The sequence below is a fragment of the Microbacterium sp. H1-D42 genome, from assembly GCF_022637555.1.
Lineage (GTDB): Bacteria > Actinomycetota > Actinomycetes > Actinomycetales > Microbacteriaceae > Microbacterium.
Map to the genome: position 1 here is coordinate 113048 of NZ_CP093342.1, position 55901 is coordinate 168948.

The window sequence follows — 55901 nt, forward strand, 5'->3', positions numbered from 1 at the left end:
CAGCCAGTTCGCGACCTGGTCCGAACGCGCCGAGAGCTCACCGTACGACCAGGTGCGGGCCGACAGGTCGGCTGAGACGATCTGCACAGCAGGGCGATCGGGGTTCTCTCCGGCGATGACGTCGAACCACTCGAGGGCGAAGTTGAACTCATCGACTTCGGGCCAGCTGAAGCCGGAGCGGGCACCCTCGTAGTCGTCGCCATGCGCGAAGAGGAAGTCGCGCATCTGGCGGATCGCGGTGGTGGCGGCGGTGGCGTCCCGGGTCATCGAAGGCTCCTCTGCGTGAACGGATTCCTCCATCTTCGTCCTGGATGCGCTCGGCGCTGCACTGGGACGGGAAACAAAGTTTTTGTCGATCCCGTACAAGAAACTCAGTCCCAGATTGGTGGGGACTTGGTTTCGAGCGCAAGACTCGACGGTCGCCGGAGTCATCACCCCTACGCTCGCCCAAGGCAACGATGCCCCGACCCCTGGAGTTCTCAATGACGAGTGAAACACCCCACGCGCACGGCCTCGGCATGCGCATCGCCGTCATCGTGCTCAGCGTCCTGCTGGCGGCGATGATCTTCCTCTACTTCGCGACCACGAGCCAGATCGCGGCCGGCGCCGCGCAGCTCGCCGACGGCGGGGCCGCGGCGCACGACGGTTCGAGCGAGCTCGCCGCCGGCGCCAGCACGCTCGCCAGCGGTGCGACGGAGCTCGCGGACGGCACCGGCGACCTTGCCGCCGGCGCGCAGGACGCCTCTGACGGCGCGGCCAAGTTGAGCGAGGGCGCGACATCCGCAGCATCCGGCGCGCAGTCTCTCGCCGACGGCGCGACCAGCCTCAGCGCGGGCGCCGCCAGCGCCGCCGGGGGAGCGGCGGAGTTGGATGCCGGTGCGCAGAGCGCCTACAGCGGAGCCCTCCAGCTCTCGGGCGGTGCTGCCACGGCGAACGCGGGTGCGGCGAAGCTGTCCGCAGGTGCGAAGAAGGCGAACACCGGTGCCAACGACCTCGCCGCCGGTACGCGCGACGCGCGTGCAGGTGCCGCCGAGGTCGCGGCGGGCGCAGCCACCCTGTCAGCGGGGGTCGGCGCTGCGCACGACATCTCAGGACAGGTGCTCGCCGGTGCCGGCAAGCTCAACGACTCCCTGGCCGCAGGCGTGACCGATGACGTGCGCACCCTGGCCGAACCTGAGACCGCGCAGGCGCTGATGGCGTTGGCGAAGGACGCATCAGTGAACTCGCAGAACCTCGCCGATGCGATCGCGGGGCTGGCAGCCGCCGACCCCGCCAACACGCAGCTTCAGGGACTCGCCACCCTCGCAGCCGGTGTCGACCAGCAGGTCGACGGCATGGTCGCTCCGACCGTTGCCGCCTCGTCGCTGGCCAAGGGGCTGGTGGGTGCTTCTGCCGGTGCGCAGCAGGTCGTCGGGGGTGCGAACACGCTGGTGAATGGTGACAAGGCAAAGGGGTGGCCGGGAACCGTCGGGCTCACCGTCGGTGCATCGGATCTGTCCGCCGGCGCGGACAAGCTCGCGGTGGGAACGGCCAAGCTCGATGCGGGCGCCGGTGAACTGCGTGCGGGCCTCGGTGAACTCTCGACTGGTGCTCGCGACCTGAGCGCCGGCAACGCCAAGATCTCGGGCGGCGCGAACGACCTGACCGCCGGCCTGCAGTCGCTGTCCGCTGGAGCGAGCAGCCTCAACACCGGCGCCCAGTCGCTGAGCGCGGGTGCGAGCGAGTTGAACACCGGAGCAGTGGAGCTCGCCGTCGGCACGAAGACACTCAGCACTGGGGCATCCGATCTCAGCACCGGCGTCGTCGTGCTCGCCGAGGGCGCGACCGCCGTCGACGAGGGAACGGCACAGCTCGCGGCCGGCGGCGGAGAGCTTTCGGGCGGCGCGACCGCCCTGGAGGACGGCAACGGCAAGATCGCGGCCGGATCCTCGGAGCTCGCCACCGCGACCGCGGGCGCAGCCCCCGGCGTGCTGCCGTGGATCATCGGCATCGCGCTGGCCGGACTCATCGCGATCGGCTTCTGGGTCGGTCACCGTGTGAGCCACCGCCGCCAGCTCGCTCTCGCCGCCTGATCCCGCAAGTGACAGTCGGCTCCCCGGTTGAGTACCGGGGAGCCGAAAGTCGGTTGTGAGGTGCGGATGCCCGGCGTTTGGCTCCCCGGCTGCGCGTCCAGGAGCCGAACGTCGACTGCAGCGGCCCGGCGGCTCAGGGGCGACGGGTGGCCGTCACGGCGTGGGCGAGCCCGATCGTCAGCCAGAAGCCACCCAGCCAGATGAAGAGCAGAGCAAGCAGATCACCCGAGGTGAGGCCGACGATCACCACGGCCAGGCCGATGGCGGCGAGCACCCAGCCCGCTGCGCGGTACCCGATGATCATCAGCACGGCCAGCGCGAGCACCGCGAGCAGGAACGGCCAGGCCCACGCGCTGATCCCGAAGCTGGGTCCGGTGCCTTCCGAATAGTCGGCGTAGCGCCGCGGCATCCCGTAATCGAAGAGTGCTATCGACGCCGCGATCGGCAACACGGTCAGCACAGCGCCGGCGATCCGCCAGCCGATCCCGAAACCCGATCCGCGCAGCCGTGCCCACGCGATCAGTGCCGCCCAGCTGAGCATCGCAGTGGGCAGGAAGAACCCGCCGAGGGTGAACCCGCCGATCAGCACCATCGTCGTCAGGAGCACGCCGGCGACAGAGGCCGCGATCATGCGCACCCGTCGAGGCACGACCAGCGGCACGGCGGCGATCAGCGTCGGAACCAGCGCGATCAACGCCACCCACAGTCCGTTCACGGCGATGAGCGTCTGCGCCGTCTCCATGGTCGTCACTGTCCCATCGGACGACACCGTCTCGCTCGACCTCACATACGTCGGCATGATGAACGCCGCCACCACACCGGTCAGAACCGCCAGCACCACGGCTGCCCACTGCAGTACCCGCCAGGCGAATTCCGCCCTGGCATCCGAACTCGAGGTGGCCGTGCCGAACTCCTCTTCTGCCCGCTCGGCGATCTCCGCCGGGGTGCCGAGGCTCTGGGCGACTTCTTCGGGGGACCGCCCCGCTTCCTCCGCATCCGCGAAATGCGCGCGCAGGTCATCGAGTACGGCGGTGCGGTGCTCGGGGGCGATGCTGCGCAGCATCCGCTCCACCGAGTGCAGGTAGGTGTCTTCAGTGCTCATCGCGCCCTCCGAGGATGCTGTCGACTTCCGCTCCGAGCGCGCGCCACACCTCGGCGAAGGTGACGAGCTGCTCGTGGCCGGCGTCGGTGATCGTGTAGTACTTGCGGGGCCGTCCGCCGCCGACGGCCTCGGTGCGCGTCGCGACCAGCCCGCCCTCGCGCATGCGGGTCAGCAGTGGGTACAGGCTGCCCTCACCCGCGATGAGGCCGCGGGTCTGCAGATCGGATGCCAGTTCCAGGCCGTACCGCTCGGACTCGGCGAGCAGTCCGAGCACGCAGAACTCCAGCACCCCCTTGCGGAGGTTGGTGGCGATGCGCTCGGCACTTTCGGTCATGCCAGAACAGTAACCTTGCATCGCAAGTATTGCAATACAAGGATTGAATCAGTCGCGCTCTTCCCAGCCCCACTGGAGCCCCAGCGACCCAGGGCCGAACCCGCGGCGGATCGCATGCAGCGAGGTGGCGCCATCCAGCATCCGCGGTGTCACCACCTCGCCCGACGGCGTCTCCTCCACCTCTTCGATCCACGTCGGGATCGCATCGGGGTGGAATCGCGTCCACAGCAGCAGCTCGCGCGACTGCAGTGAGATGCCGTGCCCGGTGCCATCGCCCTTCGGGAAGTCCGCGGGGTACTCGGCCGACCACTCGATGACCGTCGCCTCCGGACTGGTGATCGGGCGGTCGAGCTCGAACAGGAAGCCGTGCAGAGTGCGGCTCGGATCGGTGTGTGTCGTGGCGATGCGCCCTCCGCCGAGCGCCGTGAACACGGGGCTCGCCGAAGGGGTCTCATCGGTGATCTCGACGAACGGGATCGCCGAGATCATCCCCGCCGTGCCCTGCACCACCAGGCGCGTCGTGCGCCGCAGGACGCGCTGGTCGGCACCCACGTCGGTGACCGAGTGGATGCTGAGCTCGCGCGTCGGATCAGGGTAGGTCGCGCCCATCGCGACGAACGTGTCGTGCACGCGCTGCTCGAGTGAATCCTCGTCGAAAGGGAACACCGAGGAGCCGAGTGGACCCGTCCGCATGGTGGGACCCAGCCGCTGCAGCAGCGTGCCACTGTCCAGGCCGAGCAGATCTTCGATGTCGGCCAGCGCGGCAAGCGACTGCGCCCCCTCGGGACGGCGGGCGCCGGAGCGCCAGTAGCTCAGTGTCGCCATCGACACGGCATTGCCCCGATCGGTCAGTCGCTGGTGCAGGCGGGCCAGCGTCATTCTGCGCGCGTCGATGGCTTCGCGAAGCGCGTCCGCGAACGGTGTCGTCGGTTCGGTGGGGATCCTGTCGCTCATCACAGTGGTGCTCCCGGTATGTGAAGGTCCTTCGCATAGGTTGGCACAGTTGTCGATCCCTTCTGGGGAGGGATCGACGGTGTGATCCCCCTCGGAAGGAGATCCGGCGATCGCCTGGGGAGGCCGCCGGATCTCCTTCATAGGCCCCCGGCGTAGACTGGAAGGGTCACCGATTCGAGGATCGTCATGCCTGCCTCTTCCCGTCCTTTCACTGCGCGCCACGTGCAGTTGAGCCGTGCCGTGATGGCCGCCGTCGCCGCCATCATGATCACCTTCTCGCCCGACCACTCTGCAGCGGTCGGGCTCTCGGTGTTCGGCGGCTTCGCGATCGTCACCTCGTTCGTGCTCATCCTCGCCGCGATCATCGTCTACCCGAACGGCCGACGCTGGCCGGCGGTGATGATGGGCGCCTTCACGCTGGTGCTCGGCATGGCCGCGAGCGTGCCGGCCTGGCGCTCCGACACCCTGTTCTTCGTGCTCGTGATCACCTGGGCGGCGCTGACCGGGCTGGTCGAGCTGCTCGCGGGCATCCGGTACCGCGGCACCGAGGGTGCGCGTGATGCGATCACGGTGGGTGGGCTCGGTCTTCTGCTCGCGCTGCTGATGGCCGTCATCCCCGTGGATCTCGTGCAGCACTACACGGTCGACGGCAAGGACTTCGTGCTGACCGGCATCGTCCTCGGAGTGGGGATGTTCGGCGGCTACGCAGCGCTCGTGGCCGTGTTCCTGGGCATCGCCGGTTTCACGCCGGGCGCGAAGAAGCACATCGAATCGGATGCCGGCGGCGACCGCCTGGCAGACCATGGAGGATACGCATGACCGACCCCAAGCCGACGCGACGCGAGATCCTGCGTCCGCTGCACCTCGTGGGGATCGCCCTGGCCTGCGGCATCTTCGCCATGGTCGTGACACTCGTCTCCACCGGTGCATTCACCGAGCGCGTCAACCTCTCCATCGCCAAGGGCACCTACGAGGGGCTCACCCCGCTCGGCCTCAGCCTGGTCGTCGGGGGCGGCGCCTTCATCGTCACACTGCTTGGTCTGGCGATGCTGATGCTCGCCGTCGACCCGGCCGATGTCACCAAGCGCGTCGACCGCGCGGTGCTCCTCGGACCTGACGACAAGACGTCCGCGGTCTCGAGCGCTGACGACGCCTCTTCTGAGGATGACGGCTCGGCAGCATCCGAGCAGCCGCCGGCGACCGCCTGAGCATCACCCCTCCGGCAGCGTCAGCTGCAGCAGCCGGTCATCACCTTCACGGGGGTCGCCGCGCCCGTCGGTGTTGTTCGTGAGCACCCAGAACGATCCGTGCGGGCCCGCCGCGACGTCACGCAGCCGTCCGAACTCGCCGGTGTACACCGCCCACGGCTCGCCACCGTCTGCGGCGGTGTTGAACAGCCACACGCGCTCACCGCGCAGTGACGCCAGGTAGACGACGTCATCGATCATGGCGATGCCGCTGGGGCTCGCCTCGCTCGGCTGCCACACAGCGACGGGGTCGATCGCATCGGACGCGCCGGCCATGCCCTCGTGGTCTGGCCAGCCGTAGTCGCCACCCGCCTCGATGCGATTGAGCTCGTCCCAGGTGTTCTGCCCGAACTCGCTCGCCCACAGGGTGCCGTGCGAGTCCCAGGCCAGGCCCTGCACGTTGCGGTGCCCGAGGCTGTAGACGGCGGTGCCGAACGGGTTGCCCGGTGCGGGCTCGCCCTCCGGTGTCACGCGCAGGATCTTGCCGGCGAGGGCATCCGGATCGCGTGCCTGTTCACTGCGTCCGGCGTCGCCGGTGGCGATGTACAGCATCCCGTCCGGGCCGAAGGCGATGCGGCCGCCGTTGTGATTGGATGCCCGTGGGATGCCGTCCAGCACGACCTCTGTCTTGTCGACGTCGAGGGTCAGCGCACCGGGGTCGCCCGTCAGGGGCATCCGCACCACCCGGTTGTCGTTCTCGGCGCCGTGATACGCGTACAGCCAGCGGACGTCGTCGGCCTCGTGCAGCGCCAGGCCGTGCAGGCCGGACTCGCCGCCGGAGACGACGTCGGGAACCGTGCCGATGTCGCGCTGCTCGCCGTCGGAGGTCAGCTCGATCACATGACCGTCGTCGCGCTGTGAGATGAGTGCTCCGCCACCAGGGAGCGGCAGCACCGACCATGGCGCATCGAGATCCTGCGCGAGCGTGACCGGCTCGGCGTTCGCCGTCGACGGCGGGGCGGGGTCGGCACCGCTCGGGGGTGCGGCGGCGTCCGTGCACGCGGCGAGGCCCAGCATCCCGATCAGGATCCCGATCAGGATGCCGACGGATGCTGCCCACCTGTCGCGCCGCATGTATCCAGCATGGATGTCGATTTGACGGTTGTCACGCGTGGCGGCTGATCGAGTACTTCACTGGACAGGCTCAGCGCGGTAAGGCATCATGGCAAATCAAATACGAAATTTGCAATTTGCGATTTGGTTCAAGCGACGATGCTTTGGAGGACCTCATGCTAAATCGACCAATCTCCCGCCGGCACGCACTGCAGCTGGGAGGATTCGCGGCTCTCGTGTCACTGATGCCTGACATCCTTGCCGCCCGGCCGGCAGCGGCCGCCGCGAGCTCCCGGTCGCGCTCGATCGCGGCCGGTGCGATTCCGCGGCCGGTTCTCTCGCCGCACGCTCTGTGGTACGGCACCCCGGCGGGCTCATGGGAGCGTCAGGCACTGCCGATCGGCAACGCACGTCTCGGGGCGATGCTGTTCGGCAACCCCGACGCCGACCGCATCCAGTTCAATGAGCAGAGTCTGTGGGGTGGACTGAACGACTACGACAACGCCCTCGCAGGCAGGCCTGACAGCGCATATGACACTGGCGTCACAGGGTTCGGGTCGTACCGTGACTTCGGTCAGGTGGACGTGACCTTCGCCGCGGGCAACACGGTCACTGCGCCAGGCGGGCCGTACGAGACATCCGCAGTTCAGCGGTTCGACAAGACTTTCGACGGTGACACCAACTCGAAATGGTGCATCGTGACTCCACCCGCTGAGGTTGTCTGGCAGGTCGAATTGGCCGCGCCGACGGTGGTCAGCGGGTACACGCTGACCAGCGCGGAGGACGTGCCCGCGCGTGACCCGCAGGACTGGAGCGTGCAGGGCTCGAGCGATGGCACCACGTGGACGACCTTGGATTCCCGTACGGGCCCGCCGTTCGAGAATCGTCGTCAGGCGAAGTCGTTCGCGTTCTCGAACGCCACCGCGTTCAGCTTCTACCGATTCGTGTTCGCGCCCAAGGTCGGCGTAAGTCATTTCCAGGTCTCCGAGATCGCCCTCGACGGCGTCGAGCTCGGATCTTCCGACGCCACGTACGTATCGTCGCCGAGTGGACACAGCGACTCGCTGGTGGGATCTGTCGATCGTGATGCCGGCACCGTGTGGGAGGTGTCGGATGCCCGCGGCGGCGCGATCTGGCAGTTGGAGCTCACTTCAAAGCGTGCGCTGAACGGTTACACACTCACCGGTGCGGACGGTGCAGGGCCGCGGGACTGGACGATCTCCGGCTCGACGGACGGCCTGACGTGGAACGAACTCGATCAGCGCGGGGGACAGAAGCTCACTGCCGGAGTCGCGACAGCGTTCACCTTCACGAACACCACGGCATTCACCCAGTATCGGATCACGTTCACGGCTTCTGCCGAGTTTCAGCTTTCGGGCGTTGCGTTCAGCGGCACTGGATACAAATCGGCGGACCACCCCTACGTGGTCGACTATCGTCGAGCTCTGGATATCGCCGATGGTGTCCACAGCACGCACTTCGCGACGGCGCGCGGCACGGTGCTGCGCGAGGCATTTGCGAGCCGTGGCGCGGACGTGATCGTGGTGCGATACACGACAGACACCCCAGGTGCGCTGACCGCTGACATCCGAATGGTCTCGAAACAGGACGCGAGCACGACGGCGGACGCTGATGCGCGTCGCCTGACGTTCGCGGGCACCATGGCCAATGACCTCAGTTACGCCGCCACACTGCAGGTCGCTGACACCGACGGCCAGGTCTCGGCGTCCGCCACCGGCATCCTGGTCAGCGGCGCCACCGCGATCACGCTGCTTCTCGACGCGCGCACCGACTACCTGATGGATGCGGACAAGGGCTGGCGGGGTGCGGCCCCGGCGTCCGGTATCGAGAAGGCGCTGACTGCCGCGTCCGCCCGCTCGTACGACGAGCTGCGCGCAGCGCACGTCGACAGTGTTGCCGAGATGATGAGTCGTGCCAGTGTCGACTGGGGGACGACTCCGGACGCCGTCCTCGCCCTGCCTATGCCGACGCGCCTAGCGCGCTACGGAGGGGGCGAGTCCGACCCGACGCTCGAGCAGACGCTGTACGCATACGGCAGGTACCTGCTGCTGAGCTCGTCGAAGCCGGGCGGGCTGCCGGCCAACCTGCAGGGGCTGTGGAACAACAGCAATCAGCCGCCGTGGGCGGCGGATTATCACACGAACATCAACATCCAGATGAACTACTGGGCGGCCGAGACCACGAATCTGCCAGAAGCCCATGAAGCTCTCACCTCATTCATCGAGCAGGTGGCGGTGCCGAGTCGTGTAGCCACGCGCAATGCGTTCGGTGCCGACGTGCGTGGTTGGACGGCACGCACCTCGCAGAGCATCTTCGGTGGCAACTCGTGGGAGTGGAACACGGTCGCATCGGCCTGGTACGCGCAGCACCTCTACGAGCACTGGGCGTTCACGCAGGACAGGAAGTACCTGCGCGATCTCGCCTACCCGCTGATCAAGGAGATCTGCTGGTTCTGGGAGGACCGCCTCAAAGAACTGCCAGACGGCACCCTCGTGTCACCCAATGGCTGGTCCCCCGAACATGGTCCTCGTGAAGACGGGGTGATGTATGACCAGCAGATCATCTGGGACCTGTTCCAGAACTACCTCGACTGCGCCCGTGCCCTCGACGTCGACGAGGAGTACCAGGCGACGGTCGCCGACATGCAGGTGCGACTCGCCCCCAACAAGATCGGCCGGTGGGGGCAACTGCAGGAATGGCAGACTGACCGCGACGATCCGAAGAACATCCACCGGCATACCTCGCACCTGTTCGCCGTCTATCCTGGTCGCCAGATCACGACCGAGGATGAGGATTTCGCCGCCGCCGCTCTCGTCTCACTGAAGGCCCGCTGCGGCGAGAAGGAGGGGGAGCCGTTCACCCCAGCCACCGTCACGGGTGACAGCCGAGGATCGTGGACATGGCCATGGCGCACAGCTGTGTTCGCCCGGCTGGGCGACGCGGAGCGCGCCGCTGTCATGCTGCGGGGATTGCTGACGTTCAACACGTTCTCGAACCTCTGGTCCTACGTGGGCGTGTATCAGATCGACGGCAATCTGGGCATCAGTGCGGCTATCGCCGAGATGCTGCTGCAGAGTCATGACGATGCCATCCGCCTGCTGCCCGCGGTGCCGCAGGAATGGGGCGTGCGCGGGTCGTTCACGGGGCTGCGCGCTCGCGGCGGCTATTCGGTGAGCGCCGAGTGGCGCGACGGCAAGGTCGTCTCGTATGACGTCGTCGCCGACCGGGCACCCAACATGAGCAACGTCGTCGTGGTGGTCAACGGGCAGCGCCGCAAGGTGAAGCCCGCGAACCCCAAGGCCGGCAAGCCCATGCGCGACCTGGGTCCCGCGAAGTAGCGCCGCGCGTCCGCGCGTCGCCGAGTGCACGGGAAACTGACGAGTGCACGGCCTCTTCACGTGAACAGGCCGTGCACTCGGCGAGGTGTCGTGCTCTCGACGCGGACGCGGACGCCGACGCCGGACGCGGGACGCCAGGCGCCAGACGCCAGACGCCGGGTTACTTTGCGAGCTGCTCGGCGATGCCGGTGTAGGTCGCGGGGGTCAGGGCCAGCAGGCGCTGTTTCGCAGCATCCCCGATCTCGAGACCCTGCACGAACTCCGCCAGCTCGGCGCCGCCGACGCGGTGACCGCGGGTGAGCTCTTTCAGCAGCGCGTACGGGTCGGAGATGTTCGAGCGGCCGGCGACGACCTCGGCGCGGATGACCGTCTGGATCGCCTCGGCCAGAACCTCCCAGTTGTGGTCGAGGTCATCGAGCAGCACGCCGCGTGAGAGCGAGATCTCGTTCAGGCCGCGGCGCAGGTTGTCGAGCGCGAGCAGCGAGTGCCCGAGGGCGACGCCGATGTTGCGCTGCGTGGTCGAGTCGGTCAGGTCGCGCTGCAGGCGGCTGGTGACCAGCGTCTGCGACAGGGAGCCGAGCAGCGCCGCCGAGAGCTCGAGGTTCGCCTCGGCGTTCTCGAAACGGATCGGGTTGATCTTGTGTGGCATGGTCGACGATCCGGTCGCACCGGCGACGGGGATCTGCGCGAAGTAGCCGAGCGAGATGTACGTCCAGATGTCGGTCGCGAGGTTGTGCAGGATGCCACCGGCGTGACGGATCCGGTCATACAGCTCGACCTGCCAGTCGTGCGACTCGATCTGCGTGGTGAGCACGTTGAAGTCGATGCCCATGCCCTCGATGTACTCGCGCGACAGCTGCGCCCAGTCGACATCGGGGTCGGCCGACAGGTGCGCCGACCAGGTGCCGGTCGCACCAGAGAACTTCGCCAGGTACTCCGAGCCCGCGATCTGCGCGCGCACGCGCTCGAGGCGCCATGCGAAGACGGCGATCTCCTTGCCCATGGTGGACGGGGTGGCGGGCTGGCCGTGCGTGCGGGAGAGCATCGCGGCATCCGCATGCTCCACGGCAAGCTCCCGCAGCTTCGCGATCACGCCATCCAGCGCCGGCAGCCAGACTCCCTCGACGGCGCGCTTGACGGTGAGGGCGTACGAGGCGGAGTTGATGTCCTCGCTGGTGCAGGCGAAGTGGGTGAGCTCGGCGATCGAGTCGAGACCCAGCGCGGAGAGCCGGTCGCGCACGAGGTACTCGACGGCCTTCACATCGTGACGGGTGACGGCCTCCTTGGCGGCGAGCCAGTCGATCTCGGCCTGGCCGAAGTCGCGGTACAGCGCCCGAAGGCGCTGCTTGTCAGCATCCGACAGCGGCGAAGTCTCGAACAGCGAGCGGTCGGTGAGGGCGATCAGCCACTCCACCTCGACCTCGACGCGGGCGCGGTTCAGGCCCGCCTCGGAGAGGTAGTCGGCGAGGCCGGAGACGGCGGCCTGGTAGCGGCCGTCGAGGGGGCTCAGCGGCTGGGTCGGAAGCGAGGGCAGAGAAGTCAGAGGAGTTCCTCCTGCTCGGGGCCCCGCATCGCGCGGGGCGACGAATGGGATGCCCGCACAGCCGGTTCGAGCTGGCTGAAGAGTCCGCGGGTCGCAGTCTCAATCATAGCGAGCACCGAATCGAACATCTCGGGGCCGGCGTAGTACGGATCGGGCACATCCATGCTCGAGGCGTGCGCGTCGAACGCCCGAAGCAGGATCACCTTGCCCTCGTCGTCGTCGGTGCGCGCCCAGGCGCGCAGAATGCGCTCATGGGTGCGGTCGAGAGCGACGATCAGGTCGTTCTCGGCGAAGGATGCTGCGCTGAACTGCTTCGCGCGGTGCAGCGATCCGTCGAACCCCCGGCGGGTGAGGGCGTCGATCGTGCGTTCGTCGGCGCGCTCGCCCACGTGCCAGTCGCCCGTGCCGGCGCTGCTCGAGACTACGTGCGCATCAAGCCCGTGTCGCGCCGAGAGCGCACGCAGCACCACCTCGGCCATCGGCGACCGGCAGATGTTGCCCGTGCAGACGAAGATGACGCGGAAGGGATCCGAGTCGGTCATCGCTCTATTCTGCCCGGATCGGGGCTTGTCCCCAATGATCGGCGCGGGGAAGTTGTCCACAGGTCGTGCGAACAGCGCGAAGTCGGATGCTGCCAGACGCGCACTCTGAAGGCATGTACACCATCGCGCATGCCTCCCCTCCTGCTGCTGACGGACTCTGGGCCGCGTTCGCCGCTCTGCGCCTGCTGGAGGAAGCCGAAGACCGGCTGGCGAGCGCCGAGGGCGTCGGTGCGGGGCTGGTCGCCGACTCGGCGTGGCGCAGTGACGGGGCCGGAGCGCGGGCGCTGCGCGGGGCGCTCGCCGAACTGCACCGCGGGCTGATGGGCGAGGTCGTCGCCGTGCAGGAGCAGCAGGGGATCGTCAGGGCGGGGATCCGCTGATGAGCGACGACCTGAACATCACCTCTGGTGGGGCGATCTCGGTCGACTCGTCGATGGTGCGCGAGATCGGACGACGCCTCGGTCAGGTGAGCGCCCACCTGGAGGACGCCTCGCATCTGGTGCGGCGCGCGGGCGCGACATGCGCGCAGGTCCCGGCGCTCGCCGCGACTGTCGGCACCGGAGCGATGGTGGCATGCGCGCAGCGGTTGGCGAGCATGGCAGACGAGACCCGCAGCGATGTGCACGGCGTCGAGGTGATGGCCGACACCTTCGAGCTGGTCGAGCTGCGCAACGAGCAGGCAGCCCTCAGCGTGCACCGGCCGAGCGAAGCGATGGCGCTGCAGGGCCGCATCGATGCGCTGCTGGCCGGCGACGCTGACCTCGAGAAGCGCGCCGACATGCTGATCGCCGGGTGGGAGGAGCGGCGGTTCGACGGCACGAAGGATCAGCCGCTGGATGGCGTGTTCGACGTGCTGCTCGGTCCGTGGGGTGCGGGCACGGTCGGCGCCGGGCTGATGGTGATGGCGCGGGCCGCCGCGCACGGTCGCGGCCTGCTGCCGTTCGACACCGTGTTGAAGGGGACCCCACCGCCGGTGCGGGTCGCCCCGGTCGCGAAGGGCGTGACCACCCCGGTCTCAGGGGTCAAGGATTCGCTCTCGCGCATCCCCGCGGGCAAGGAGGGACAGGTCGTCGTCGAGAAGTACACGATGGGAGACGGCTCGCGTCGGTTCGTGGCCTACGTCGACGGCACCCGGGCGATCGTCCCTGGCACTGAAGATCCGTGGGACATGGGCTCGAATTGGGACATGTACATCGATCGCGACCAGGCCGCGTCGCAGGTCGCGATAGAGAAGGCACTGGAAGCGGCCGGAGCGAACCCGGGAGATCGGGTCGGGTTCGTGGGTTACTCCCAGGGTGCCGCTGCTGCGAGCTTCACCGCGATGGAGGGCACCTACGACGTGGACGTCGTGATCACTGCCGGCAATCCTGTCGAACCGTCACTCGCCGCCGACCAGACGCTCGTCGAGCTGCGGCACCAGGGGGATCCGATCTCGAACCTGTCCGGCGGCGGAAGCGTCGGTGGGACCGGTTCGACAGGGAGCTTCACGGCGCGCGCCGAGGTGGATTCCGTGTCACCGCTTGGGCCGCACCGACTCGAGGAGTATCTCGACACCGCGGGGCAGGTGGACTCCTCGGGCGACCCGAGGGTGACCGATCTGCAGGAGTCCTTCTTCGCCGAGCTCGGTCAGGCGGCCAAGGTCGAGACGACCGAGTTCCTGGCCGAGCGACCCTGAGCCTCAGTCGTGCCGCTGCTTCTTCTGGGGGCGCAGGATCGCACCGAAGATCGCGTTGATGATCGAGATGATGACGGCCGCGACGACGCCCCACCAGAACGACTCGACCGTCAGGCCCCAGCCGAATCCGCTGGTGATCCAGGCGGTCAGCCACAGCAGGAAGCCGTTGATGAGGAACGAGATCAGCCCGAGCGTGAGGATGTACAGCGGGATCGCGACGATCTTGATCACGGTGCCGATGATGGTGTTCACCAGCGCGAAGATCGCGGCGACGGCGAGCAGCGTCAGCACGACCTGCAGAGTCTCACCGGGGGAGAACGGGCGGATGCTGACCTCGAGCACGGGGATGAGTGTGACAACCCAGATGGCGAAGGCATTGACGACGACGCGGACGATGAATCGCATCCGTCGATCCTGCCACGGTTGACTGGTGATGTCAGGGGGTGAACTGGCGCAGAATCTGCGACGGTTCGATCCGTCAGGGTTCAGCGTGGATGCCGGCAGCGATCACGTGCGCGAGTTCATCGACGGTCACCAAGCCCTGAGCGGCGCTTAGGACCAGCTCGAAGGCATCGTCGTCGCTGAAGTTGAGTTCGAATCCATTCAGTCTGAGAAAGATGAGCGTCAGTACCAGGGACAGCCGTTTGTTGCCGTCGAACAGAGGGTGGTTCTGAGACAGCGAACTCAGCAGCGCCGCCGCCTTCTGCTCGATCGTGGCGTACGCATCTGTTCCGAACATGCTGGCGGCTGGGCGTGCCAACGCTGAGAACAGCAGTCCTTCGTCGCGTACATGCAGACCCAGCTTCTCGACGACGGCGATCGCCTGTGCTGGCTCGATGTACTCGACCATCACGCGTCTTCGAGGCGTGTCATCACGTCGGCGTACCGTTCGGTGATCTCGTCCGCGAGCGTCAGCACGCGGGCGGTCTTCGCCTCAGTGCTGGCGAAGCGCTCGGCGGCTTCGATCAGCACCGCATGCTTCGAAATGTGCCGCGAGCGCGCAATCGCCTCGAGCTTCGCGTCGAGCTCCTCGGGGATCCGCACGGTCATGGCCATACCAGAATGGTACCACCGGCGATCCGTCTCGGCTCCATAGACTGATCCCGTGACCGAGCCGATCCTGCCCCGCATCCGTCCCGAGATCGCCGCGCTGCCGCCCTACCGGCAGGGCAAGCAGGCGGGACCGGACGCGTTCAAGCTGTCCAGCAACGAGAACCCGTTCGATCCACTGCCCTCGGTGCTCGAGACGCTGGCGCACACGACGCCGATGAACCGGTACCCGGATGCCACTGCCGGCGCGCTGCGCGCCCGCCTGGGGGAGAAGTACGGCGTCGAACCCGACGCAGTGCACATCGGCACCGGAAGCGTGTCGATCCTCTACCAGCTCGTGCTGGCCACAGCATCCGTCGGCGACGAGGTCATCTACGCCTGGCGCTCGTTCGAGGCGTACCCCGGCCTGCCGCTGGTCGCCGGCGCGACGGGCGTGCAGGTGCCGCTCACCGACGGCGCGCGGCACGATCTCGATGCGATGGCGGATGCTGTCACCGTCCGCACCCGTGCGATCATCGTCTGCACGCCGAACAACCCGACCGGTCCTGTCGTCACCAGTGCGGAGTTCGCCGGTTTCGTCGCGCGCGTCCCGAGCGACGTGCTGATCATCCTCGATGAGGCCTACGCCGAGTTCGTGACCGCTCAGGACGCAGTCGACGGTCTTGCGGAGCGCGTCTACGAACAGCATCCGAACGTCGTCGTGCTGCGCACCTTCTCGAAGGCCTTCGGCCTCGCGGGCCTTCGGGTCGGCTACGCCATCGGCAACCCGCGTGTGCTCGACGCCGCGCGCACGACCGCGATCCCGCTGTCGGTGACCAGCGCCGCCGAACGCGCCGCGATCGCCAGCCTCGACGCCGAGGACGAGCTGCTCGCCCGCGTCGCCGTCATCGTCGAGCGCCGCACCCGTCTCGTCGCTGGCCTCCGCGAACAGGGCTGGGACGTGCCCGACGCCCAGGCGAACTTCATCTGGCTGCCGACCGGCGATGGCACGGATGCTGCCGCTGCGGCATTCGTCGCCGCCGACCTCATCGTCCGGCCGTTCTCCGGCGATGGCATCCGCATCTCGGTCGGAGAAGAGGAGTCGATCGCTCGCGTGCTGGAGGTTGCAGCGACCCTGCGGTGACTCATGCGCGGCCCGATCCTCGGGGCTGCTCGGCTGATTCCGACGTGTGATCGGGGAGCGGACTCGTCGGGTCGGTCGGCATCTGACTGTGCGCTGCCGGTGAATGGTGGCCGGCTGCGCGATACGCGAACCCCGCACGGCGGCGGTCGATGACGACCGCAGAGGTCGCGGCGAGAAACACCAACTGGGTGAGCGTTCGCCACAGCAACTCGTCGTACCAGGGCAGCGGTGCGTCAGACAGGGCGAGCGCGATGTTCGCCGGGAACACGCCGATCAGCAGCAGGGTGAGTCCAGCCGCGGACAGGCCTGCGAGTCGCGGAATCAGCAGACCTATCGCGCCGGCCAGTTCCACGAGGCCGGTCGCCGTGACGGCGAGTTCGGGGGTGGGGACGAAGTCGGGCACCATCGCGATCAGCTCTTCCCGCATGCCGATGAAGTGCGAGACCCCGGTCAGTGCGAACATCGCGGCGAGCCCGCCGCGCAGCGCCGTCGGAAAGTGGCGCAGCGCCTGTGCGCCGAGAGCGCCGAGCAGCCACAGGAGGGCTGTGACCGCCACGAGCATGATCAGTGGTTCCATGACGGCCCCTCAGTCCAACGCGTTGATGCCGGCGCCGATCACGCTGATCCCGACCGTGATCAGAGAGACGGCGAGCACGACGACGCCGACCCACAGGAGCGCGATGACCCGGCTGGGCTGCTTCGGGTCGCGACCTAGAACGGAGAGGAAGAATCCCGCGGGGATGAGCAGCGCACTGGCGAGCACACCGACGGCGCCCCACCGCCACACTCCGATCACGCCGACGGCATCCTGGAGCAGCAGGCTGACCAGACCGAGGATGATGAGCACTCCCGCATGCGCGTGCCCCGCTCGGAAGAACGTCTTCTGCAGGCCGTTGAATGGAAGTCCTCCTGTTGCGATTCGCAGCAGGAAGGTGCCGCCGGACATCACGCCGACGACGGTGAGGATCGTCGCTCCGGCGACGATAGCGAGGATCGGGTCCATATCTTGCTCCTTAAGATAGTGAAAGTATCTAATCACATTAGACAGTTAAGCTATCCGAAAGTCCAGGGGCTCAAGGAGGCCGTGAATGCGCATCTCGGAACTGGCCGAACGCAGTGGCCTGACGATCGCCACTCTCAAGTTCTACATTCGCGAAGGCATGCTCCAGCGGGGGGAGGCGACCTCGGCGACCCGTGCCGAGTACGGCGACGATCATCTCGCCCGGGTGCAGCTCATCTCTGCGCTGGCCGACGTTCGGGGCCTGCCGCTCACCAAGGTCAAGCAGATCCTGGCACTGATCGATGATCCCGATCCTGACCCGGTCGTGGTGCTCGGCAGGGCGATCGGGGCGCTTCCTCCCTACGTGCAGGGGGACCGCGCAGAATTTCCCCGCGCTCAGGCGGCGATCGAGTCGCTCGGGCTGACCTACGATCCCGCGTTCACCGCCGTGCCTCAGCTCGAAGACGCCATCCGGGCGCTCGAGCACGCGAATCTCGACGCCGGCCCGGACACCCTGCGCCGCTATGCGGATGCGATGTGCACCGTCGCCGTCGACGAGATCGCCCCCCTCTCTGAGATGTCCCTCGAGGAGGCGATCTCGTACTCAGTGCTCGGGACCGCTCTGTACGAGCCGCTCATGCTCGCGTTGCGGCGCCTAGCGCACCAGCACCTGCTCGCCGACGGCCTTCCTCCTCGGGTGACCTGAGTGTGATGCGCAGAATGGGGCTGTTAGTAAGTAGTTAGTTACTACTACGATGCAGGCATGCGAGATGAGAAGCGAAGCGCGGCAGAACGCCGGACGCAGGCAGTAGCCGAGGGGCTCAGTGCGTTCGCCGACCACGGCCTCACGACCGCGGCGATTGCGCAGGTGGCCGAGCGGATCGGCGTCTCCCAGCCCTACGTCTTTCGCCTCTTCGGGTCCAAACAGGCGTTCTTCCTAGCGTGTATCGATGAACTGCCCGATCGCATCACCGGGATGTTCCTGCAGGCCGCGCAGGGCGCCGATGACCCCATGGAGGAGATGGGCGCCGGCTTCCGCGTGCTGGTCTCGGACGGTGTCATCAGCGGCTTCTGGTTGCAGGCCTGCGCTGCAGCTCGCGCCGATGACGAGATCGCCCGCAGATGCAGGGGCGTGATCTCGCGTGCGCTGCGCGTCGCTCAGGACAGCACCGGCGCTGACGCCGACGGGCTGGCCGCCTTCTTCGGCAGGGGAGCTCTCGTGATGATGCTGCAGACCCTCGGAGTCGATCTCGGCGAGGGCAGCCAAGCGGCGGTCGCAGCGCTGGCAGAAGAAGGGCGCCGATCATGAATCCATTGCTGATGCCCTTGGTGGCTGTGCAAGGACGCCGGGCCCGTTCTCAGATCGAGGTGCTTCCCGAAGCGGGGGGTCCCACCACCGGACGCACCAATGATGGCGTCGGGGAGGGCTTGCGCGTGATCGTGGTGGGCGAGTCGACCGCAGCCGGCTGCGGAGCCGCAACGCATGAGGAAGCGTTCGCCGGCGAGTTCGCCCGAGCGCTCAGCGGACGCCGCGACAAGCCAGTGCAGTGGACGGTGCAAGGGCGCCATGGTGCGACCATTCGGCGGGTGCGATATCGGATGCTGCCTGACCTGGACACCCCCGTCGACGTGGCCGTTCTGCTCATCGGCGTCAACGATGTGCTCACCCGCACTCCGGTCGCACAATGGGGCGATGATCTCGCGGCCGTCGTCGAAGCCCTGGACGCTGCGGCTGAGCGCACGGTCGTCGCGGGCATCCCCCCGTTCGACGCGTTTCCCGCTCTGCCCCGCGCGCTTCGCACTTACCTCAGTGAGCGCGGTCGCGCGCTCGATGCCGCCGCGCAAGAGGTCTGCGCGGCCGGTCGCGGTGTTTCGTGGCTGAGTTCGGCCGACATCGCAGATGCGGACGCCACGTTCTTCGCACGGGATGGCTTCCATCCGTCGCCTGCGGGGTATCGGCGCTGGGCGAATGACGTCGCGCTGGCTGTCGCCGGGTGAACTGAGTGGAGTCGGCGGCGGCAGTTGGCCATGCTCCCTGAGCACCGGCCACCGTCATCAGCGGTCAGTCGGTCTCCGAGTTGCCGTCCGGTGCCGGCGTCGTGGCATACGTCAGGGTCTCCGGGAGACCTCGTGACACGGGGTGAACCTGGCCGAAGCCGCGCACGTCGTGGTTCCAGCCCTCCATGCCCTCGCGCGCTCTGGTCGCATACCACTCCGTCAGGTGATGGTGCAGCTCAACGCGGAGCTCCGCCTGCGAGCGGTCATCGATGAGGTTGTGCTGTTCAGCGGGGTCATTCTCGCGATCGGCCGACGCGCGCCACCGGTCGGACGGAATCTCGACGCCGGCCAGTTCGCACACCGTCGAGTGCAGTGTGGTGGCGCAGACCTTGCCCCAGAAGCCGTGATGCCCGCAGCTGAACTCGTTGTCTGAGAGGAACGGCACGACAGTGTCGTCGCGGACGCCGACCAGGGCAACCCGCTGCTGGGGGGCTGATGCGGGAGAGGAGTGGGCTGGAAGCCGCTTGGTCGCATCTCCGGACACTTACAAGGGCCCCCGAATTATGCGTGAGGCGGCATGCCGCCGTCGGTAGCGTGGACGCGTGACCTCGACCGAAACACCCCTCGTTCGCGTTCTGGAAGCCGATGGGCGATACGCCCCGAGCGCCGCCGCCGAGCAGTACCTGCCCCTCATCGACGCGCTGTCGGATGCTGAACTCGAGCAGTTCTACCGAGATATGGTCGTCATCCGCGCCATCGACACCCAGGCCACCAACCTGCAGCGTCAGGGCCAGCTGGCGCTGTGGCCTCCGAGCCGCGGACAGGAGGCGGCGCAGGTCGGATCCGCGTACGCGGCACGCAGACAGGACACGCTCTTCCCGTCTTATCGCGAACATGCGGTCACCCGCATCCGAGGCGTCGACCCGGTCGACATCCTCAGCGTGATGCGCGGCAACACACACGGCGGCTGGAACCCCCTCGACCCGAAGAACGGCAACACCCGCATCTACACGCTCGTGCTCGGTTCGCAGACGCTGCACGCGGCCGGCTTCGGCATGGGCCTCGTCTTCGACGGCAAGACCGGCACCGGCGATGTCGAGCGCGACGAGGCTGTCGTCGTCTACTACGGTGACGGCGCCTCCAGCCAGGGCGATGTGCACGAGGCGATGGTGTTCGCCGCCAGCTACAACGCGCCTGTGCTGTTCTTCCTGCAGAACAACCACTGGGCGATCTCAGTGCCGGTCGAGACCCAGACGAAGGTGCCCCTGGTCACCCGCGGCGCCGGCTACGGCATCCCCTCGGTGCGCGTCGACGGCAACGACGTGCTCGCAAGCTACGCCGTCTCGCGGGCGCAGCTCGACGAGGCACGCTCTGGGGGCGGGCCTCGGGCGATCGAGGCGGTCACCTACCGCATGGGCGCGCACACGACGAGCGACGACCCCACCAAATACCGCGGCAGCGACGAGGAGCAGTCCTGGGCGCAGCGCGACCCGATCGCGCGCATGCGCGCGTTCCTCGAGGGCCGAGGGGCGGCAGCATCCGTCTTCGACGACGTCGAGACCGAGGCGGCGGATGCCGCTGAGGATCTCCGCGCGCGCACCGTCGCACTCACAGCCCCAGGCCGTGAGCTGATGTTCGACCACGTCTACAGCGAGCCGCATCCGCTCATCGACGAGCAGAAGGCGTGGCTGGAACAGTACGAAGCCTCGTTCGAGGGAGGGGCGAACCGATGACCATCGAGACTGTGCCGATGTCGAAGGCACTCAATGCCGGCCTGCGCAAGGCCCTCGAGGACGACCCCCGCGTGCTGCTGATGGGCGAGGACATCGGTCCGCTCGGCGGGGTCTTCCGCGTCACCGAGCACCTGCACCGCGACTTCGGCTCGCAGCGCGTGCTCGACACCCCGCTGGCCGAGTCCGGCATCGTCGGCACGGCGATCGGCCTCGCCATGGCGGGCTTCCGCCCGGTCTGCGAGATCCAGTTCGACGGCTTCGTATTCCCCGCATTCGACCAGATCACCTCGCAGCTGGCGAAGATGACCAACCGTCACGAGGGCGCCCTGTCGATGCCGATCGTGATCCGCATCCCCTACGGCGGGCACATCGGAGCCGTCGAGCACCACCAGGAGAGCCCGGAGACGTACTTCGCGCACACCCCGGGGCTGCGCGTCGTCTCGCCGTCGACTCCGAACGACGCGTACTGGATGATCCAGGAGGCGATCCGCTCGAACGACCCGGTGATCTTCCTCGAGCCCAAGAGCCGGTACTGGCCCAAGGGCGAGGTCGATCTGTCAGCATCCGCCGCCCCGCTGCACGCATCGCGCATCGTACGCCGCGGCAGCGATGTGACCCTCGTCGGACACGGCGCGATGGTGACCACCCTGCTGCAGGCGGCTGCGATCGCCGAGGGCGAGGGCACCAGCTGCGAGGTCGTCGACGTGCGCTCGCTCTCGCCGGTGGACTACGGCCCCATCCTCGACTCGGTGCGATCCACAGGGCGAATGGTCCACGCACAGGAGGCGCCCGGATTCAACGGCCTCGGTGGCGAGATCGCCGCGACGGTCATGGAGCGCGCGTTCTACTCGCTCGAGGCGCCAGTGCTTCGGGTCTCGGGCTTCGACACGCCCTTCCCGCCCGCGAAGCTCGAGGGCGTCTACCTTCCCGATGCCGACCGCATCCTCGAAGCCGTCGACCGCTCGCTCGCCTACTGACGTCGACCCGGCCGCAACTCCGGAAAAACTGCCGAAAATCGCACAGAATGGCCGCCAGGCCCGGAATCATCGCCGAATCTCCGGAGTTGCGGCAACCGAAAGGACTCGCCATGACCACTCAGACCTTCACCCTTCCCGACGTCGGCGAGGGCCTCACTGAAGCCGAGCTCGTCGCCTGGAAGGTGGCGCCAGGCGACACCGTGGCGATCAACGACGTGATCTGCGAGATCGAGACGGCGAAATCACTCGTCGAGCTGCCATCGCCGCACGCCGGCACAGTCGGCGAGCTGCTCGTGGCCGAGGGCGTCACCGTCGAGGTCGGTGCGCCGATCATCACTTTCTTGTCGGATGCTGTCGCTGCAGCGCCCTCGGCACCCGCTGAGCCCGCTCCGGAGGAGGGCGGTGGGTCGGTGCTGGTCGGCTACGGCACCGGCGGTGGCGCCTCGTCACGCCGACGCAAGCCGGCCGAGCGACCGGTGCGCTCGTCGGTGGGAGTGATCGCGAAGCCCCCGATCCGCAAGCTCGCCCGCGACCTGAACGTCGACCTGACCGAGGTGACCGCAACTGGCGCCGACGGCGAGATCACGCGCGACGACGTGGTGAAGCACGCTTCGCAGGCGAGTGTCTTCCGCAACATCGAGACCCCGGAGTGGGGGACAGTGCGCGAGGAGACCATTCCGGCGCCTGCGCCGGAGCCGGTGGGGCTGGCCCGTGGCATCCAGCCGTCCTCGCCGGAGGCGACCGACGGGCGCAGCGAGTCGATCCCGGTCAAAGGCGTGCGCAAGGCGACGTCATCGGCCATGGTGCGCAGCGCGTACTCGGCCCCGCACGTCACGGTCTGGAAGGAGGTCGACGCGAGCCGCACGATGGAACTCGTCGGTCGGCTGAAGGCCTCACCGGACTTCACCGACATCCGGGTGTCGCCCCTGCTGATCATGGCCCGCGCGGTCATCTGGGCAGCCCGCCGCACGCCGATGGTGAACGCGGCCTGGGTCGACACCGAGGACGGTGCCGAGATCGTCGTGCGCCACTATGTGAACCTCGGCATCGCCGCGGCCACGCCGCGCGGTCTGCTGGTGCCGAACATCAAGGACGCCCAGGATCTCAGCCTGAAGGACCTCGCTCGCGCCTTGAACCGGTTGACCCTCACAGCCCGCGAGGGCAAGACCAGCCCGGCCGACCAGCAGGGCGGCACCATCACGATCACCAACATCGGCGTGTTCGGGATGGACGCCGGCACCCCGATCATCAACCCCGGCGAGTCGGGCATCATCGCCATGGGCACGATCGCCCAGAAGCCGTGGGTCGTCGACGGCGAGGTGCGCCCCCGATGGGTGACGACTGTCGCCGGTTCGTTCGACCACCGAGTGCTCGACGGCGACGCCATGAGCCGCTTCGTCGCCGACGTGGCCGCCGTGCTGGAGGAGCCCGCGCTGCTGGTGGACTGAGTGCTTCACCGCAAAGGGGACCGGTAGAACGACAATGGTCCGCTCCCAAAGGAGCGGACCATTGTCTCGGATCAGCGGGAGCGGCCGCCGAGCGGTGCGCGGGCTGCGTAGACGCCGCCGTTCGACTCGAACGAGACGGCCAGAACCGGCGAAGCCGTCGTACCGGTCAGACTGTCCCCGGTGCCGCGAGACGAGGTGCGTGCACCGAATCGCAACTCTGTACGGCCGGATTGCACGTTCGCTTCGGCGCTGCCGATGACCTGGCTTCCGTCCCAGAGGTAGACCCGCGCCGTACCCGACCGGGGCGTTTGCAGCGAGACGCTCACGATCCCAGCGGAGATCGACGACTTCAGCACCTTGAGCTGATGGCTCGTCGGCATGAAGCCGCCTAGGGGCACAGAATCGGCCGCTGACTGCAGAATCGACTGAGGCGACGTGACCGAGCGGGCTGCCGTGTCTGGCAGCGTCGGCGCCTTGGGTTGAGCCCCCTTGTCCTGGACGCCGTCGAGCGTGAGGATGCCCCACCGCCATGGATCGGCTCGCATGCCGGGGAACGTCGACCAGCCGACACGGGTCTGGGCAGCCTTGTTCTGCGTGTCGGAATCGTTGATGACCACGTTGAATCCGATGTGCGACGGGTCGACATTGTCGGGCAGGACGCCGAAGGGGATCTTGACCTCCATGTCGTACCCGGCGTACGCCTCTGCCGTGGCAGCCATCTTCACCGCGACCTGCATTCCGGGTGCGGTGATCGCAGCCTCACCCTGCCAGTTGTCACGGTCGCGGCCCACGCCGGGCGCGCCGGTCATGGAGTCCATCGATGGCATGATTCCGGCGATGAACGTGTGGGCGGTGTTCGGGGCAGTGCCGCGCGGATCGAAATAGATCTCGACGGCGTCCGTCCGCCGCTGACGCTTGTTGTCAGATGCCGGCAGGATCGTGCCCCGCACATCGTCGACGACAGACAGGAACAGGTAGAAGTTCGCGTCGTCGTGCGTGATCCAGGTCTGCGCGCTGATCGACGGGTTCGTGCCGCCCATCGGGCTGCCGTCCCACACCGTGACCACTGGAATCGGATCGCCGGGGTACTCCCCGTCGCGGCGGATCCCGTCTATGGCGGGGGCCGTGCCTGCGCGCTGCACCGCGTATGTCGGGACGAGGTTCATCGTGACGTCGCGCTCCGCAGTGCCCGACTCGCTGGTCGCGGTGATGGTGACGGGCCAATTGCCCTTGTTCGACGCCCGGTTCGCGGTTGGGATCGATGTATCCACGTTGGTCACGTCGAACGTGAGCGTGGCGGTCTTTCCCGCGGCGAGTCCCGCGTACTGCTGGGATGCGGATGCCGAGAAACCAGCCGGCAGGGTGAGCGCGACCGATCCGGAGCGGCTCTGGGACGAGAAGTTCTCCACGACGATCTCAAGGGCCTTGGTGCGCCCCTGTCCCAGCGGGAACAGCTCGGGGACGAGCACATCGAGATGCTTCATTCCGAGGCCTGCGGTCCAGTCGCGGAACGCTTGAATCTCTTCAAGCGGACGGATCGTGGCCTCGACCGCACCTGCGACGCGAAGCTGAGCAAAGGTCGTGCCCTTCGCTGAGCCCGCTGCGAGCGTGGCCTCCACGCGGGCCTGCGTGCCGACAGCGGCGTCGCCCGCGGCGGTGACCTGAACACTCACCCGGTGCGATCGACCCTTGTTCAAGGACGGGACCGTGACGGCTCCAGTCGCGGACCAGCCCGAGGGGACCGCAAGCGTCAGCCGGCCCGCGGGCAGCTTCGCGTCCGAGGGGGCGGTGACGATGACCTCGACGGGGACGCTCTCCCCGGCGACGACTTCGAAGCGCCCTGGCCGCACATCGATCAGCGTTCCGAGCGGCAGCCCGCCCTGGATCGGCAGCGCAGCACCGCGCAGCGCCGCGTCGCCACCCGACTTCGCGTCGACGATCGGTGTGCGCGAGTGGATGACGGTGAACCACGAGTTGGAGATCTTGGCGGGATCGGTCGTGCCTGGGGCGAACTCACCCCAGCCCTGGGTGACGTAGGCCCAACGCGCCTGGTCGAGCATCTGCGACCAGCGCTTGCCGTTGCGCACGCTCATCGTGCCGTTCCAGCATCCGAACACGACATCGGACGACACGGTCGGCGTGTAGCCCGCAGCGACGCCGCCCTCGCCGGCTGCGCCGGAGCCGTTCGCGCCCGAGCGCAGGATGCGACGCGGCTGCCATGGGCGGAAGCCTTCGGCGAAGTGCTCGGGGTAGCGGCTTTCGTCGCCGGCGGCCAGGTAGGCCTCGACCGCGAACATCGCCGCCTGCTGGTGATTGCCGTGATTGCCCTCAACGGCAGAGGGATTCATCGTGATGATGACGTCAGGACGCGTGGCACGCACGACGCGCACGATGCGGTTGAGCACGGCATTGCCGTCCCAGACCTGGTGCGAAAGCGGTGCGCTTGCCGTGTAGTAGAAGTCGAGTCCGTCGAGATTGAACACGTTCTCGATGCCGGCGTAGCCAACAGCCTTGCGCTCTTCGGCCTCGCGCAGCATCCCCAGAGGGGGCCCCTCTTCGAGACCCACAGCGTTTCCGCCACCTTCTCCGCGGGTGACGGTGATGACGCCGGCCTTCATATCGTGGAACTCGTTCCACTGGCCCAGAACGCCGAGGTTGCCGGCCTCATCATCGGGGTGGGCGCCGATGAAGAGCACGTTCAGCTTGACGGCGCCGCCCGGTGCGGCCAGCGCCTGTTCGGCGGGAGTGAGGCCGGACACCTGCAGGCCGGCGACCGCAGCGGCGACGCCGAACGCACCGCCCGCCTTGAACAGATTTCGGCGAGTCAGCGAATATCCGGAAGGGGATTGAAGATCATCCATGAGGGGACCAGCCTTTCGTCCTGGCGCACAGCGATGTCGCGCCCGAACCTATGAGGAGACAGGGAGTCAACACTTATTTGCTAGACAGAAATAAGTGTTGACCCCAATTCCATCGGTGCTTCACGGTGGCGTCAACGGCGAAAAATAAGTCCCGAACGCAGCCCGGCTCAGGCGGCGGGGCGTGCCAGAATCATCGCGCCCCGCAGCGAAGCGTCCGCCCCGAACGCCGAGGGCACGATCTGCGGCGGATACGGGATGGCTCCCGTCAGTCGCTCGGACAGAGGGACGAGCAGAGCGTCGCCCGCACGGGTCATTCCGCCCCCGATGACGATGCGAGAGGGGTCGATCGTGAGGACGGCGGTGATGAGGTGGCGAGCGATCTCATCCACAGCATCCGCCCACATTCGCCGCGCCGCCTCAGAATGCGGAATCGCGGCGACCAGACTCGCGACATCGGTTGCCGGGACATCTTGCGCGGCCGCCACTCGTCTGCCCAGGCCGCTGCCGCCCGCGAACTCCTCCAGCGTGACGCCGTCATGGATGTCGATCACGGCGTATCCCACCTCTCCGGCAGACCCGTGCGCGCCGCGCAGCACCTCACCTGCGATGACTGGCGAGATCGCGATCCCCGTGCCGAGGTTGACGTACAACCCGATGTCCACGCCACTGAGCGCACCCTCCCGGCACTCGGCGAGCGACGCCGCCTTCACGTCATTCTCGATTCTGAGCGACGAGACGCCGAACTCCGCCTGCATTCGGTGCCCGAGCTCGAGATCCGACCATCCGATCACGTTGGGCGCGAGGTCGACACGGTCATCGAAGACGATGCCGGGGGTCGAGATGCCGACGGAGGCAAGTGGTCCGATCTGATCCACGAGGCGCCGCGCAGTCTCGAAGGTGCGCGAGAGAACCTCCTCGGCATTCTCGCCGTCCTCGATCTGCAGTCGTTCTTCAGCACAGTCTCCGTCGGGAGCCTCGGCCCGCAATGCGACCTTCGTGCCGCCGAAGTCGATTCCGAGCACGCTCATTGCCGCTACCACCGCCTGACCTCACGCGCCCAGCGTCGCCGTCGAGGCGATGAGCTGGTCGGCGACGGAGTCGAGATGAGCGCGCATTCCTTCGCGCCACAGTCGGAACTCGTCGACGGTGACCGCGCGGGCCTGCGCCATCCTGGCCACCTCCGCAGGGGCAGCCCCTCCGATGGACGTTCGCACGGCGACGAAGTTGTCGGCGTTCAGAGCGCGTGCGAAGTCCTCCGGAGTCAGCGAGACGTCACGGCCGGCGACCTCCTTGGTCACCTCGTGCACGCGAACAGGGTCGATGGTGCGCACATCGACGACACCTGCCGAGTCCGCCTCCCGCACGATCCGCGAGACCACGGCGTGCGCCTGCGTGAACGTCAGTCCGCCATCGCGGACGAGTGTGTCCGCGAGTTCGGTGGCGTTCGCGAACGATGACAGCGCACGCTCCCGCATCACATCGGTGTTCACCTGTATCGTGCCCAGAACACCCGTGAGCAGGTGCAGCACGTCCGTGAGGGTGTCCACGGCACGCCATGCGTATGGCTGCAGGTCGTCTTCAGTGTCGACGATGTCACCGAAGGGTGTGTTGTGCATCATTGTCAGCACGGTGGCGGCACTGGCGGATGCCGCCGAGAGCAGTGACCGGGAGTGCTCGATCGAGACGGGGTTCCGCTTCTGCGGCATGATCGACGAGATCTGCACATAGGGAGCCGCGACGCGGTACAAGCCGAACTCTGCCGTGCACCAGTTGAGGAAGTCCACGCAGCTGCGCCCCGTGTCGATCGCCATGAGCTGCAAGGCGATCGCCGAATGTGCGATGTAGTCGGTGGCGGCAACGGCATCGTAGGAATTCTCCACGACACCGCGGAACCCGAGAAGCTGCGCCATGTGCTCGCGATCGATGGCGAATCCGGTGCCGGTCAGCGCCGCGCCGCCCATCGGCGAGTAGTCCAAGCTCTCGTAAGCCTGCTGCACCCGGCGGATGTCGCGGCCGAGCACGTCGGCGATGGCGAGGAAGCGGTGTCCGAGCGTCGATGGCTGCGCCGGCTGGGTGTGCGTGTGCTCCAGCGAGAGCGTGTCGGCGTGCTCGCCACCGAGGCGCACCAGCGTCTCGTAGAGTTCGCCAGCGGCATCCAGCACGCGGATCAGCTGCCGACGCATGACCATGCGGTAGAGCGTCATGCCCATGTCATTGCGGCTGCGCGCCGTGTGGAGGCTGCCGGTGACATCGCCGCCGATGCGCATCATCTCGTTCTCCACAGTGAAGAACAGGTCCTCGAACTGGCCCGTGTACTCACTGGCGGCAAGAGCGTCGAGATCCAGCCCGTCGATCGCCCTTGCAATCGTGGCGGCGTCGGCGTCGTTCAAGATGCCGGCCCCGTGCAGCATGATCAGATGCGCGCGGTGGATCTGGATCATCGAGGGCAGCAGCATCCGCTTCGCCTCGTCATACGCAGGACGCAGGACAGCGGTCGTGTAGCTTTCGCCCGGGAAGGTGGCGCCGTCGCGCTGGACGATCTCGTCGCGGTTCATACTTCTTCTCTTTCAGGGGTCGTTCGGGAGTTGCAAAATGGAGCACGGGGCGTCAGAGCGTGGTGGCTGTGCCTTCTTTCGCCTCCATCCGGCGCGTGATGATCAGGACGCCGAGCACGAGGAACACCTGGATCATGCCGTACACCGAGCCGGTGCCGATGTTGCCCTGATAGTTCTCGTTGTTGATCGCGATCGACAACGGCACCCAAGCCGGCGTGTAGATGAGCACGCTCGCGACGAATTCGCCGACACCGTCGACGAAGGCGAGCAGTGCGCCGGCCATGATCCCCCGTGAGATCAGCGGCAGCACGACTTTTCGGAATGCGTGCCACCATGTGGCACCGAGGCTGCGCGCGGCATCTTCGAGATTCGGATCGAGTTGTGAGAAGGACGCGAAGGTCGAGCGGAAGATCAGAGGGTTGAATCGCACGAAGTAGGCCAGCGGGAGAATCGCGAAGGTGCCGACGAGGACCTGCCCGAATGCGAAGGGTGAGGGGCTCGAGAACGCCGTGATGAGGTTGATCGCGACGACCGTGCCAGGAAGTGCCCACGGCAGCATGATCGCGATGTCGAGGGCGAGCTTTCCGCGGAAATGCATCCGGCTCATGACATACGCAGCTCCGGCGCCGAGGATGACCGCGCCGCCGACGGCGATCACGCTCATCAGCAGAGAGTTCGTGACGGGACGCCAGAAGTCCACACCGCTGAACATCTGCGCCCACCACTCCAGCGTGTAGTCGCTGGGCAGCACGCTCGACAGCCAGCCGCCCTTCGCGGTGACCGACAGCACCGCGATCATCACGATCGGCAGCACGAGAAACAGCGTCGTGGGGACGGCGATCACGAACAGCAGCACCTTCAGTGGCGTCGAGGTGACTGTGGAGCGCTTTCGTCCGCCGCCCTTCGACTGGGTGCGGTAGACCTTGCGCTGCTCATAGGAGCGGATGATGGCGAGGAAGGCGATCGAGATGACGGCCAAGGTCGTCGAGATGATGGACGCCAGGCGCATGTCGCCGTTCGTCTTCGCGATCACGATCTGCTGGGTCATCACATCGGTGTATTGGAACAGCAATGGTGCCGTATACGACGACATCGCGGACATGAACGTGATCAATGCGCCGGCGACGAGCGCCGGGGTGAGCATCGGCAGGACGACCTTCATCCAGATGCGCGCCTTGCCGGCGCCCATCGACGCTGCTGCTTCTTCGAGTGAGGCGTCGGCGTTGGACAGCGCGGCGGAGACCGTCAGGAAGAAGTAGGGGTACATCGTCATCGCATGCACTATGAGGACCCCGGCGAGGCCCTGGAGCCAGAACATCTTCTGGTCGACGCCGAACCACTCCTGCATGGCGAAGGGGATGCGCCCGCCGACGCCGAAGAGCAGTTTGAACGACCACACGCCCATCAGGGGCGGCAGGGCGATCGGCAGCAGTGCGAGCACCTGACAGATGCGTCGGCCGGGGAAGTCCCAGCGGGTGAGCAGGATCGCCACGGCGGTGCCGAGCACGCCGGCGACCACCACCGAGAGCAGCGACAGCACGATCGATCCGCCGATGGCGGACGTCTGGGTGGGGTTGGCGAAGAAGTCGGCCCAGGCCTTGAACGAGAATCCGAGTACCGCGGCCTTGTCCTGAGAGACGCTGCGGCGGGCGGTGGCGATCATCGGGCCGATCACGTATCCGAGCAGCACCACGCCGAGCAGGGTGAGAGTCAGCACTGTCGACCAGCGGCGCTTGATCCACGGCGGACGCTTCGACGGGCCGGTGACCCGCTGCGCTGTTGTCAGCGAGCTCATCGCGCCTCCGCCGGGACGCAGTAGGCGGCTTCCTCGGGCAGCACGACGCGCATCATGTCGCCACGCTCGGGCCGTGCGTGCACTCCGGTCAGGTCGACCTTGATGCGTCCAAGCGACGAGTCGATCTCACACGACAGCGAATACCCGACGAAGTCGACGTCGGCGACCGTCCCCGAGATCACGTTGGTGTGCTCGTCGGATGCTGCTGGTCGGACCGTCTCGGCCCGCACCGTGGCGATGATCGGTGTTCCCGCCGCGAAGGTGACTCCGGGGGCGGCGTTCTCGGTGCGCACCTCCAGAGTGCTGCCGTCGGCAAGCGTGAGGGTCGCACGCCCCCCGTCAACGCGCTGGACGGTGGCATCGAGCAGGTTGTTGCGCCCGAGGAACCCCGCCACGAACGCAGTGTGCGGTCGGCTGTAGACCTCATCGGGGGTTCCGACCTGGTGCACGACCGCCGTGTTCATGACGGCGATGCGCGTCGACATCGCGAGCGCCTCGGCCTGATCATGCGTGACGTACACCGATGTGATGCCTGTCTCGGCGTGGAGGTCGCGAAGCGCTCCGCGCATCTCGAGGCGCAGCTTCGCGTCGAGGTTCGACATCGGCTCATCCAGCAGAAGCAGCTGGGGGCGGAAGACCAGCGCCCGGGCGAGCGCAACGCGCTGCTGCTGCCCGCCCGAGAGCTCGTCCACCCTGGCACCCGCCTGCGCGGCGAGCCCCACTTGATTCAGCACATCGCTGATGCGCTGCTCGGCCTCGGCTTTCTGCACCTTGCGCACGTCGAGTCCGAAGCCGACGTTGCGCGTGACGGACATGTGCGGGAACAACGCGTAGTTCTGGAACACCAGACCCACATCGCGCTTGTTCGCCGGCGCATACGTCACGTTGCGATCATCGAAATGGATCGTTCCGCTGTCGGGTTCCTCGAACCCGGCGATCATTCGCAGCGTCGTCGACTTGCCGCATCCCGACGGTCCGAGCAGGGTGAAGAACTCCCCGTCCGCGATCGTCAGATCGATGCCGTCCACGACGGTGCCGGATCGCGCGAATGACTTTCGCAGGTGGTGCAGTGTGACCGAGACCATCGTTCAGATCAGCCCTTGTCCTTGATGTTGTCGGCCCAGTAGGTCATCCACTCGTCCTGGTGGTCGGCGAACACGGCCCAGTCGATCTTCTGCTCGTTGATCTTGAAGTCCTTCATCCACTCGGGCTGGTCGGCCTCGGGGATGTCCATCGCTGAGATCTGGTAGTAATCGGCGGCGAGCTTCGCCTGCATCTTGGGCTCCATCAGGAAGTCCATGAACGACTGCGCAGCGGCCTGCTGCTTGTCGTTCTTGATGATTCCGACCCCGTCGACGAGCACCGGAGCACCCGACTTCGGCATGATGTAGCCCCACGGACGGTTGTTCTTGAGCGGCTGGATCAGCGCATCCTGCATGTTCCACACGGTGACCTGACCGGTGCCCTGGTCGAGTTGCGTGTACATGTCGTCGGGGGTGGCGGCATAGGAGACGGTGTTCGCGTCGATCTTCTTCAGCAGGTCGTAACCGGCGTCAGGGCTGCCGTCTTCTGCAAAGGCCGAGTAGACGATCGCTGCGTAGATCGTGCGCATCGTGCCGGAGGGCATGACGTCGCGAATGACGATCTTGTCCTTCCACTCGGGGTCGCCGAGGTCGCTCCAGTCCTGCGGGGCGGTTTCGGCGGTGAGGAGGTCGGAGTTGTAGATGATCACCTCGGGCAGCAGCATCTCTGCGATCCACTGACCATTGGGATCCTTGTACTTGTCGGCGACAGCGTCGCCGTTCTTGGGTGTGTAGGCAGCGAGCAGACCCTCGTCGGCTGCCTGCTCGAACTGCTGCTGTGTTCCGCCCCAGAGGAACCCGGCCTGCGGGTTGCCTGATTCGGCGCGCATGCGGTCGAGGTTGTCCTGGGCGCCGGCGATGACGGTGGTCACCTTGCCCGCATACTCGGGGAACTCCTTCTCGAACTCCGAGACGACCCAGGCGACCTCGTCCTTGTCGCGACCGGTGTAGATGGTCAGGCTCTCGCTGGGCTGCAGGGTCTCTGTGCCTGCTTCGGGCGTCTTGGACTTCTCGGGGGCGACATCGCCCGCGCAGCCCGACAACATCAGGGCGCCCGCCGCAGCGAACGTGGTGAGGGTGAGCAGTCGGCGCTTGGTGGTGTTGGTCTTCATATTCTTCCTCTTTGAAGGGAGTGGCGGGGTCTTTGAAGGGAGTGGCGGGGTTGCCACGGTCTGGGTCGGGCGGGGTGATGAGACTCCGAATGGATGCTGTTCATAGACCTCCCGTGAGCAGCTGCTGCCAGCAGCGGTTTAGAGCGGAGTCGAGTACGGCGTCCGGCTTCGGGCTTGCTGGGCGCACGGTGGGGAGGAACGGCAGATCTCCGCGCAGCGGCTGCAGCATCTCGTCGTGGTCCCTCTCGCGGAAGGCCCGTGCATGTCCGCCGAGCAGGATGACATGCGGGTCGAGCAGCGCCGTGATCACCGCGATGGCATGGGAGAACGCCGTGATCACGTCGGTGCGAATATGCAGCGCCGCCTGATCTCCGCTGTCGGCGAGAGCGAGCAGACGGTCGACCACCTGGCCGTTGACGGTGTGTCCGGCAGCCTCCAAGCGGGCGGCGATCGCCCGCGTCGAGGTGGTGTCCTCGAAGTCGGTGCGGTCGTTCGCGTTCAGCGGCGAGAGTCCGATCTCGCCAGCCGCGCCGTGGTCGCCCTCGATCAGTCGACCTGAAGCGATGATGCCCGCTCCGATACCGCGGGTCCCCAGATACAGGTACACGGCATTGTTGCTGGCGCGGACGTCGAGGACGCGACGCTCCGCCGCCATCATCAGATTCACATCGTTGTCGATCGTCACCACCGTGCCGAAACGCTCCTGCAGGAGTGCGCGCAACGGGACCACGTCGGTCCAGCCGAGGTCGGGTGCGGCGCTCACGTCACCGGTTGCAGCGTCGACCACGCCGGGAACCGCCACGCCCACGGCGAGTACGCGTGGCGTTCGAGCGATGAGCGCGGCAATGACCGCGGCGATCGACTCTGGAGTCACTTCGCCGTCAGTCGATGCGGAGCTGGTCTCGGCGATGATTCCGCCATGCAGGTTGACCATGCGCGCGCGCAGTCCGTCGGCGGTGCACGAGACCGCCAGCAGCGCCCCATGGTCACGCACGACCTCGAGCCGCACCGGGGGACGGCCGATGCTCTGCGCCTGCACGCCGAGTTCCCGCAGGATGCCGTCGTCGATGAGGCCACGCACGAGTCGGGTGATCAGCGACGAACTCACGCCGAACTGCTCGACGAGATCGGTGCGACTCTTGCGCTGCTCGTGCAGCGCCCCGACGAGGCGTGCGCGCTGCGTGCGGCGGTCCGCCAACGCGAGGGACGGCCGAGACATCAGTGGATCTCCGCCGCAGACAGCAGGTCGGTCTCATAGCGTTCGCCGACGCGGTGGCCGCCCTTGACGCGGATGAACCATTCGCGGTCTTGAATCCGCATGCCGCGACCAGAAGCGAGTACCCAGTACGGCCCGTTCACCGTCAGCTGTGTGTGATGGCATCCGAGCGCCGCTGACTTTGCAGACAGGTAGTCAGACACATCGAACTCGACGTCGATCACCGCATCGTCATGGACGCCGTCCGGATACTCTGACAGATCGGTGTCGACCCAGAGTCCCAGCTCTGCCGCATGCGTAGCCAGTTCCCTGAGATCGGCTGTGATCACATCGCGCGGGACGGCCGTCCAGTACACCAAAGGGACGTCCCAGACGGGGGCATCGCTGTCGGCGGTCGGATCGGCAGCGAGCTCGATGCCGCGCATCGTCACCCGATGCGTCTGGATGTGATCAGGATGCCCGTAGCCGCCGTTCGGGTCGTAGGTGACCACGACCTTCGGTCGCGTCTCGCGGATGATCTCGGCCATCAGCAGCCCGGCCTGGTCGAGATCGGCCTGCCAGAAGGCATCGGCTCGGTCGTTCGCCGGAATACCCATCCGGCCGGAGTCACGAAAGTGACCACGGCCGCCGAGATAACGATGGTCCGCCACCTGGAGCGCGTCGATCGCACAGGCGAGTTCACGGGCGCGCTCGGGTCCGAGCGCGTCATCTTCGTCGGCATGCAGGTGTTGGAGGTCGAGGACGGCGATGCGTCCCTGCTCGCCCATCGTCGACGTGACGACGGTGACCTGGTGCCCTTCTGCCACGAGGCGAGCGATCGTCCCGCCTGTCGCGCAGCTCTCGTCGTCCGGGTGGGCATGTGCGAAGAGAACGTTCACGGCGTTCGTCACGTCTATCTCCCTTGATCGGCGCATCAGCAGACTGCTTGAGTCGAGTTTGATTCTGACAGCAAGAATCAAACTCGAGAAGATCGGAAAATAAGTCGAGCTGATGCCCGGGTTCCGGTGAGATGGATATGAAACCCGAATCGATCACAGCCGCCGAGTTGATAATGGTTCTCATTAGCATTTAGCATGGGAGCATGCAGAAGCCTCTCGCCGCCCTCGCGCTCGCCGCAGCATCCGTCATCGTGCTCACCGGGTGCGCAACGACCGCGACCCCGGGCGGCGATGGCAGGGTTCAGGTCGTCGCCTCGACGAACGTGTACGGCTCGCTGGCCGCCGAGATCGGCGGTGACCGAGTCGAGGTGACCAGCCTGATCGACTCCGCAGCGAAGGATCCGCACTCCTACGAAGCCACCGCGCGCGACCGACTTGCCGTCCAGAAGGCCGATCTCGTGATCGAGAACGGCGGCGGCTACGACTCGTTCATGGAAGAGCTGCGCGACGGCTCGGATGCCACTGTCATCACCGCCGCGGAGTTCTCGCACGACTACCCGGATGCGATCGTCGACGACCACCACGGCGACGAGCACGCTGACGACGAGCACAGTGAAGACGCTCACGCGGGCCACGACCACATCGAGGGGTTCAACGAGCACGTCTGGTTCGATACGCACACGATCTCCCACGTCGTGGAGCAGATCGCCGACGATCTGACCGTGCTCGATCCCTCCGGAGCGTCCGCGTACGAGTCGGCTGCCAAGACGCTGACCGGCGAGCTCGCCGACATCGAGACCGAACTGGCCACACTGCACGAGAAGCTCGAGGGCACCCCGGTCTTCATCACCGAGCCGCTGCCCGGCCTGCTGGCCGCGGCCGCAGGTCTCGACGATGTCACCCCGGACGGATTCGCCTCGGCGGTCGAGGAGGGCAACGACGTGGCCCCGGCCACCCTGCTCGAGGGCCTTTCGCTCGTGGACAGCGGCGAGGTGCGGGCGGTGCTCACCAACGCGCAGACCGGCGGAGGCGAGACGGCGCGCATCGAGGATGCTGCGGAGCAGGCGGGCATCCCCGTGCTCGCCTTCTCAGAGCTGCTGCAGCCCGATCAGTCGTACGCTGAGTGGATGCACTCCGCGCTCTCCGACCTCGGCTCGCTCGCCGAATGACCGACGAGGTCCCTGCCGCGCCTGCTCCGGTGCTCAGCATCACCGGCGCGGCCCTGCACCGCGGCAGTCGAGAACTGTGGGCAGGACTCGACCTGGACGTCGCACCTGGCGAGTTCATCGCGGTGCTCGGGCCGTCTGGCTCTGGAAAGACCACGTTGCTGCGCAGCATCCTCGGCCTGCAGTCCCTGTCGGCCGGCAGCATTCGCGTCGCGGGTGAGCCGACCCGGCGGGGCAACCCGCGCATCGGCTACGTGCCCCAGCAGCGCCCACTGCCGCCGGACACCAGCATGCGCGCCCGCGACCTCGTCGCACTCGGCGTGCGCGGCACCCGCTTCGGACTGCCCATCCCCCGCAAGGGCGACCGAGAGCGCGTGGACGCCCTGCTCGAGGGCGTCGGTGCAGCGCACTACTCGGAACGTCCCGTAGGACTGCTCTCCGGTGGAGAGCAGCAGCGACTGCGGGTCGGTCAGGCCCTCGCCGATCAGCCCGCGCTGCTGCTGTGCGACGAGCCGCTGTCGAACCTCGACCTGGCCAACCAGCGCGGCGTGACCGACATCATCGACCGGCAGCGCCGAGAGCACGGCACCGCCGTGCTGTTCGTCACGCACGATATCAACCCGATCCTCGGCCGCGTCGATCGCATCCTCTACATCGCCGGCGGACGCTTCGTGCTCGGTACGCCGGATGAGGTACTGCAGAGCCGGGTGCTCACCGAGCTGTACGGCACACCCGTGTTCGTGCTGCGCGCCGGCGACCGGCTCGTCGTGGTCGGCGTGCCCGACGCAGAACCGCACCACGAGCACGGCGACGATGAGCCGACCAGTGCGGGAGCACACGCATGAGGGCGCTGGTCGACTGGAGCGACGTCTTCTCGTTCCAGGACTACGGCGAACTGCTCGCGCTGCTCTCGAACTCATTGATCGCCGGCGCTGTGCTCGGCATCGTCGGCGGGCTCATCGGCGTCTTCGTCATGCAGCGCGATCTGGCCTTCGCCGTGCACGGGATCAGCGAGCTGTCGTTCGCCGGTGCCGCGGCGGCCCTGCTGTTCGGCGGCAGTGTCGTGGTCGGATCCATCGGCGGTGCACTGGCGGCGGCCATCCTCATCGGGCTTCTCGGCTCGCGGGCGCGCGATCGCAACTCCATCGTCGGCGTGCTGATGCCGTTCGGGCTTGGCCTCGGCATCCTGTTCCTCTCGCTCTACGACGGCCGCAGCGCCAATCGTTTCGGGCTTCTGACCGGGCAGATCGTGTCGGTCTCCAACCCTGATCTCGGCTGGCTGATCGGCATGAGCATGATCGTGCTGGTCGGGCTGCTGCTGATGTGGAATCCGCTGCGCTTCGACTCGCTCGACCCCGACTCCGCCGCCGCGCGCGGAGTGCCCGTTCGAGCGGTGAATCTCGTCTTCATGGTGCTGCTCGGCCTGATCGTCGCCGTCAGCGTGCACATCATCGGCGCGCTGCTGGTGATGGCCCTGCTGGTGACCCCTGCTGCCGCCGCGATGCGGCTCTCGGTCGGTCCGGTCGCGGTTCCCCTGTTGGCCGCGCTGTTCGGATTCCTCTCCGCCGTCGGCGGCATCATGCTCGCCCTGGCCGGCACCCTGCCGGTGAGTCCGTACATCACCACGATCTCCTTCCTGATCTACGTCGGATGCTGGATCACCCAGCGCCTGCGCCGACGGACCCGACGCATAGCCAAGTGATGAGATCATGTACGCGGGGGCCGAAACTTGAGAAAGGCGACTTCCCTTGAGCAATACGCAACAGCCCGGCGGGCAGCAGAACGGCGACTTCTTCGACCAGCTGCTGACCAACGCGCCGAAGGGCGAGCAATCTGCTTTCACGCAGGCTTTCCGCGGGTACGACAAGGGTGAGGTCGACGCCGCGATCGCGACCCTGAAGGATCAGGTGGTGCGACTCACCGCCGACCTCGATGACGTGGATGCCAGGCGCCGCTCCGAACTGGCGACCGTTCGCGGCGAGAACGAGCAGTCGCTGGCCGACGCTCTCGCCGACAGCGACTCGCGCGTCGCCGACCTCGAGAACGAGGTCGCGGCAGCCGAGGCACGGGTGAACGCCGCCAATGCGCTGGCCGAGGAGGCGAACGCCAAGGCTGAGGACTCCGCTGCGCAGGTCGCGACCCTCACCGCTGAACTGACCGATGCGCCGCGCGGCGAGGACGACGGCGCCGAGGAGCCGCAGAGCCGCCAGCAGTTCGAAGCCGTGCTCCGGGTGGCCGAAGAGCAGGCGAGCGTGCTGATCCACAACGCCGCGACCCAGGCCGAGCGGCTGCTCGAGGCGGCCCGCGAGGAGACCGAGGCCAAGCGCGCCGAACTCGCCGCTGACGTCGCCCGCATCACCGCGCAGGCACAGCAGGATGCCGACCAGGTGCGCCTGAAGATCGATACCGAGCTGACCGCGCACGAGGCACGACTGGAGCGCGAAGCGGCGCACGCCGCCGAGAAGGTCGTGCAGGCCGAGCGTGAGGCCGCGACGGTGCGCACCGAGGCCGAGAAGGGCGCCGCCGCGCTGCGCGCGATGGTCACGCGCGAGACGACGGACATGCGATCGGATGCTGAGCGCGAGGTCCGCGAGCTGAACGCACGCACCCTGGAGTTCGAAGAGACGCTCACGCGTCGCCAGGACGACGCCCAGCAGGAGTTCCTGGTGCTGCACAACCAGGCCGTCGCGCACGCCGAGCGCATCACGTCGGATGCCAACGAGCAGGTCGCCGCGTCGCTGGAGCACGCGCAGCGCATCTCGGGCAAGGCGGAGGACTACGAGCGGCTGATGCGCACGCAGGCACAGGCGATCGAGGCCGAGGCGCAGGTGCGCGCCCGCGAGACGCTCGAGCGCGCCCGTGTCAAGGCGCAGAAGATCGTCGACAGCGTCACCGGGCACGCAGGCGGGGTGCTGCGGGATGCTGAGGATCAGACCCGCCAGCTGCGCTGGCAGCAGCAGCAGCTGACCAGCTTCATGTCGGAGGTGCGCGAGATGCTCCGCCCTGAGGGCGTGCTGACCGGCCCGCCGGCCGCAGCATCCGACTCCGCCGCCGATCGGGCATCCGAGGTTCCGGCCGACGACGCGGACGACGCGCAGGACGACGACGCCACCGAGGACGAGGACTGATCGTCGCCTCCGCACCGGTCGCGCGAGTGGCCGACCACGATGCCTCGGCACGGGTCGAACAGGCGACCGGCGCGGACAGGATCGGCGGCCAGGCAACACACGACGGCCCGGCCTAGACTCGGAATATGGCTCAGCGGAACACCTGGCAGCGCGAGCGCGTGCGCGACGCGCTCGCCGAGGCGCGCGGTTTCGTGAGCGCGCAGAGCCTGCACGCCGACCTGCGCCAGGCCAACACCGGCATCGGCCTCGCCACGGTGTACCGCGCGCTCGCGGGTCTCGCCGCGTCCGGCGACGCCGATTCGCTGCAGAGCCCCGAGGGCGAGGCGCTGTACCGGGCCTGCACCACCCAGGGCCACCACCATCATCTGATCTGTCGGTCCTGTGGGCTCACGGTCGAGATCGAGGCGAAGGACGTCGAGCAGTGGGCCAAGCGCACCGCTGCGCTGCACGGCTTCCGTGACGCTGAGCACGTCGTCGACATCTTCGGTCTGTGCGCCGCCTGCGCGAACCGTCAGGACGCCGAGGCCGGCGCGTGACCCCTGTCACGCCGGGGGTGTCGTCGCCGGCATCCACCTCGTCGCACACCGCGCACGCGCATCGGCACCCGCCGCGTCGCGTGCCCACGGTGAAGGCGATCGGCATCGGCATCGGCATCATCGCCGTGCTCGTCCTCATCGACGTCTTCGCACCCACGCTGTTTCCCGCCGCGCTGCCCGACCGCGCTCAGGACGGGCTGACGCTCAGCCTCAGCGTGCTGATCGAGGCGCTGCCGTGGGTGATCCTCGGCGTGCTGCTGTCGATCGTCGTGCAGGTGTGGCTGCCTTCCGACGCCGTGCAGCGCTGGCTGCCCCGCAACGCGTGGGCCCGGCGGGCCGTGCTGTCGCTGCTCGGCATGTTCATTCCGGTCTGCGAGTGCGGCAACGTGCCCTTCGCGCGCGGTCTGATGATGCGCGGCCTCGCTCCGGCCGAGGCGCTGACCTTCCTCATCGCCGCGCCCATCGTCAATCCGATCGTCATCCTGACCACGCATGCGGCGTTCGGATGGGACGGCGGCATCCTGGTCGCGCGGCTTGTCGGCGGCTTCGTCATCGCCAACCTCATCGGCTGGATCTACAGTCGCCACCGCGACCCGCAGGCGCTGCTCACTGCCCGCTTCGTCGAGACGTGCGAGCAGGTGACTCACGAGCCAGGATCCCCGGCGCGCCGCAGTCTGATGCAGTTCCTCATCGAGCTGCGCGCCGTCATGCCCGCCCTCGTGATCGGCTCCGCGCTCGCCGGCGCGGTGCAGGTGCTCATCCCGCGCGACGTGCTGCTGGCGATCGGGTCGAACCCGGTGCTGTCGATCCTCGCGATGGTGGCCCTCGCGATGACGGTGGCGATCTGCTCGAACGTCGACGCGTTCTTCGCGCTCTCGTTCGCCTCGTCGTTCTCGGCAGGGGCGATCATCGCGTTCCTCATCGTCGGTCCGCTCGTCGACGTGAAGATGATCGCGCTGCTGCGCACCACCTTCACGACCCGCGTGATCGCCGGCATCGTCGGCGTCGTGATCCTGGCCGCCTGTGCGATCGGGATGGGGGTGAACGTCCTTGGCTGAGCACGAGGGTGCGGCGCCGAAGCTGCACGCGCTCGCCACCCGCTGGCTGGGTGTGGGACTGGCGACCGTGCTGGCCGTCGTCACGCTCGGTCTCGCCGTCACCGGGCGACTCACGCTGTACATCAGCCCCGAGACGGTCTGGTTCGCTGCCGCGGCCGCCGCGGTGACCCTCATCCTCGCCGTCTGGTCATGCACTCTGCCGCTGGGCGCCGAAGGCGACCACGACCACACGGTCGCGGCGAGTGGATCGGATGCTGCTGCCGCGCGCCGTCGGGTGCTGCAGACCGTGGCCGTCGTATCCGGCGGCGTGATTTCCTCGGCGGTCGTGCTCGCCGCGCTGCTGCTGCCACCGGCATCCCTCTCGGCGGAGCTCGCCGTCTCGCGCGCGGGGGAGACCCCGACGCTGTTCGCCGGATCGGACGATGTGTCGCTGGGGGTGGCCGACACGACGACCTTCGGGGTGGGCGAGTGGTCGACCGCGTTCGCCACATCGACTCGCCCCGAGAAGTACGACGGGGCCCCTGTCACGCTCACGGGCTTCGTGACACCCGCCGAGGACGGCGACGTGAATCTGACCCGCATGGTGATCTCGCACTGCGTGATCGACGCACAGCCCGCTTCGGTGGCGATCGCCGGATCGGGCCTCGACGAGTCGTACGACACCGGGCAGTGGATCGAGGTGGCCGGCACCGTGCGCGCCGACAGCGATGGGACGCTGCGGGTCGAGCCGGCGTCCGTGACCAAGATCGAAGAGCCGAAGGATCCGTATGAGTACTGACGGATCCGACGGACAGCCCCTCACCCGCGCACAGCTGCGCGCGCAGCGCGCTGCCCAGGAGGCCGCCGCTCACGAGGGCACCGCGGACGAGGGCACCGCGCAGGCGGGGCCGACCGAGCAGGCGCAGCCCGCCGCGCAGTACGAGCCCGCAACTGACGAGGCCGCCACGCAAGAGCAGCCCGCCGAGCCCGAGCTCCCGCTCCCCGAGCCCGAGCTGCCATTCCCGCCGGTGCCAACACCGTCCGGCCCGGTGCCCACCATCCCGGCACTCGCCACCACTTCGGGGGCCGACACGCCAGATGTCGGACCGAACGCCGGGAACCGTCCGACATCTGGCGTGTCGGCCCCCAGAACGCAAACCCCGCAAGCGTCGCGAACCGGCACCAACCGGCGCTTCGCGCTCACCCTGTGGTCGGTGCTCGGCGTCCTGGCGCTCGTCGTCGGCATCTTCGGCGTCGTGAGCCTCACACAGGGACCCCGTCTCAGCGAAGTGCAGGTCGACCCGGCCCAGGCGATCGAGTCCAGCGGCAGCCGTCTCATCCTCACGGCCAATCAGAGCCTGGACACCGTCGACGCCGAGCAGGTCACCGTCGAACCCGCCGTGCCGTTCACCGTTGATGCGAACGGTCGCAGCATCGGCATCCGCTTCACCACGCCTCTGGACGACGAGACGAAGTACCAGGTATCGGTGAGTGGCGTCACCGCGGCAGGCGGCGGCCCCTCGAGTGACCTCGAGACCTCGTTCAGCACTCCCGCCTCGCAGATCTTCCTGCTGCAGCGCACCGCCGATGAAGACAGCATCTTCATCGCCGATCTCAGCGGTGAGAAGGCCACCCCGGTGTTCACGCACCCGCGCATCGACGACTACCGGGCCACGCCCGACCTGCTGGTCGTCGCGGTCGAGTCCGACGAGGGCTCGCAACTGCTGGTGATGAACCGCGACGGATCGGATCAGCGCGAACTGAAGCTGCCGGGCGAGGGCTACGTGTCCTCTGTGCAGGTGACCGACCGCGGCGGCCTCGTCGGCTACAGCTACTCCGATCGCGAGCTCACCGAGACCTCGGGCCGCGCGAGCGTGCTCGTCACGCAGTCCCTCAGCGGCGCCGACGAGCCGCGCATCGTGCAGATCGGCGACACCGACGCGAGCATCGCCGAGTGGCAGTTCGTGCCGGGATCGTCGTCACTGCTGTTCATCGACTTCGACGGGGCGCTGAGCCTCGAAGACCCCACCACCGATGCGGGAGTGGAGTCGATGGGCATCGCTGCCAGCATCCTCGGCGTCACGCGCACCACCTTCACCGCGATCATCGAGCGCGCCGACGCGAGCATCGTGCAACTGGATCTCGCCGACGGCGGCGAGCAGCCGCTGACGCCATCCGAGCCCGATTACGGCGACCCCACTGCGATCGAGACCTTCCCCGGCGGCACGCTGCGCTACATCGTGCAGCGCGACGACAGCGGGATGCCGACTGGCCAGGCCGTCGTCAAGGTCGACGACGACGGCACGGCCACCGTCATCTCCGAGGTCAGCGGCACCGACGCGATCCTGCAGGTGTGCGCATCGCCGAGCGGCCAGTACGCGGCGGTCGTGATCGCCCCGGATCTGCCCAGCAACCCCTACGACGATCTGCTGCTGCCGCTGCCGACGACGCTGCACACGCAGCTGCTCGATCTGCGGGGCGACGCCAAGATGCCGGTCCTGAACGGCTTCGACATCTCGTGGTGCCGGTCGGTGCAGCAGCAGTGAGTGCGCCCGATCCGGTCGGAGAGGGGCGGATGCTGCGCGCAGCCACCCGCGCGGACCTGCTCGGACTGCCGATCGAAGTCGCCCCTCGCCTGCTCGGAGCGCACCTCGCGACCGTCGTCGACGGTGCTGAGACGATGCTTCGGATCACCGAGGTCGAGGCCTACCACGGCAAGGGCACCGGCACCGTGCCCGACCCCGGCTCACACGCCCGCATGGGGCCGACCGCACGCAACGCGACGATGTGGGGCGAGCCCGGTCACCTGTACGTGTACCTGAGTCATGGCATCCACTCGTGCATCAACGTCGTGTGCGGCCCCGACGGCGAAGCAGGGGGCGTGCTGCTGCGCGCCGGCGAGGTGATCGCCGGGTCGGATGCTGTCGCCGCGCGCCGCGGCATCGCGACGCCGCTGTCGCGCATTGCACTGCGCGACCTCGCACGCGGACCTGGGCGCCTCGGTCAGGCGATGGGCCTGCGGCATGCGCTGCACGACGGCATCGACTTCGCGTCTGGGGCGGCGATGAACGGCGCGACAGCCCAGCTGCTGTGGAGCGACCTGCCCGTCGGGGTGTCGACCGGGCCACGGGTGGGTGTGGCCGGTCTCGCCGGCACGATGGCGTTCCCGTGGCGGTTCTGGATCACGGGCGACCCGACCGTATCGCCGTTCCGCTGGGGGCGCGGCGCCGCCGAGGCCGCCCGCACTCTCGAGGATGCCGGCTGACAGCATCCGACATCTCGTCCCGCGTCAGCGGAAGAGTGCCACTCGTCAGTCGTCTGCGGTGCAGCCGCACGACTCGCGCACCCGCAACTGCGTCGCGAACTCGACGTAGCGCGGCACGGAGTCGGGGTCGAGCACGGCGCGGATCGCGGTCTCGGCCATCTGCTCGAGCGGCTGCACGACCGTCGTCATGCGCGGCCATACGAAGTCCACTGAGGCGGTGCCGTCGAACGAGACGATCGCGACATCCTCGGGCACCCGAACTCCGCCCTCGCGCAGCGCGGTCAGCAGTCCTACGGCGATCTGGTCTGACGCTGCGAGCACGGCGCGGGGCAGCGTACCGCGTTCCACCAGTCGCCGGCCGGCGTCGTAGCCGCCCTGGTACGAGAACGTCGTGTGCACGAGTGCGCCGGGTGTGAGGTGCGCATCGCCGAGGGCCTCCTGCCATCCGCGCTCGCGGGGGTCGTAGCGTGCGGCGCTGCCGATGAAGGCGATGTCGGTGTAGCCGTGGCCGATGAGGTGCTCGACACCCATCCGCGCGCCGGCGGCGAAGTCCACACCCACCCCCGACAGGCCGTCGGTCTCGCCGAACTGTCCGATCATGACGCTCGGGATGCCCAGCCGCTCGATCAGGGCCTGCTCGCCCGCGGTGAGGACGCTGGCGATGATCAGACCGCTGATCTGCCGCGATGCGAGGTCGCGGATCTGCTCGGAGGTCGGCGCTTGCCTCCGATCGCTGTTCACGATCAACAACTGACGTGAGCGGTCTGCGCTGGCCTGGTCGAGCGCGTGGCAGAGCTCGGCGAAGAAAGGGTTGCGGTTGTCGTTCACGAGCAGTCCGAGCATGTCGGCCTGACCCTTCGACAGCGCGCGAGCTGCGAGGTTGGGACGGTACCCCAGTACCCGCACGGCGTCGAGCACACGCTCCTTCGTCAGCGGTGCGACCGCCTTCGGGCCGTCGTTGAGCACGTAACTGACCACGGCGGTGCTGACGCCCGCGTACCGGGCGACATCGGCACGGGTGACCGGGCGCGGTCGCGCGTCGTCAGACACGCGGATCTCCCATGTCGGGGACGATGAGACGCTCGCCGCCACGGCGCGCGGACTCGTGCGCGATCACCCCTGGCAGCGTGAACCGCGCCGCCTGCCAGGCGTTCACCGGCGGAAGCGTGCCGTCGTCCACTGCGCGAACGAAGTCGTCCACGAGGAAGTGGTGGCTGCCTTCGTGCCCGTTGCTCAAATGGCTCAGCTCGACGGGGATGCGACCGCGGTCCGCTTCATGGATCTCGGCGTAGCCGGAGATGAACGCGTCGCGCAGGGCCGGTGCGACGTGTGCCAGTGACGGGTCGTCGGCCGACAGCGAGGCGTGCGTGTCGATCAGGTGTGAGATGTCTTCGACGCCCTCGCGGTTCTGCCAGACGGTGGTCAGCGCCAGCTGCTCGAACGAGCCCTCGGTGCCGAACCAGCGGAAGCGCGACTCGCGCAGGTGCGATGGGTAGCCGACGCGGCGGAACTCGTTGATGCGCATCGACCCGCCGGCGGCGAGCTCGAACAGCGCCGTGGCGTTGGAGAAATCGTTGTCGAACTGGCTCACCGATCGGTCGAAGACGCCGTCGCCGCGCTGGTCCGTCACGCCGATCGCCGAGACGGCGGTGGCATGCGTCGGCCATGCACCGAGGACGCCGCCGATCGAATGCGTGGGATACAGCAGCGGTGGATAGCTGGCTGTGGCCTTCCACTCGGCGCCGCCGGAATACTGGTACGCCTCGTAGAACCCGAGATCCATGTCGTGGACGTAGTCGCCCTCGCCGTAGAACAGTCGCCCGAAGGCACCCTCTGCCAGCTTCTGCCGTGCGAACACGGTGGCGGGGTTGTAGTAGCTGGTCTCACCCATCATGTAGGTAAGCCCGGTCTCGCGGACGGCGTCGATGATCGCGGCGATCTCGTCGACCGTGATCGCCATCGGCACCGCGGAGTAGACGTGCTTTCCGGCGCGCAGCGCCTGTACCACCAGTGGGCCGTGAGTCCACCGCTGGGTGAAGATGGCGATGGCGTCGACAGATGCGAGCATGTCGTCGAATGTGGCGAAGGAACCGGCCAATCCGGCTGAGCGCACCAGCTCATCGGCGCGTGACGAGACGACATCGGTCACGTAGACCGCTGATACGCCCGGATGATGGTGGAAGAGAGTCGCGAACTGGCCGGCGAACTGACCCGCTCCTACGATCCCCAGAGTGAACGCCATGAGTCGCAGTCTTCCACCGGTCATCTACGGGTGTCAACTGGAAAAGGGATCCCGGAACCTTGCCCCTCAGTAGGGTTCCGAGACCCCTGAGACCCCCAGTGATCTACGCGGGTAAACGTACCACGTTTCGGTCGATTTTGCACGCTTTTTCTTCGACCCCGGTCAAGGGCATGGGCTGAGCCGTGCTAGGCTGACTCTTTGTCTGCGCGCTCTCCTGTGCGCAGTTCGCATCCCTTTCCCTCCCGCGCGGACCATTTCGCGCGCGAAGAAGGGGTGCAGACAAGGGATCTTGGGTGAGGCCGTCCGGCCTCACGGTATAGAAGGAGTCACAACATGGCAGCAGTGTGCCAGGTGACCGGAGCTGTTCCCGGCTTTGGTCACAACATCTCGCACTCGCACCGCCGGACGAAGCGCCGCTTCGACCCGAACGTGCAGAAGAAGACGTACTACGTGCCGTCGCTCGGCCGTAAGGTCACCCTGAACGTGTCCGCCAAGGGCATCAAGGTGATCGACGTTCGCGGCATCGAGAAGGTTGTCGCAGACCTCAAGGCGAAGGGTGTGAAGCTCTAATGGCCAAGAAGGCTCAGGACGTACGTCCGATCATCAAGCTCCGTTCGACGGCGGGCACCGGTTACACCTACGTGACCAAGAAGAACCGTCGCAACACCCCCGACCGCCTTGTGCTGAAGAAGTACGACCCGGTGGTCCGCAAGCACGTCGAATTCCGAGAGGAGCGTTGATCCATGGCTAAGAAGAGCAAGATTGCTCGCAACGAGCAGCGCAAGGTCATCGTCGAGCGCTACGCAGAGCGTCGCCTCGAGCTGAAGAAGACCCTCGTCGACCCGAACGCGACCGATGAGGCCCGCGAGGCCGCTCGCCTCGGCCTGCAGAAGCTGCCGCGCAACGCGTCGCCGGTTCGCGTGCGTTCGCGTGACGCCATCGACGGCCGCCCCCGTGGCATGCTCACGAAGTTCGGCATCTCGCGTGTCCGCTTCCGTGACATGGCTCACCGTGGCGAGCTGCCCGGCATCACCAAGTCGAGCTGGTAAGCACCCGCTTTTGAAGGGGCGAGGATCTTCGGATCCTCGCCCCTTCTGCGTGTCCGGGAGGTGTGGCCAGCGTCACCGCGCGCTCGTTGCCGCCCCTGCTCGGGAGGAGAACTCACGCTCGGGAGGAGTGATTCCGGGCATCCATCCTCCCGATCCTGAGAAGTCCTCCCGATCCGGTGGTGGACTCGGTCGTCACGCGAGCGGCACCTCGTGCGGGCGCAACCGCACTGGAGGACCCCCGAAATCTGTGACTCAAGTGACGGATGTTGCCCGACACGCTAAGAAAAGACTCCGAAACCCGCGAAATGACGCGGAAATCCGCTTCTTGGTTGGTACATTCGAGGCGGTCGATCTGACCAACGGGGGCTTCCCGAAACAAACAACTGCGACGGATCCTCGTCGCTGGAGGAAGACATGGCTGACAAGTCCATCACCAAGACCGAGCTCGTCGCGAGCATCGCTTCCGCAACCGGCGAGAGCCAGGCCACTGTGTCGCGCGTTCTCGACTCGCTGTTCGGCACCGTCTCCGACGCCGTCGCCAAGGGCAGCAAGGTCTCGATCCCGGGCTGGATCTCGTTCGAGCAGGTCGACACGGCCGCTCGCACCGGTCGCAACCCGCAGACCGGCGCCGAGATCAAGATCCCGGCCGGCAAGCGCGTCAAGGTCACCGCAGGCTCCAAGCTGAAGGCAGCCGTCAAGTAAGACCGCTCCCGCAGCGAGAAGGCCGCCCCTCGGGGCGGCCTTCTCTCGTCTTCGGCACGCGGTATCCGGCTTAGGCTGGAACAGTGAACTCGTACCGTCTCGCTGGCCTGGCGATCCTCGTCGTCAGCGCGGCCGCGGCGCTCGTCGTCGCCCTTGTGGTCGGCGGCGGTGCCGTCCCGCCGAAGCTGCTCGACCCCGGCCCCATCGTCATGTGGGGGCTGCCCGCCGCGAAGCTCATCGCCAACCTCGGGGCCGCCGCCATGCTCGGCTCGCTCGTGCTGGCGCTGTTCGGCCTGCGCAGCGGATCGCGCCCGTTCGACATCGCGCTCGACACAGCATCCATCGGCGCCGCGGTCTTCACCATCGCCTCGGGAATCACCGCCTTCCTCACCTTCATGGCGGCCTTCAACCCGAAGCTCACCGCCGACAACTCGTTCGGCGAGCAGTTCGGCCGCTTCCTGCTGGAGCTGCCCCTCGGCCAGGCATGGCTGATCACCACGCTGATGGGCGCGGTCATCACCCTGCTCGTGTTCGGCTGGCGCAGCTGGACGGGCACCATGCTCACCGCCGTGCTCGCGGCAGCATCCTTCCTGCCGATGGCCACGCAGGGGCACTCCGGTGACGTCGCCGGACACACCGTCGCTGTGAACTCGATCCTGCTGCACACGATCGGCGCAGCCGTGTGGATCGGTGGCCTGATGCTGCTGATCCTGCTGCGTGGAATCGGCGCGAAGAAGAAGTCGGATGCTGATCGCATCGACCTTCCCGTGCTGGTCTCGCGCTACTCGTCGCTGGCGATCGCGGCGTTCGTCGTCGTGGCGTTCTCCGGCATCGCCCGCACGGTCGTCGCGCTCGGCGAGTGGAGCGAACTGCTCTCGCCGTACGGTCTGATCGTGCTGGGCAAAGCCGTGGTGCTGGTCGGCCTCGGCATGTTCGGCGCCTGGTACCGGCGGGCGCTCATCCCGCATCTGACGGGTGAGCGCGAGAAGCGCTCGTTCTGGACCCTCATCCTCGGTGAGCTCGCACTGATGGGCCTCGCGTCGGGTGCCGCAGCGGCACTCGCGCGCACACCACCTCCGATCGGCGAGGAGGCCCCGGCCGTGCAGACCCCGGCCGAGCGCCTCACCGACTCGCCGCTGCCGCCCGAGCTCGACCTGCAGCAGTGGCTGACCGCATTCGACCTCGACATCCTGTGGATCGTCGCGGTCGGCTTCGGCGCCTTCCTCTACATCGCCGGTCTCGTGCGGCTGCGGCGGCGCGGCGACAGCTGGCCGGTGCACCGCACGATCTTCTGGATGTTGGGGCTCGCAGTGCTGCTGTGGGTCACGAGCGGACCAGTCAACGCCTACCAGGAGTACCTGTTCAGCGTGCACATGCTGGGTCACATGATCCTCGGCATGGGCATCCCGCTGCTGCTGGTCATGGGCGCACCCGTCACCCTCGCCCTGCGCACGATCCACAAGCGCGACGACGGCACCCGCGGCGGACGGGAGTGGATCCTGTGGGCCGTGCACTCGCCGTACTCGCGCTTCATCACGCATCCATTCGTCGCCGCGGCGATCTTCGTGCTCTCGCTGTGGGCCTTCTACTTCACCGATCTCGTCCGCTGGGCGATGTACGACCACCTCGGGCACGAGTGGATGATCATCCACTTCCTGATCTCGGGGTACCTGTTCGTGCTGACGCTGGTCGGCGTCGATCCGATCCCGTACCGGCTCCCGTACGCCGGACGCCTGATCACGCTCATCGCGGTGATGGCGATGCACGCCTTCTTCGGCATGGCGATCATGATGCAGGAGGGGCTGTTCGTCGCGGAGTGGTTCGGGTCGATGGGGCGCACCTGGGGTCCGCCCCCGATGGAGGATCAGTACATCGGCGGCGGCATCGCCTGGTCGGTGGGTGAGATCCCGACGCTCATCCTGGCGATCACGGTGGCGATCCAGTGGTCGCGGTCCGACGACAAACTGCAGCGGCGCCGCGATCGGCACGCCGATCGCACGGGGGATGCCGAGCTGGAGGAGTACAACGCCCAGCTCGCGAAGCTGGCCGAGCGCGACGAGCGGCAGACCGCGCGCTGACCGCAGCGGTGCTCAGCTGGGTGAGCCCACCCGGATCGACACCGAGCCGTTCGGCAGCACCTGGATCGTGCCGTTCACCTGGAACGGCACGTCCTCTGCCAGCTCGCGAACCGCTCCGTCGTAGAGCGACTGGATCTCCACGTCGATGTGGGCCATGGCATCCGTCGCCGGAATCGCCCAGCTCGCGCCGTCCGGCACGACTGTCACCTTCGGCTGCGACGTGATCGACCACTTCGGCATCGAGCCGGGCGCGAGCCGGTTCTGCACTTCGAGACCGAACGGGCAGGACGTCGGCAGCAGCACCTCCTGCTTCGCGCAGGTGGAGAGGAACTGCTCGACCTGCTGCTGCACGACCTCGACGAACTTCGCAGTGGGCTGCGCCTGCACATCGACCGGAGTGCTTGCTGAGGCCTTGTCGGAGAGCACGCTGACTCCGGGGGTCGCGGCGATGGCCGAATCCACGGTGACGGAATAGAGCCCCGGCGTCAGCACGAGCAGGTGCAGCGGATCCAGCGGGTCGGGATTCTCCTCATGCGCTGCGACCTGCCGCCGATCGATCGCGAAGCCGTTGACGGCGAAGGTGTCGGATCCGCGCACGGTGAGCTCGATCTCGGCCAGCGGGCTGCGTTCGAACCGCCAGGCAGGCGTGACCCCCACCCAGCCGTCCTGCACCACCGAGAACGTGGTGCGGCCTTCCACTCCGCCCGCCTTGTACGAGACCTTGACCTGGTGGACGCCGTCCTTCTTGATGTCCGAGACGATCTCGATGTCGTCGAGCGGGGCGAGCGCGGCGTGGCGCAGCAGCGCTTCGGATGCTGTGCCGTGGATGCCCGATTCCTGCAGCACCGCGAGGTCGAGAGCCACACCGGGGACCCGCAGCGCGTCAGCCGCTCGTCCGGAGGCGAGCAGGTCGAGGTAGCGGTGCACGAACGCTGAGGGGCTGTAGAACTGCTTGTACAGTGAGGCACCGCCGGCCCCGAGTGCGGCGATGAGCAGGACGCCGATCAGGCCGAGGATGGTGAGGTCGATGCCGAGGCGTGCTCGCCTGCGTGACACCGTCCGCCCCTGCATCATGGCGCTCAGTCTAGGCAAGCGTGCCTGTGATCATGCCGAACTGCGTCGCGAGGGCATCCGCCGGCGACAGCGAACTAGCATGGTTGGGTGTCCGCCCCCGCCCTCTCCGACGAGCAGCAGAAGCTGTTCCGCCTGATCGAGGACACCGACGAGCACGTCTTCATCACCGGTCGCGCCGGCACGGGCAAGTCGACCCTGCTGCAGCACTTCGCCTGGAACACCAAGAAGCAGATCGCGATCTGCGCGCCCACCGGCGTCGCGGCACTGAACGTCGAGGGGCAGACGATCCACTCGCTGTTCCGGCTGCCGATCGGGTTGATCGCCGAGGGCGAGATCGATCAGTCGGATCCCACCCGCCGGATCCTCAACGCGATCGAGACTCTCGTGATCGACGAGATCTCGATGGTCAACGCCGATCTGATGGATGCCATCGACCGGTCGCTTCGGCAGGCCAGGGGCAAGCGGGGCCTCCCGTTCGGCGGGGTGCAGGTGGTGATGTTCGGCGACCCGTATCAGCTGGCGCCGGTGCCGCCGCGCGGCGACGAGCTGCGATACGTGCAGGATCACTACCGCTCGTTCTGGTTCTTCGATGCCAAGGTGTGGACCGGTGGACTTGCCGGCGCCGACGGCGGGATGCTGGATCTCGGCATGCACGGTGCGCAGCTGCATGTGCACGAGCTCGTGCACATCCACCGGCAGTCCGATGACGGATTCAAGGCGATGCTGAACGCCGTGCGCTACGGCCGCGTCACGGCTGAGATCGCCGGCACACTGAACGCGCAGGGCGCACGCACGCCTCCCGTTCCAGAGCCGGGCGAGGTGCCGATCATCACCCTCGCCACCCGGAACGACATCGTCAACAGCATCAACAAGCGCCACCTCGCGGCGCTGGAAGGGCGGGAGCAGACCGCGCACGCCGAGGTCAGCGGCGACTTCGGGCGCGGCGAGGCGAACTACCCCGCCGATGCAGAGCTCAAGCTGAAGATCGGCGCGCAGGTCATGTTCCTGCGCAACGACACGGCGATGCAGGGTGAGCCGCCACGGTGGGTGAACGGGTCGATCGGCACGGTCACGCGCATCCTCGGCGACACGGTGCGCGTCGATGTCGACGGTGACGAGTTCGATGTCGAGCCCGCGGTCTGGGAGCGGTTCCGCTACGCCTACAACCCGGGCACGAAGACGCTCAGCCGCGAGGTGGCGGCCGAGTTCACTCAGTTCCCGCTGCGGCTGGCGTGGGCGGTGACGATCCACAAGTCGCAGGGCAAGACGTACGACCAGGCGATCGTCGACCTCGGCTCAGGGGCGTTCGCCCCTGGACAGACCTATGTGGCGCTGTCGCGCCTGACGAGCCTTGACGGTCTGTATCTGTCGCGTCCGCTGCGACCGAGCGACATCCGCGTCGACGAGGACGTGCGCCGGTTCATGCGCGAGGCGTGGGAGGCAAGACAGGCCGAGAAGGTCGGGAGCTGAGCGGGGCTCGGATGCCGTGGGAGCGGGATTCGGATGCCACGGCTGGCCGGCTCTCAGCATCCGCGCTCTAGACTCGGAAGGTCCATCCCGGGAGAGTCGATACATGCATCTACGTTCGTCGCGCCGCGTGCGCGCTGTCGTCGGCGGCGCCGTCGCGCTCGCCCTGGTCCTGACCGGATGCTCTGGATCGGAGCCCGAGTTCAGCTACACACCCCCGAAGCAGGTCGACGCCAAGCTGTCCGATGACGTCACGGCACAGCTGCAGTCCGCCGTCGACCAGGCGATGGCCTCGTCCGGTTCGACCGGCGCGATCGTCGGCGTATGGGTGCCGTGGAGCGGCCAGTGGGTCGCCGGCGTCGGCACGCAGAGCGGTGGCGACAGCGCCAAGGTGACCGCCGACATGTCGTTCCGCATCGCGGATGTGACCCGGCTGATGACCTGCGACGTGCTGTACGGCCTGGCCGACGACGGCAAGGTGGAGCTGGACGAGCTGGTCACGAAGCACGTCTCGGGTGTCGCCGACCTCGGCGACGCCACACTGCTGGACCTCTGCAACGGCACCAGCGGCGCCGGGTCCTCCGAGGCTTCCGTGAAGGCGAACTGGCTGAAGACCCCGGCACGTGAGTGGTCGCCGCTGCGTCTGGCGAGCTACGGCCTCGGCGTCCCTCGCGGCCCCGTCCACACGGCATACCGCGATTCGGATGCGGGCTACCTGATCCTCGGCCTCGCACTCGAGCGCATCTCCGGCAAGACCGCCTCCGAGCTGATCGCCGAGTACGTCACGACGCCGCTCGGCCTGGCATCCACTGCTCTGCCCACTCCCGTCGCCGCCACGCCGACGCCGGGACCGGCGATGCACGGCAACTACCTGCCGGCCGTCGAAGGCGGATACGACTGCACCGCGCCGATCGACATCACCAAGATGTCGTCGAGCGTCGGCTACACCGACTCCGGCGCGACCTCGACGATCACCGACCTCGGACGCTACATCCAGGCCGAGGCGCGCCAGGCGCTGCGCGCTGAGAAGGCGGAACCGGCCCGCTTCGGACAGCCGCTGCCCTCGTCTGCGAAGGCGCCCAGCTGGTATCAGGCCACCGGCGGCGGCCTGATGGTGGGATCGATGATCGGTCAGCAGGGCTGGGTGCCCGGCTACGCGACGGCTGCGTACTCCGACCCGGCGACCGGCTTCACCGTCGCGGTGACCTTGAACAACTCCTCTGCAGGCAGCTCGATCGCCACCTACCTGGCCTGGCAGCTGGCAGCGATCGCCTCGAAGGCGCCGGCGGCGAAGGGGCAGACCGCTCCGGAGTTCGGCCTGCCGTTCACCGCCGAGCAGTACGGCAAGAGCATCGCCGACGCCGCGATCTGCGCGCCGCCGAAGGAGTGACCCGCAGGGCCTGCATCAGGTCGATCCCCTGATCCGGGCCGGCGTGAAAGGATGGATGGGTGCGTCCGTCTCGTAGAATCCCGCTGCTGCGCGGGTTCGTCGGCGCCACGATCGCGACCTTCGTCGCGCTGGTGTCGCACATCGTGGTGGGCGGCGCGATGCCAGGGATGCTGGGTGTCGCCGTCCCGTGGGTGCTGTCTCTGATGATCAGCACCCTGCTGGCCGGACGCCGTTTGTCGGTGGTCAGGCTGAGCGCTGCCGTAGTCCTGTCGCAGGGTCTGTTCCACGTGCTGTTCGTGCTCGGCAGCTTCAGCCCGCGCGGCGGCTTCGCGCCCCACGTGCACGGCAACGCACCGATGATCCTCGGCAACGGCACTGAGCTGCTTCCTGGCGCGGGGCTGATTCCCGAGGACGCCGGCATGTGGATCGCGCATGCCACTGCGGCCGTGCTCACCATCGTCGCGCTGCACCGCGGTGAGCGGATCGTGCGGGCACTCGCGTCCGTGGCATCCGACGTCGCTCTGTGGCTGCGGCGAGCGGTCCTTGTCGCCGTCCTCGTGCGCCCCTCTGCTCCCTCCGCGCGGCGCTGGGCGCTCGTCGCCGCGCCGCGCCTGCGCGCCCGCCATCTCTCCGCGCTGGGCAGGCGCGGACCTCCGCCGGCTCTCATCTGACTAGCCGCGCGCCGATCCGGTCGCGCGAATCAGGACGCCCTTGAGCGCCCGCACAGATGCAGACGCCGCTTCGCGGCATCCGAAGAGAGGTTTTCCATGTTCCGTATCCGCACCACCCTCGCCGTCGTCGCAGTGGCCGTCGTCGCCGGCCTCGCCATCAGCGCTCCCGCCTCCGCGCACGACGAAGTCGTCGCGAGCACCCCGGCGTCGGGTGAGCAGCTGACCGCCGCCCCCGAGCAGGTCACGCTGACATTCTCGAACCAGCTGCTCTCGCTGGAGGAGAACAGCGGTACAGCCATGACCGTCGAGGACGAGTCAGGCACTGATTGGGTCGCAGGCGCTCCCGTGGTCGAGTCCGACACCGTCACCACGCCGCTCAAGCCGGGCATGCCCAACGGCGCCTACCTGGTCACCTGGAAGGTGGTCTCCAGCGACGGGCATCCGACCTCGGGCGAGTACTCGTTCTCGGTTGCCGCCGCCGAAGTCGCCCCGACCGAGGCGCCGACGACCGCGCCGACCGAGGCGGTCGCGCCGAAGACCGAGCAGCCTCGGCCGAGCGAGACGCCGATCGCCGCACCCGCCGATGACGCTCCCTGGCCGCTGCTGATCGGCCTCGGTGTGCTGTTGCTCGCCGCGGTGATCGTGCTGATCGTGATCGTCGCGCGCAAGAAGCGCCCGGCACCGGCATCCGCCGACGGTGAACCGACCACGGACCCGACGGCCTGACGCCCCGCGCGCCCGCCCCGCGCCCACCCCGCTGAGAAGCCACTTCCCGCATGAGAGACCACGCCAAGCGTGATGTTTCAAACGGGAAGTGGTTTCTCGCGTTGAAAAGAGCGGTTGACGCCACTGTCTGATCATTTGTAATATTATCGGACTGATTGATTTTGCTTATTTGAGGCACGAAACGTCAACAGAAACACAATGGTGTGGGCCTTTTCCGATCCCAGCGAACGGGTGCGCGCCGATCGGAGGAAGTTCTGCATGAAGAAAATGATGAGACTCGGCAGCCTGCTTGTCGGCGCCGTCGTCGTCGGCGGATTGGTGGTCGCGCCGACCGAAGGCGCCCAGGCGGATCAGTCGAACGTGTACTACGTCGACTCCTCAGTCGGCAATGATGCCGACAAGGGCACTTCGCCGAAGAAGCCCTGGGCCTCACTCGAGCGGGTGAATGCAGAGGTGTTCAAACCCGGCGACGAGATCCGATTCCGCTCTGGCGAGTCATGGGCCGGCCAGCTGGCCCCGCAGGGGTCGGGCGCGGAGGGCGAGCCGATCGTCATCGGCAGTTACGGTGAGGGCGGCAAGCCGCTGATCGCAGCCGAGGGGCTCTTCGAGAGCGCCGTGCACCTGTACAACCAGGAGCACTGGGAGATCGGCGATCTCGAGA

General features: G+C 67.5%; 56 protein-coding genes (2 of these 56 running past the window's edge). 32 read left to right on the forward strand and 24 right to left on the reverse strand.

Going from position 1 to position 55901, the window contains the following annotated elements; translation table 11 throughout:
- Positions 1 to 267, reverse strand: partial view of an AMP-binding protein gene (locus MNR00_RS00570; protein ID WP_241927230.1) — the 5' portion only. The gene continues 1461 nt to the left of window position 1, outside the view; 267 of the gene's 1728 nt are visible here — the first part of the coding sequence; it begins with the start codon at positions 265 to 267; its stop codon lies beyond the left edge, outside the window.
- Positions 268 to 482: 215 nt separating this feature from the next.
- Between MNR00_RS00570 and MNR00_RS00575 the strand changes: the two genes are divergently transcribed.
- Entirely contained in the window at positions 483 to 2072 is a 1590-nt protein-coding gene (locus MNR00_RS00575; RefSeq protein WP_241927231.1) for a hypothetical protein, read from the forward strand.
- A 133-nt stretch (positions 2073 to 2205) separates the two neighbouring features.
- Here MNR00_RS00575 and MNR00_RS00580 read toward each other — a convergent pair whose 3' ends face one another.
- Genes MNR00_RS00580 through MNR00_RS00590 form a run of 3 tightly spaced genes read right to left on the reverse strand, consistent with a single transcriptional unit; the run spans position 2206 to position 4462 of the window.
- Positions 2206 to 3174 carry a DUF1700 domain-containing protein gene (locus tag MNR00_RS00580; RefSeq protein ID WP_241927232.1) on the reverse strand — a complete coding sequence of 323 codons (969 nt, stop codon included), beginning with the start codon at positions 3172 to 3174 and terminating at the stop codon, positions 2206 to 2208.
- Complete coding sequence (locus MNR00_RS00585; protein WP_241927233.1) at positions 3164 to 3508, reverse strand: PadR family transcriptional regulator; 345 nt, start codon at positions 3506 to 3508, stop codon at positions 3164 to 3166. The genes MNR00_RS00580 and MNR00_RS00585 overlap by 11 nt, the downstream gene beginning before the upstream one ends.
- Positions 3509 to 3556: 48 nt before the next feature.
- A complete protein-coding gene (locus MNR00_RS00590; RefSeq protein WP_241927234.1) occupies positions 3557 to 4462 on the reverse strand; it encodes a hypothetical protein in 906 nt (301 codons plus the stop codon).
- 186 nt (positions 4463 to 4648) lie between these two features.
- Between MNR00_RS00590 and MNR00_RS00595 the strand changes: the two genes are divergently transcribed.
- A complete protein-coding gene (locus MNR00_RS00595) occupies positions 4649 to 5281 on the forward strand; it encodes an acyl-CoA synthetase (protein ID WP_241927235.1) in 633 nt (210 codons plus the stop codon).
- Entirely contained in the window at positions 5278 to 5670 is a 393-nt protein-coding gene (locus MNR00_RS00600; RefSeq protein WP_241927236.1) for a hypothetical protein, read from the forward strand. Before MNR00_RS00595 ends, MNR00_RS00600 begins: the two co-directional genes overlap by 4 nt.
- Before the next feature lie 3 nt (positions 5671 to 5673).
- Here MNR00_RS00600 and MNR00_RS00605 read toward each other — a convergent pair whose 3' ends face one another.
- Complete coding sequence (locus MNR00_RS00605; RefSeq protein WP_241927237.1) at positions 5674 to 6783, reverse strand: PQQ-dependent sugar dehydrogenase; 1110 nt, start codon at positions 6781 to 6783, stop codon at positions 5674 to 5676.
- Positions 6784 to 7007: 224 nt separating this feature from the next.
- Between MNR00_RS00605 and MNR00_RS00610 the strand changes: the two genes are divergently transcribed.
- On the forward strand, positions 7008 to 10121 hold the full coding sequence (locus MNR00_RS00610) for a glycoside hydrolase N-terminal domain-containing protein (RefSeq protein WP_241927238.1): 3114 nt from the start codon (positions 7008 to 7010) through the stop codon (positions 10119 to 10121).
- 160 nt (positions 10122 to 10281) lie between these two features.
- On the opposite strand, the gene purB is transcribed toward MNR00_RS00610, so the two are convergent.
- Positions 10282 to 11655, reverse strand: a complete 1374-nt coding sequence (gene purB / locus MNR00_RS00615; protein ID WP_241928888.1) for an adenylosuccinate lyase — start codon at positions 11653 to 11655, stop codon at positions 10282 to 10284.
- Between the two features lie 5 nt (positions 11656 to 11660).
- A complete protein-coding gene (locus MNR00_RS00620; protein WP_241927239.1) occupies positions 11661 to 12206 on the reverse strand; it encodes a low molecular weight protein-tyrosine-phosphatase in 546 nt (181 codons plus the stop codon).
- Between the two features lie 113 nt (positions 12207 to 12319).
- Between MNR00_RS00620 and MNR00_RS00625 the strand changes: the two genes are divergently transcribed.
- Positions 12320 to 12586, forward strand: coding sequence for a hypothetical protein (locus tag MNR00_RS00625; RefSeq protein WP_241927240.1), 267 nt, complete (start codon positions 12320 to 12322; stop codon positions 12584 to 12586).
- Complete coding sequence (locus MNR00_RS00630) at positions 12586 to 13881, forward strand: hypothetical protein (RefSeq protein WP_241927241.1); 1296 nt, start codon at positions 12586 to 12588, stop codon at positions 13879 to 13881. The genes MNR00_RS00625 and MNR00_RS00630 overlap by 1 nt, the downstream gene beginning before the upstream one ends.
- 3 nt (positions 13882 to 13884) lie before the next feature.
- On the opposite strand, the gene MNR00_RS00635 is transcribed toward MNR00_RS00630, so the two are convergent.
- From MNR00_RS00635 to MNR00_RS00645, 3 genes are all read right to left on the reverse strand, one after another.
- Positions 13885 to 14286: a phage holin family protein gene (locus tag MNR00_RS00635; protein ID WP_241927242.1), complete on the reverse strand. Its 402-nt coding sequence runs from the start codon at positions 14284 to 14286 to the stop codon at positions 13885 to 13887.
- A gap of 73 nt (positions 14287 to 14359) precedes the next feature.
- Positions 14360 to 14731: a type II toxin-antitoxin system death-on-curing family toxin gene (locus MNR00_RS00640; protein WP_241927243.1), complete on the reverse strand. Its 372-nt coding sequence runs from the start codon at positions 14729 to 14731 to the stop codon at positions 14360 to 14362.
- Positions 14731 to 14937 (reverse strand): ribbon-helix-helix protein, CopG family, encoded by a 207-nt coding sequence (locus tag MNR00_RS00645; RefSeq protein ID WP_241927244.1) that lies wholly within the window; start codon positions 14935 to 14937, stop codon positions 14731 to 14733. The genes MNR00_RS00640 and MNR00_RS00645 overlap by 1 nt, the downstream gene beginning before the upstream one ends.
- A gap of 49 nt (positions 14938 to 14986) precedes the next feature.
- Here MNR00_RS00645 and MNR00_RS00650 point away from each other — a divergent pair, with 49 nt between their 5' ends.
- Positions 14987 to 16054 (forward strand): histidinol-phosphate transaminase, encoded by a 1068-nt coding sequence (locus MNR00_RS00650; protein ID WP_241927245.1) that lies wholly within the window; start codon positions 14987 to 14989, stop codon positions 16052 to 16054.
- Position 16055: 1 nt separating this feature from the next.
- Here the strand turns inward: MNR00_RS00650 and MNR00_RS00655 are convergent, their stop codons facing one another.
- Both MNR00_RS00655 and MNR00_RS00660 read right to left on the reverse strand, forming a co-directional pair.
- Positions 16056 to 16631: a DoxX family protein gene (locus MNR00_RS00655; RefSeq protein WP_241927246.1), complete on the reverse strand. Its 576-nt coding sequence runs from the start codon at positions 16629 to 16631 to the stop codon at positions 16056 to 16058.
- Between the two features lie 9 nt (positions 16632 to 16640).
- Positions 16641 to 17057 (reverse strand): hypothetical protein, encoded by a 417-nt coding sequence (locus tag MNR00_RS00660; protein ID WP_241927247.1) that lies wholly within the window; start codon positions 17055 to 17057, stop codon positions 16641 to 16643.
- Between the two features lie 85 nt (positions 17058 to 17142).
- Here MNR00_RS00660 and MNR00_RS00665 point away from each other — a divergent pair, with 85 nt between their 5' ends.
- From MNR00_RS00665 to MNR00_RS00675, 3 genes are read left to right on the forward strand one after another with little or no spacing between them, the layout of a single operon-like run.
- Complete coding sequence (locus MNR00_RS00665) at positions 17143 to 17760, forward strand: MerR family transcriptional regulator (protein ID WP_241927248.1); 618 nt, start codon at positions 17143 to 17145, stop codon at positions 17758 to 17760.
- A 57-nt stretch (positions 17761 to 17817) separates the two neighbouring features.
- On the forward strand, positions 17818 to 18363 hold the full coding sequence (locus tag MNR00_RS00670; protein ID WP_241927249.1) for a TetR/AcrR family transcriptional regulator: 546 nt from the start codon (positions 17818 to 17820) through the stop codon (positions 18361 to 18363).
- The gene (locus MNR00_RS00675) at positions 18360 to 19052 is read left to right on the forward strand and encodes an SGNH/GDSL hydrolase family protein (protein ID WP_241927250.1); all 693 of its coding nucleotides are present in this window, start codon (positions 18360 to 18362) and stop codon (positions 19050 to 19052) included. The genes MNR00_RS00670 and MNR00_RS00675 overlap by 4 nt, the downstream gene beginning before the upstream one ends.
- 64 nt (positions 19053 to 19116) lie before the next feature.
- Here the strand turns inward: MNR00_RS00675 and MNR00_RS00680 are convergent, their stop codons facing one another.
- Complete coding sequence (locus MNR00_RS00680; protein ID WP_241927251.1) at positions 19117 to 19497, reverse strand: hypothetical protein; 381 nt, start codon at positions 19495 to 19497, stop codon at positions 19117 to 19119.
- 157 nt (positions 19498 to 19654) lie between these two features.
- On the opposite strand from MNR00_RS00680, the gene MNR00_RS00685 reads away from it, so the two are divergent.
- From MNR00_RS00685 to MNR00_RS00695, 3 genes are all read left to right on the forward strand, one after another.
- Positions 19655 to 20785, forward strand: a complete 1131-nt coding sequence (locus tag MNR00_RS00685) for a thiamine pyrophosphate-dependent dehydrogenase E1 component subunit alpha (RefSeq protein WP_241927252.1) — start codon at positions 19655 to 19657, stop codon at positions 20783 to 20785.
- The gene (locus MNR00_RS00690; protein WP_241927253.1) at positions 20782 to 21762 is read left to right on the forward strand and encodes an alpha-ketoacid dehydrogenase subunit beta; all 981 of its coding nucleotides are present in this window, start codon (positions 20782 to 20784) and stop codon (positions 21760 to 21762) included. Before MNR00_RS00685 ends, MNR00_RS00690 begins: the two co-directional genes overlap by 4 nt.
- A 110-nt stretch (positions 21763 to 21872) precedes the next feature.
- The gene (locus MNR00_RS00695) at positions 21873 to 23210 is read left to right on the forward strand and encodes a dihydrolipoamide acetyltransferase family protein (RefSeq protein WP_241927254.1); all 1338 of its coding nucleotides are present in this window, start codon (positions 21873 to 21875) and stop codon (positions 23208 to 23210) included.
- A 71-nt stretch (positions 23211 to 23281) separates the two neighbouring features.
- Here MNR00_RS00695 and MNR00_RS00700 read toward each other — a convergent pair whose 3' ends face one another.
- From MNR00_RS00700 to mshB, 8 genes are all read right to left on the reverse strand, one after another.
- Entirely contained in the window at positions 23282 to 26071 is a 2790-nt protein-coding gene (locus tag MNR00_RS00700; RefSeq protein WP_241927255.1) for a PIG-L family deacetylase, read from the reverse strand.
- Between the two features lie 167 nt (positions 26072 to 26238).
- Positions 26239 to 27099, reverse strand: a complete 861-nt coding sequence (locus MNR00_RS00705) for an ROK family protein (protein WP_241927256.1) — start codon at positions 27097 to 27099, stop codon at positions 26239 to 26241.
- Between the two features lie 21 nt (positions 27100 to 27120).
- Entirely contained in the window at positions 27121 to 28626 is a 1506-nt protein-coding gene (argH, locus tag MNR00_RS00710; protein WP_241927257.1) for an argininosuccinate lyase, read from the reverse strand.
- 52 nt (positions 28627 to 28678) lie between these two features.
- Positions 28679 to 30421 (reverse strand): iron ABC transporter permease, encoded by a 1743-nt coding sequence (locus MNR00_RS00715; RefSeq protein WP_241927258.1) that lies wholly within the window; start codon positions 30419 to 30421, stop codon positions 28679 to 28681.
- On the reverse strand, positions 30418 to 31506 hold the full coding sequence (locus tag MNR00_RS00720; protein ID WP_241927259.1) for an ABC transporter ATP-binding protein: 1089 nt from the start codon (positions 31504 to 31506) through the stop codon (positions 30418 to 30420). The genes MNR00_RS00715 and MNR00_RS00720 overlap by 4 nt, the downstream gene beginning before the upstream one ends.
- An 8-nt stretch (positions 31507 to 31514) precedes the next feature.
- Positions 31515 to 32615: an extracellular solute-binding protein gene (locus tag MNR00_RS00725; protein WP_241927260.1), complete on the reverse strand. Its 1101-nt coding sequence runs from the start codon at positions 32613 to 32615 to the stop codon at positions 31515 to 31517.
- Positions 32616 to 32715: 100 nt separating this feature from the next.
- Positions 32716 to 33834: an ROK family protein gene (locus MNR00_RS00730; protein ID WP_241927261.1), complete on the reverse strand. Its 1119-nt coding sequence runs from the start codon at positions 33832 to 33834 to the stop codon at positions 32716 to 32718.
- Complete coding sequence (gene mshB / locus MNR00_RS00735) at positions 33834 to 34721, reverse strand: N-acetyl-1-D-myo-inositol-2-amino-2-deoxy-alpha-D-glucopyranoside deacetylase (protein WP_241927262.1); 888 nt, start codon at positions 34719 to 34721, stop codon at positions 33834 to 33836. Before mshB ends, MNR00_RS00730 begins: the two co-directional genes overlap by 1 nt.
- A gap of 191 nt (positions 34722 to 34912) precedes the next feature.
- Between mshB and MNR00_RS00740 the strand changes: the two genes are divergently transcribed.
- The 9 genes from MNR00_RS00740 (at position 34913) to MNR00_RS00780 (ending at position 43841) form a co-directional block, all read left to right on the forward strand.
- Positions 34913 to 35878 carry a zinc ABC transporter substrate-binding protein gene (locus MNR00_RS00740; protein ID WP_241927263.1) on the forward strand — a complete coding sequence of 322 codons (966 nt, stop codon included), beginning with the start codon at positions 34913 to 34915 and terminating at the stop codon, positions 35876 to 35878.
- Positions 35875 to 36720 carry a metal ABC transporter ATP-binding protein gene (locus MNR00_RS00745; RefSeq protein WP_241927264.1) on the forward strand — a complete coding sequence of 282 codons (846 nt, stop codon included), beginning with the start codon at positions 35875 to 35877 and terminating at the stop codon, positions 36718 to 36720. Before MNR00_RS00740 ends, MNR00_RS00745 begins: the two co-directional genes overlap by 4 nt.
- Positions 36717 to 37577, forward strand: coding sequence for a metal ABC transporter permease (locus tag MNR00_RS00750; protein WP_241927265.1), 861 nt, complete (start codon positions 36717 to 36719; stop codon positions 37575 to 37577). The genes MNR00_RS00745 and MNR00_RS00750 overlap by 4 nt, the downstream gene beginning before the upstream one ends.
- A gap of 46 nt (positions 37578 to 37623) precedes the next feature.
- Entirely contained in the window at positions 37624 to 39003 is a 1380-nt protein-coding gene (locus MNR00_RS00755) for a cell division initiation protein (RefSeq protein ID WP_241927266.1), read from the forward strand.
- Positions 39004 to 39128: 125 nt separating this feature from the next.
- The gene (locus MNR00_RS00760; protein ID WP_241927267.1) at positions 39129 to 39539 is read left to right on the forward strand and encodes a transcriptional repressor; all 411 of its coding nucleotides are present in this window, start codon (positions 39129 to 39131) and stop codon (positions 39537 to 39539) included.
- An 80-nt stretch (positions 39540 to 39619) separates the two neighbouring features.
- Positions 39620 to 40597, forward strand: coding sequence for a permease (locus tag MNR00_RS00765; RefSeq protein WP_241928889.1), 978 nt, complete (start codon positions 39620 to 39622; stop codon positions 40595 to 40597).
- Positions 40590 to 41375, forward strand: a complete 786-nt coding sequence (locus tag MNR00_RS00770; RefSeq protein ID WP_241927268.1) for a TIGR03943 family protein — start codon at positions 40590 to 40592, stop codon at positions 41373 to 41375. The genes MNR00_RS00765 and MNR00_RS00770 overlap by 8 nt, the downstream gene beginning before the upstream one ends.
- Positions 41365 to 43122: a hypothetical protein gene (locus tag MNR00_RS00775; protein WP_241927269.1), complete on the forward strand. Its 1758-nt coding sequence runs from the start codon at positions 41365 to 41367 to the stop codon at positions 43120 to 43122. The genes MNR00_RS00770 and MNR00_RS00775 overlap by 11 nt, the downstream gene beginning before the upstream one ends.
- A 29-nt stretch (positions 43123 to 43151) precedes the next feature.
- Positions 43152 to 43841 (forward strand): DNA-3-methyladenine glycosylase, encoded by a 690-nt coding sequence (locus MNR00_RS00780; RefSeq protein ID WP_241928890.1) that lies wholly within the window; start codon positions 43152 to 43154, stop codon positions 43839 to 43841.
- A gap of 45 nt (positions 43842 to 43886) precedes the next feature.
- Here MNR00_RS00780 and MNR00_RS00785 read toward each other — a convergent pair whose 3' ends face one another.
- Both MNR00_RS00785 and MNR00_RS00790 read right to left on the reverse strand, forming a co-directional pair.
- Positions 43887 to 44891: a LacI family DNA-binding transcriptional regulator gene (locus MNR00_RS00785; protein ID WP_241927270.1), complete on the reverse strand. Its 1005-nt coding sequence runs from the start codon at positions 44889 to 44891 to the stop codon at positions 43887 to 43889.
- Positions 44884 to 46083, reverse strand: coding sequence for a Gfo/Idh/MocA family oxidoreductase (locus tag MNR00_RS00790; protein WP_241927271.1), 1200 nt, complete (start codon positions 46081 to 46083; stop codon positions 44884 to 44886). Before MNR00_RS00790 ends, MNR00_RS00785 begins: the two co-directional genes overlap by 8 nt.
- A gap of 333 nt (positions 46084 to 46416) precedes the next feature.
- Here MNR00_RS00790 and rpmB point away from each other — a divergent pair, with 333 nt between their 5' ends.
- The 5 genes from rpmB (at position 46417) to MNR00_RS00815 (ending at position 49912) form a co-directional block, all read left to right on the forward strand.
- Positions 46417 to 46653 (forward strand): 50S ribosomal protein L28, encoded by a 237-nt coding sequence (gene rpmB / locus MNR00_RS00795; RefSeq protein ID WP_241927272.1) that lies wholly within the window; start codon positions 46417 to 46419, stop codon positions 46651 to 46653.
- Positions 46653 to 46823: a 50S ribosomal protein L33 gene (gene rpmG / locus MNR00_RS00800; protein ID WP_046014935.1), complete on the forward strand. Its 171-nt coding sequence runs from the start codon at positions 46653 to 46655 to the stop codon at positions 46821 to 46823. The genes rpmB and rpmG overlap by 1 nt, the downstream gene beginning before the upstream one ends.
- Before the next feature lie 3 nt (positions 46824 to 46826).
- On the forward strand, positions 46827 to 47132 hold the full coding sequence (gene rpsN / locus MNR00_RS00805; protein WP_241927273.1) for a 30S ribosomal protein S14: 306 nt from the start codon (positions 46827 to 46829) through the stop codon (positions 47130 to 47132).
- A gap of 414 nt (positions 47133 to 47546) precedes the next feature.
- Entirely contained in the window at positions 47547 to 47834 is a 288-nt protein-coding gene (locus MNR00_RS00810) for an HU family DNA-binding protein (protein ID WP_087129650.1), read from the forward strand.
- Between the two features lie 83 nt (positions 47835 to 47917).
- A complete protein-coding gene (locus MNR00_RS00815; protein ID WP_241927274.1) occupies positions 47918 to 49912 on the forward strand; it encodes a cytochrome c oxidase assembly protein in 1995 nt (664 codons plus the stop codon).
- A gap of 12 nt (positions 49913 to 49924) precedes the next feature.
- Here MNR00_RS00815 and MNR00_RS00820 read toward each other — a convergent pair whose 3' ends face one another.
- On the reverse strand, positions 49925 to 50986 hold the full coding sequence (locus tag MNR00_RS00820) for a hypothetical protein (protein ID WP_241927275.1): 1062 nt from the start codon (positions 50984 to 50986) through the stop codon (positions 49925 to 49927).
- Positions 50987 to 51073: 87 nt separating this feature from the next.
- On the opposite strand from MNR00_RS00820, the gene MNR00_RS00825 reads away from it, so the two are divergent.
- The 5 genes from MNR00_RS00825 to MNR00_RS00845 all read left to right on the forward strand — a co-directional run.
- Positions 51074 to 52456 (forward strand): AAA family ATPase, encoded by a 1383-nt coding sequence (locus tag MNR00_RS00825; RefSeq protein WP_241927276.1) that lies wholly within the window; start codon positions 51074 to 51076, stop codon positions 52454 to 52456.
- A 103-nt stretch (positions 52457 to 52559) separates the two neighbouring features.
- A complete protein-coding gene (locus MNR00_RS00830) occupies positions 52560 to 53843 on the forward strand; it encodes a serine hydrolase domain-containing protein (RefSeq protein WP_241927277.1) in 1284 nt (427 codons plus the stop codon).
- 59 nt (positions 53844 to 53902) lie between these two features.
- A complete protein-coding gene (locus MNR00_RS00835) occupies positions 53903 to 54514 on the forward strand; it encodes a hypothetical protein (RefSeq protein ID WP_241927278.1) in 612 nt (203 codons plus the stop codon).
- A 96-nt stretch (positions 54515 to 54610) separates the two neighbouring features.
- Complete coding sequence (locus MNR00_RS00840) at positions 54611 to 55240, forward strand: copper resistance CopC family protein (protein ID WP_241927279.1); 630 nt, start codon at positions 54611 to 54613, stop codon at positions 55238 to 55240.
- A 258-nt stretch (positions 55241 to 55498) separates the two neighbouring features.
- On the forward strand, positions 55499 to 55901 hold the 5' end (the start) of the coding sequence (locus MNR00_RS00845) for an Ig-like domain-containing protein (protein ID WP_241927280.1). 1949 nt of this gene lie beyond the right edge of the window; the window shows 403 of its 2352 coding nt (coding positions 1-403); it begins with the start codon at positions 55499 to 55501; its stop codon lies beyond the right edge, outside the window.

Excerpts from the sequence above, each read along its gene's own strand:
- MNR00_RS00575 (WP_241927231.1), top strand. The coding sequence starts at position 483 with ATGACGAGTGAAACACCCCACGCGCACGGCCTCGGCATGCGCATCGCC.
- MNR00_RS00580 (WP_241927232.1), bottom strand. The coding sequence starts at position 3,174 with ATGAGCACTGAAGACACCTACCTGCACTCGGTGGAGCGGATGCTGCGC.
- MNR00_RS00585 (WP_241927233.1), bottom strand. The coding sequence starts at position 3,508 with ATGACCGAAAGTGCCGAGCGCATCGCCACCAACCTCCGCAAGGGGGTG.
- MNR00_RS00590 (WP_241927234.1), bottom strand. The coding sequence starts at position 4,462 with ATGAGCGACAGGATCCCCACCGAACCGACGACACCGTTCGCGGACGCG.
- MNR00_RS00595 (WP_241927235.1), top strand. The coding sequence starts at position 4,649 with ATGCCTGCCTCTTCCCGTCCTTTCACTGCGCGCCACGTGCAGTTGAGC.
- MNR00_RS00600 (WP_241927236.1), top strand. The coding sequence starts at position 5,278 with ATGACCGACCCCAAGCCGACGCGACGCGAGATCCTGCGTCCGCTGCAC.
- MNR00_RS00605 (WP_241927237.1), bottom strand. The coding sequence starts at position 6,783 with ATGCGGCGCGACAGGTGGGCAGCATCCGTCGGCATCCTGATCGGGATC.
- MNR00_RS00610 (WP_241927238.1), top strand. The coding sequence starts at position 7,008 with ATGCCTGACATCCTTGCCGCCCGGCCGGCAGCGGCCGCCGCGAGCTCC.
- MNR00_RS00620 (WP_241927239.1), bottom strand. The coding sequence starts at position 12,206 with ATGACCGACTCGGATCCCTTCCGCGTCATCTTCGTCTGCACGGGCAAC.
- MNR00_RS00625 (WP_241927240.1), top strand. The coding sequence starts at position 12,320 with ATGTACACCATCGCGCATGCCTCCCCTCCTGCTGCTGACGGACTCTGG.
- MNR00_RS00630 (WP_241927241.1), top strand. The coding sequence starts at position 12,586 with ATGAGCGACGACCTGAACATCACCTCTGGTGGGGCGATCTCGGTCGAC.
- MNR00_RS00635 (WP_241927242.1), bottom strand. The coding sequence starts at position 14,286 with ATGCGATTCATCGTCCGCGTCGTCGTCAATGCCTTCGCCATCTGGGTT.
- MNR00_RS00640 (WP_241927243.1), bottom strand. The coding sequence starts at position 14,731 with ATGGTCGAGTACATCGAGCCAGCACAGGCGATCGCCGTCGTCGAGAAG.
- MNR00_RS00645 (WP_241927244.1), bottom strand. The coding sequence starts at position 14,937 with ATGGCCATGACCGTGCGGATCCCCGAGGAGCTCGACGCGAAGCTCGAG.
- MNR00_RS00655 (WP_241927246.1), bottom strand. The coding sequence starts at position 16,631 with ATGGAACCACTGATCATGCTCGTGGCGGTCACAGCCCTCCTGTGGCTG.
- MNR00_RS00660 (WP_241927247.1), bottom strand. The coding sequence starts at position 17,057 with ATGGACCCGATCCTCGCTATCGTCGCCGGAGCGACGATCCTCACCGTC.
- MNR00_RS00665 (WP_241927248.1), top strand. The coding sequence starts at position 17,143 with ATGCGCATCTCGGAACTGGCCGAACGCAGTGGCCTGACGATCGCCACT.
- MNR00_RS00670 (WP_241927249.1), top strand. The coding sequence starts at position 17,818 with ATGCGAGATGAGAAGCGAAGCGCGGCAGAACGCCGGACGCAGGCAGTA.
- MNR00_RS00675 (WP_241927250.1), top strand. The coding sequence starts at position 18,360 with ATGAATCCATTGCTGATGCCCTTGGTGGCTGTGCAAGGACGCCGGGCC.
- MNR00_RS00690 (WP_241927253.1), top strand. The coding sequence starts at position 20,782 with ATGACCATCGAGACTGTGCCGATGTCGAAGGCACTCAATGCCGGCCTG.
- MNR00_RS00695 (WP_241927254.1), top strand. The coding sequence starts at position 21,873 with ATGACCACTCAGACCTTCACCCTTCCCGACGTCGGCGAGGGCCTCACT.
- MNR00_RS00700 (WP_241927255.1), bottom strand. The coding sequence starts at position 26,071 with ATGGATGATCTTCAATCCCCTTCCGGATATTCGCTGACTCGCCGAAAT.
- MNR00_RS00705 (WP_241927256.1), bottom strand. The coding sequence starts at position 27,099 with ATGAGCGTGCTCGGAATCGACTTCGGCGGCACGAAGGTCGCATTGCGG.
- argH (WP_241927257.1), bottom strand. The coding sequence starts at position 28,626 with ATGAACCGCGACGAGATCGTCCAGCGCGACGGCGCCACCTTCCCGGGC.
- MNR00_RS00715 (WP_241927258.1), bottom strand. The coding sequence starts at position 30,421 with ATGAGCTCGCTGACAACAGCGCAGCGGGTCACCGGCCCGTCGAAGCGT.
- MNR00_RS00720 (WP_241927259.1), bottom strand. The coding sequence starts at position 31,506 with ATGGTCTCGGTCACACTGCACCACCTGCGAAAGTCATTCGCGCGATCC.
- MNR00_RS00725 (WP_241927260.1), bottom strand. The coding sequence starts at position 32,615 with ATGAAGACCAACACCACCAAGCGCCGACTGCTCACCCTCACCACGTTC.
- MNR00_RS00730 (WP_241927261.1), bottom strand. The coding sequence starts at position 33,834 with ATGTCTCGGCCGTCCCTCGCGTTGGCGGACCGCCGCACGCAGCGCGCA.
- MNR00_RS00740 (WP_241927263.1), top strand. The coding sequence starts at position 34,913 with ATGCAGAAGCCTCTCGCCGCCCTCGCGCTCGCCGCAGCATCCGTCATC.
- MNR00_RS00745 (WP_241927264.1), top strand. The coding sequence starts at position 35,875 with ATGACCGACGAGGTCCCTGCCGCGCCTGCTCCGGTGCTCAGCATCACC.
- MNR00_RS00750 (WP_241927265.1), top strand. The coding sequence starts at position 36,717 with ATGAGGGCGCTGGTCGACTGGAGCGACGTCTTCTCGTTCCAGGACTAC.
- MNR00_RS00760 (WP_241927267.1), top strand. The coding sequence starts at position 39,129 with ATGGCTCAGCGGAACACCTGGCAGCGCGAGCGCGTGCGCGACGCGCTC.
- MNR00_RS00775 (WP_241927269.1), top strand. The coding sequence starts at position 41,365 with ATGAGTACTGACGGATCCGACGGACAGCCCCTCACCCGCGCACAGCTG.
- MNR00_RS00780 (WP_241928890.1), top strand. The coding sequence starts at position 43,152 with ATGCTGCGCGCAGCCACCCGCGCGGACCTGCTCGGACTGCCGATCGAA.
- MNR00_RS00790 (WP_241927271.1), bottom strand. The coding sequence starts at position 46,083 with ATGGCGTTCACTCTGGGGATCGTAGGAGCGGGTCAGTTCGCCGGCCAG.
- rpmB (WP_241927272.1), top strand. The coding sequence starts at position 46,417 with ATGGCAGCAGTGTGCCAGGTGACCGGAGCTGTTCCCGGCTTTGGTCAC.
- rpmG (WP_046014935.1), top strand. The coding sequence starts at position 46,653 with ATGGCCAAGAAGGCTCAGGACGTACGTCCGATCATCAAGCTCCGTTCG.
- rpsN (WP_241927273.1), top strand. The coding sequence starts at position 46,827 with ATGGCTAAGAAGAGCAAGATTGCTCGCAACGAGCAGCGCAAGGTCATC.
- MNR00_RS00810 (WP_087129650.1), top strand. The coding sequence starts at position 47,547 with ATGGCTGACAAGTCCATCACCAAGACCGAGCTCGTCGCGAGCATCGCT.
- MNR00_RS00820 (WP_241927275.1), bottom strand. The coding sequence starts at position 50,986 with ATGATGCAGGGGCGGACGGTGTCACGCAGGCGAGCACGCCTCGGCATC.
- MNR00_RS00830 (WP_241927277.1), top strand. The coding sequence starts at position 52,560 with ATGCATCTACGTTCGTCGCGCCGCGTGCGCGCTGTCGTCGGCGGCGCC.
- MNR00_RS00840 (WP_241927279.1), top strand. The coding sequence starts at position 54,611 with ATGTTCCGTATCCGCACCACCCTCGCCGTCGTCGCAGTGGCCGTCGTC.